This window comes from Pseudonocardia adelaidensis, from assembly GCF_039543345.1.
Lineage (GTDB): Bacteria > Actinomycetota > Actinomycetes > Mycobacteriales > Pseudonocardiaceae > Pseudonocardia > Pseudonocardia adelaidensis.
Window position 1 is genome coordinate 1 of record NZ_BAABJO010000008.1, and the last position, 56,199, is coordinate 56,199.

Genomic DNA, 56,199 nt, shown 5'->3' on the forward strand with positions numbered 1-56,199 from the left:
AACTCACCGCCTGGCAACACGCCACCAACACCGACCAACGCCAGGTCGACTGGCAGTTCACCACCACCGACGCCCGCACCAAACTCCGCCACCTATACCCAAACAATTAGCGGCGACGGTCTACTAGTGGGTCTGGTGGATCTTGATTTACCGGGTGGCGGAGCCAGATCTTGATCGAGGCGACGTCGATGGTTCCTTGGAAGACGTACTCGCGTTTGTCGGTGCGCGTCGCGACCGCACGGAAGGTCTTGAGCTTGTTGATGGCGCGTTCGGCGGTATTGCGCTGCTTGTAGGCCGCGGTGTCGAACGTCGGTGGTCGCCCGCTGGCGGAACCCTTCGCCGCACGAGCCTTCTGCTGGTCGCTCTTCTCCGGGGTCGTCGTCTTGGAGCTCGTTCCAGAATGATCTCGGCGTGTCCGCTGTGGACCGACCGCAGCGTTCGCCACGCTGCCCGTCGTGATCGATGATCTTGTGTTGTACTCGTTGTGGGAGCGGGTGGCACGCCTGCTCCACCTCGGCCTGCTCCAACTCACCTGCGCCCTGATCTGTCATCGACGGCTCGCGGCATCATTCTGAAACGAGCTCTTGGTCCAATTGCTCGCGGCTCACTTGTGCTGCGCGACGCTTGGCTGACGACGGCGCCAGGCCGCAGATGGCAGATGTCATCAGGGGCATTGCGCTCCGTCAGCAGGAACGGTGATCCGTGGAAGCGGCGCCTCTGTCCCCGGCCTGAACCTTGGAGCGTGGTGGTCAGCTCGTGGACGCCGCTATGGCGAACAGCCCGAACAGGCTCACGGCGTAGAGCAGGAGGACGGCCAGCGAGTCGATGCCCATGCCGGCGATGCGGCGGGCGGGGCGGAACAGCAGGCCGGCGATGTAGACGGCGGTGAGCAGCATCCCGACGCCGGTGAGGTAGATGTCGGTGGCTTGCGCCTGGGGGAGCACGGCTCGTCCGGAGAGCAGGGTGGCGAGCAGGAACAGCACCGGCAGGAAGGCGTTGCCGCCGAAGATGTCGCTGACGGCGAGCTGGTCGTCGCCCTGTCGGACCGACTGCAGGCCGGTGGAGACCTCCGGCAGGGAGGTGGCGGCGGCGAGCACGGTGGCGCCGAACAGCACACCGGACAGACCGACGTCGCCGGCGATGGCGTCGCCGGAGCGTTCCAGGACGACGCCGCCGACCAGGGTGACGAGCGCGGCGGCCCCGAAGATCGTGGCCGATTTCGCGGTGGAGGTGCCGCGGTCGGTGGCGTTCTTCTCGGTCTTGTGTCGGCTGTGGCCCCGCGGCTCGGGCTGGTTGTCGGGTGCCTCGCCCGACTCGTGCCACGGCAGGGCGCTGTGGGCGCGCTTGACGAGTAGCAGCCCGATTACCCACAGCACGGCGATCAGCACCGCGGCGGGGCCGAGCCGGAAGGCGATCAGGTTGTCGGGTAGCTGGGAACCGGCGACCACGACGACCAGGACGGCGATCACCAGCAGGCCTTCGACCACGAGCACCAGTGACGCCGCGCGGTAGGTCAGCGGTTTGCCCCGGCGGTTGCCGAAGGCGTCGAGCACGACGAGCACGACGGTCTGGATCGCGATGCCGCCGAGGATGTTGCCGACCGCGACCCCGATGTTGCCGCTGAGCGCGGCACTGGCGGTGATGGCGATCTCGGGGAGGTTGGTAGCGACCGCGAGCAGGATCACCCCGCCGAGGGCGGTGCCTAGGTGCAGGCGGGTGGAGAGGACGTCGGTCTGGTTCGATAGCGAGATCCCCGCGATCCACACCGCGGCGGCCGCCGCCAGGAAGATCAGCCCGGTGGCCCAGAGGGGCAGCGCGTCCATGGAACTCCTCGTGGTGGCCGACGTTGTCGCTGGCCGCGGTACCCGGGCGGATGTGCCGCAACCGTCCACCTCGTTCTTCGAGCTCATCCATCAGACACGCCCTAGTGTCCACGGTGGATCACCGCAGGCGAGCGGGACGAGGCCCGCACCCCTCACCTGATCCCGCTCGTCCCCCGCGGCCACGGGCGTCGCCGCCGGGGTCGCGCCGCTCGACAGGAGGTCGTCATGAACACCGTGCCCGCCCCGCCGTCGGAGCTCGCGGGCCGGACCGCCGTGGTCACCGGTGCCGCGAACGGCATCGGCGCCGCCGTGGCCGCCCGGCTCACCGCGGCGGGCGCCGCCGTGGTGGCCTGCGACGTGGACGCCGCCGCCCTCGCCGATCAGGCGGCCCGGCTGCGCGATGGCGGCGCCCGGGTCGCCGAGGTGGTCGGCGACGTCAGCCGCGCCGCCACCGCCGAGCAGGCCGCGCAGCGGGCCGAGCGGGAGTTCGGCGGCGCGCACGTCCTGGTCAACGCGGCCGGCATCCAGCGCTACGGCACCGTGGAGACCACCGACGAGTCCGTGTGGAACGAGGTCCTCGCGGTCAACGTCACGAGCATCTTCCTGTTCGCCAAGCACCTCGTGCCGCTGATGCGCGCCGCGGGCGGCGGGTCGATCGTCAACGTGTCGTCCGTGCAGGCCTTCGTGTCGCAGACCGACGTCGTCGCCTACTCCGCGAGCAAGGGCGCGATCAACGCGCTCACCCGGGCCATCGCCGTCGACCACGCGCACGAGCAGATCCGCTGCAACGCGGTGTGCCCCGGCTCGGTGGACACGCCGATGCTGCGCACCTCGGCGGCCCGGTTCGCCGGCGGCCGCGAGCCCGCCGAACTGCTGGCCGAGTGGGGCCGCTCGCACCCGCTGGGCCGCGCCGCGCGGCCGGAGGAGGTGGCCGAGGTGTGCGCGTTCCTCGCCGGGCCGCGCTCGTCGTTCATGACGGGCAGCGAGGTGCGGGTGGACGGCGGGCTCACCGCCGCCGCGGGCGTCGCCCTCCCCGACGGCGGCTGACGGGGTCCCGCGCCCACGGAGATTGACAGGTAGCTAAGCGAATGATTCGCTCGAAGAGGATCGCGTCCGTATCGCTGCCGCTACGTCCGCTCATGGAAGGATCTCCATGAAGTCGATCTTCTTCCACCTGATGCCCTATCGGGACCTCCCGGAAGACTTCGAGACGAAATACGAGAGTATCTGGGTCACGCCGCCGAACGCGGAGCTGTGTGATCCGCGGAAAGTGGCGCAGTACTACCAGTGGAACCTCGACGAGCTGGAGCTCGCAGACCGGCTCGGGTTCGACGGGGTGGGGGTCAACGAGCACCACCAGAACGGCTACGGCTTCATGGCCTCGCCCAACCTGATGGCCGCCGCGCTCGCCCGGCGCACGCCGAACAACAGCGCGCTGATGGTGCTGGGCAACACGCTCGCCCTGTACTCGCCCGCCACCCGGGTGGCCGAGGAGTTCGCCATGTTGGACGTCCTGTCCAACGGGCGGCTCGCCGCCGGGTTCCCGGTGGGCACCTCGATGGACGTCAACTTCTGCTACGGCGTGCCGCCGACGCAGACCCGGCCCCGGTTCCGGGAGGCCGAGGAGCTGATCATCCAGGCGTGGACCCGGCCGGGGCCGTTCAGCTTCAACGGGGAGTACAACCAGCTGCGTTACGTCAACCCGTGGCCGCAGCCGCTGCAGAAGCCCCACCCACCGGTGTGGCTCGCGGGCGGCGGCTCGGTGGAGACCTGGGAGCTGGCCGGCAACCGCGACTACACCTACAGCTACCTGTCCTTCTTCGGCGCCAAGTTCGGCAAGAAGCTCATGGACGGTTTCTGGGCGAAGATGGACGAAATGGGGGTGGACCGCAATCCGTTCCGCGCCGGGTTCGCCCAACTGATCTGCGTCTCCGAGACCGACGAGCGCGCCGAGCAGGAGTACCTCGAACACTGCTCCTACTTCTTCAAGAAATGCCTGCACATCCCGGGCTACTTCTTCGAGGCCCCGGGCTATCGCACCCGCAAGAGCACCGAGTTCGCGATCAAGACCAACCAGCCGGGCGCCATCGCGGCGGCCGCGGCGCTGGAGAAGAACTGGAAGACGCTCACCGAGGAGGGCTTCATCGTCGCCGGCAGCCCGGCCACGGTGGCCGACCGGCTCGTCGAGCTCGCCAAGACGCTGCGGGTGGGCAACCTGCACGCGCTGCTGCAGGTCGGTTCCATGCCGCACGAGCTGACGAAGAAGAACATCACGCTGTTCGCCGAGGAGGTCATCCCCCGGATCCGCCACATCTGGGACGCCGAGGGCTGGACCCACAACTGGTGGCCGTCCGGCGCCGCCGACCGCTCCGCGGAGCGGGCCGTCACCGGGTCGCAGGCCTGAGAGGGGGAGCGATGACCACCACCAGCACAGCGCCCGCGGGGGCCGAGGAACGCACCGTCGACGTCGGCCCGATCCGGGCCCGCGTCCTGGTCGCGGGCACCGGCCGGCCGGTGCTCTACCTGCACGGCGCGGGCGGCCTCGTCTGGGACCCCCTGCTCGAGTCCCTCGCCGCCGGGCACACCGTCCACGCCGTCGAGCACCCCGGGGCCGGGTCGGCCGACGACCTCTCCCACCTGCCCGGCATCTGGGAGCTCGTGCTGTTCTACGACGAGCTGCTCGACGTGCTGGGCCTGGACACCGTGCAGGTCGTCGGCCACTCCTTCGGCGGCATGGTGGCCGCCGAGCTGGCCGCCAACAACCCGCGCCGGGTGAGCAGGCTGGTGCTCATCGCGCCGATCGGGTTCTGGCGCGACGACGCCCCCGTGCCGGACATCGCCGCGATACCACCCACGGCACTACCCGGGCTCCTGCTCGCCGACCCGGAGGGGCCGCTCGCGGACGCGGTCGTCCCACCGGCCGACGACCCGCAGGCCCGGTTCGAGACCGCAATGCGGATGGCGAGCATCCTGCACTTCATCTGGCCCATCCCGGAGAAGGGCCTGCACCGGCGCATCCACCGGATCACCGCGCCCACCCTGCTCGTCTGGGGTGCGCAGGACAAGCTCGTCAGCCCGGTCTACGCCGAGGAGTTCACCTCGCGGCTGCGCGACAGCAGGCTCGCGCTCGTCGACGGGGCCGGGCACCTGCCGCCGCTCGAACAGCCTGCCGTGGTGCGCGACCACGTGCTCGGCTTCCTCGACGGCTGAACCATCTGGAAGCGGCCCGGCGCCGGTACGCTCCCGGTCGTGCCCGTTCCCGACGACCGCGGCGGGGGACTCGAGCGGATCGCGGCCCTCCTCGAGCAGCGGGGCGACTAGCGCACCAGCTTGCCCATCAGCGACGCGGCCCCGATGATCCCGAGCACCGCGGCGCCGACGAGCACCGCGAAGTCGGTCCAGAGGTTCGCCGGGGCGCCGACGAGCAGCCCGCGCAGGGCGTTCACCAGGTAGGTCAGCGGGTTGACCTGGCTGATCACCTGCAGCCACGTCGGCATGATCTCGATCGGGTAGAGGGCGTTCGAGGCGAAGAACAGCGGCATCGTCATGAGCTGCCCGATGCCCATCAGCCGGTCGCGGGTCTGCGCGACGCCCCCGATCGCCATGGACAGGCACGAGAAGAAGCCCGCGCTGAGCATGAGGGCGATCGCGGCCGCGATCAGCTTCAGCGGGTTGAGGGTGATGCCGACGCCGAGCAGCAGCGCCACCGGCACGAGGACGACGACCGGGGCGAGCCCGCGCAGGCCCGCGGCGAACGCCTTGGCCATCACGATCGCCGCGCGCGGTGTGGGGGTGACCATCACCTTCGTGAGGATGCCCGCGTCGCGTTCCCAGATGATCTGGATCCCGTAGAAGATCGAGACGAACAGCGCGGACTGCGCGAGGATCCCGGGCGTCAGGTACGCCAGGTAGGACAGGTCGCCGGTCGGGATCGCGCGGATCCGGCTGAAGATCTGCCCGAACACCAGCAGCCACAGCACGGGCTGCACCATGCGCGTGAAGAGCTCGGTGTAGTCGCTGCGCAGCTTCTGCATCTCGACGATGCCGAGCGTGCCGGTGCGCGCGGCGAGCAGGCGGACCGGCTCAGCCCAGCTTGCGCGCGGTCGTGCGACTGCGACGGACATTGCGCACCCCCTCGGTGCCGTGGTCGTCGAACCCGGCGCCCGCATAGCGCCGGAAGACGTCCTCGAGCGTGGCGTCCGGGCCGATCCCGGCGCGGAGCTCGGCGGGGGAGCCGACGGTCTGGAGCCTGCCGTGGTGCATCAGCGCCACGGTGTCGCACAGCTCGTCGGCCTCCTCCATGTAGTGCGTGGTGAGCAGGACGGTCATGCCGTAGTCGGTGCGCATCTGGCGCACCCGCTCCCACACGCCCGCCCGCGCGATGGGGTCGAGCCCGACCGTCGGCTCGTCGAGCACGAGCAGGGCGGGGCGGTTCACCAGTGCCTGGGCCAGCTCGAGGCGGCGGATCATCCCGCCCGAGTAGCTGCCGGCCCGGCGGTCGGCCACGGCGAGCAGGTCCATGGCGTCCAGGACCTCGTCCACCCGGTCCGCCCGCTCGCCGCGCGGGACGTCGAACAGCCGCGCGAACCACGTGACGTTCTGCCGCCCCGTGAGCGCGGCCTCGATCGAGAGCTGCTGCGGCACGTAGCCCAGGTGCCTGCGGACGTCGGTGGCCCGGCGGCCGACGTCGAGGCCGAACACCCGCACGCTGCCCTCCTGCACCGGCAGCAGCGTGTTCAGCACGCGGATCGTGGTGGTCTTGCCGGCGCCGTTGGGCCCGAGCAGGCCGAACACCTCGCCCGCCTGGATCCGCAGGTCGAGGTGGTCGACGGCCACGGTCTCCCCGAACCGGTGCACCAGTCCGGTGCACTCCACGGCCGCCGCGGTCACCGGGCCCGCTCCAGGTGGCGAAGCTCCTCGGCCAGCGCCTCGAGTGCGTCGATGCCGGCGGCGAGGTCGGCGAGCTGGCGCGGGGTGAGCCGGTCGAGCGCCTCGTGCAGCACCCCGCGCCTGCGGGCCCGGGCGGAGTCGAGGGCCTCCTGCGCGCGCGGGGTGAGGGTCAGCCGGCCGACCCTGCGGTCCTGCGGGTCGGTCTCGCGCACCAGCAGTCCGGCCCCGACGAGCTGCGTGACGATCGTCGACACGCTGTTGGGTGCCAGCCCCAGCTCGTCGGCGATGTCGGCGACGGATCTGCCCGCGCGCTTGCTCACCATCATGAGCACCTCGCGCTGCGACGTCGAGATCTCGCGAGATGCGCCGCTCATGACGACGGGCCCGGCGAGCCTGCGCAGCAGCCGGCGCACCGCACCGACGGCGGGCATCAGCGTCTCGGAGACGGCGTCGGATGTCGGCGCCGTGGAGGTGACCATGCGGCCACCATATACCTCTGCGGCAGAGTAGATCTGCCGCAGATACATCTTGATCGTGTGATAGAGAAGGCACCATGACCACCGTCGCCGTCACCGGCAGCAGCGGGAAGCTCGGCCGTCACGTGGTGCGCCACCTCCAGGAGCACGGCTACCGGGTCGTGGCGCTCGACCGCGTGCCGGACCGGGAGACGGCGGCCGCCGTGTCGGTGCGCGTCGACCTCACCGACCACGGCCAGGTCCTCGAGGCCCTCACCGCCGTCGACGACCGCCACGACGGCGTCGACGCGGTCGTGCACCTCGCCGCGATCCCCGCGCCCGGCCTCACCACGAACGCCGCGACGTTCTCGAACAACATCACCGCGACCTACAACGTGTTCGCCGCCGCCCGCGCGGTGGGCATCCGGAACGTCGTGTGGGCGTCCAGCGAGACGGTGCTCGGGCTGCCGTTCGACGTGCCGCCGCCCTACATCCCGGTGAACGAGGAGTACGCCGTGCGGCCGGAGAGCACCTACTCGCTGGTCAAGAGCCTCGAGGAGGAGATGGCGCGGCACTTCTGCCGGTGGGTGCCGGAGATGAAGATGATCGGGCTGCGGTTCTCCAACGTGATGGACCCCGAGGACTACGCGCGCTTCCCCGGATTCGACGCCGACCCGCAGCTGCGCCGGTGGAACCTCTGGTCCTACATCGACGGCCGCGACGGTGCCCAGGCCGTGCGCAGGGCGCTGGAGCACGAGGCCACCGGAGTGGACGTGTTCGTGATCGCGAACGCCGACACCGTGATGTCGCGGCGCAGCGCCGACCTCGCGGCCGAGGTCTACCCGGGAGTGCCGGTCACGAAGGAGCTCGGCGAGCACGAGACGATGCTGTCGATCGACAAGGCGCGCCGGGTGCTGGGCTACGAGCCGGAGTTCAGCTGGCGGCACCAGCGTCCAGCAATGCGGGGCTGAAGCGCCGCCACGCCACGGTCGTGAGCACGACCATGCCGCCGAACGCGAACCAGAACGGCGCCGTGGTCCCCAGGCCGCGGACGACGCCCCCCGCCGAGCGCACCCAGGGCCGCGTCGCCAACGGAGAACGGGAAGTAGCCACTGTTGACGTGCCCGCGCAGCACGTCGGGCACCACCCGCTGGCGCCAGGAGACCGCGAGGATGCCCCAGAGGCGAGGAACAGCGCCGTGGTACACGACGGCGCCCGTCGCGCGACGACCGCGGCCCACCCGCCCACAACCGCCCGAACCCCGCCCCCACCCGGTCATGGTGGCGGCGGGGTCGAGCGGTTTCGGCGATCAGCGGTGGGCGCGGCGGCGGTAGGTCACCTGACGCGAACCGACACCGGCGAAGTACAGGGCGAGGCAGAACAGGCCCGCGGTGACGAGCAGCGTGCTCGTGATCACCTGGACGGAGATTCCGACGAGTTCGAACAGGAGGGCGAGGCCGAAGAGGACAGCTGCGGCGACAGCGAGCATTGTGGCTCCTTCTGCAGGTTACGTGGTGAAAGCGTTCCCGTTCCGGAACGTGTTCAACCGGCCTGCGCCCCGTAGAGCACGACGAGATTCGCGAAGTCGAGCGCGTCCGGCCGCGGATCCGTGTCCTCTCCGGTCTCGGCGTTCATCACCGAGTCCGGGTCGTCACGGTGCACCAGACCGAGCGCGTGCCCCATCTCGTGCACGACGGTGGCCAGCGCGCCGTTGTCGGATTCTCCGTCGAGCACATCGGTGTAGAGGTGGATCGTGTTGGCGAGCCGCACCCCGCGTCGATCCACGCCCTCGGATTCCCCGTCGGTGTCATCGCTGTGCCGGTCCTCCCGGGCTTTCGCGACGACGGCGGAGCAGTTCGACCCGTCCGGGCACTCGTCGACGGCGACGGCCTCGATGCACGGGCTCCGCGACCAGAGAGCGGCTCCGTGCGCCACGAAGCCGGCGTAGCGGGACGGCAGGTCCCCGGTCGCGAAGTAGACCGTGATCTCCTGCCCCGGCACGTGGACCCACGGGGCCTCCGGGCTGTCGTCGGTGTCCACGTCCCGCTGCTCCGCGCCCTGCTCGGCGACGCAGCGGTCCGCGATCGGGATGTCCGACGGGTCGGAGCTGCGCCCTGCCAGGACCAGGCCGACGGCAGCCACCGCCACGGCGAGGGCCGCGGCGGCCACCACCCGTCCCCGGCCGTGCCGCACCGTCATCGGTCCGCTGCCTCCCGCGCCGGGTACCCGCGGTACCTGGCCCGTGCCGGCACGTCCTCACCCTTCATCAGGAAAGCGTCGGCGTCGAGCACCGAGCCTCCCTCCATCGTGACCCCGTGGTGCGCGAACGCGTAGGTGCCGAGCATGCAGCCCGGGCCGATCGTGATGCGGTCGGACGTGAACGTGCCGTCCTCGAGCGAGTGGGCCTGGATCGTGCTCCCGGCATTGAGCGATGCGTGATCGCCGATCGTGACGATGGTCTTCTCCGGAATGGCGCAGCCGTCGTCGAACACCTTGTGCCCGATCCGCACCCCGAGCGCCCGCCACAGCAGGTTCTTCATCGGGGTGCCGTTGAACACCGCGAGGTAGGCCCCGCCGCTCATCTTCCAGAATCGCTCGTGCCACCAGAAGCACGGGTCGTAGATCGAGCAGAACCGCGGCCGCATGGCCCGGAACAACGTGACCGCACGTTCGAGAAGCACGAAGAACGCGATGCTGACCACGAACGAGACGAGCGTGGCCGCCGCGACGGCGAGGATCCCGAACCGTCGGTAGTCGTCCAGTGCGAACAGACCGATCAGGCCGACGACGTACAGGTTCACGACGTTGGCCAGCAGGAATATCCCCGCCGTCACGGCGTTGTGCCGGATCTTCGCCCACATGCGCCTGCGCCGTTCATCGCCGGTCTCGAGGTGGTCGAACGCGCGGTCGCGCGCCACGGTGCGGGGGATCTCGAAGCTCGGCGAGCCGAGCAGGCCGACCCCCTCGCGCACCTCGCCGTCCAGCGGGACCATCACCTTGGTGCCAAGCAGGCAGTTCTCGCCCGTCCGGCCGCCCGCGGGATAGGCGATGTTGTTGCCGAGGAAGCTGCGGTCCCCGAGCGCGGCGCGCCGCACCCGGAACGACGTGCTCGAGAACTCCCCGCAGGCCGAGGTTCAGCAGGCGCGGCACGGTCACGATGAGCGCGAGACCCAGCAGCAGGCCTCCTGCGTACAGCACGGCGGTGTGGGCCAGCGCGTCCAGGTGGAAGCTCACCGACGTCCCGGCGGTGACCTCCTCGCTCCAGGTCCCGGCGATCAGCGGGAGGCCCGTGATCACCGGCAGCAGCAGGGCCAGCAGGATCGGCGCGTAGACCAGCACGCCCACCAGCTGCGCGGACGCGAACAGGAACCGGCGCAGCCGGCCGCACCGGGCCGGGCCTACCAGCAGGTACCGGGCCGACCGGTTGGCCCGGGCGTCCAGCTGCCGGTACGTCAGCGTCTCGTCCCCGGCGTCCACCGCGAGGTGGGCCTCGTCCATCCGGTCGCACTGCTCTTCGAACAGCTGCTCGAGGCGCTCGCCGGGACGCCATCGGACGTCCCGGCCCAGTTCCGCGGACTCGAGGACGACACCCTTCTCGTCCGGACGGACGCCCATCGGGGCCCGTTGCCCCGCGGCTACGGCAGACACCGCCTCCCCCAGCATGCCGGCGACAGGTTCCGCCGAGCGCGTACCCGCGAGTGATCGCCTCACACGTCCGGCAGCGGATCACTCCCGCTGCAGCGCCTCCGTGGCGGGCGTGACGGGAGGGTCGTGCGCGTAGGGCGCGTAGAAGGTGAACCGGTCGACGAGGCCGCCGATTCGCCCGACCTGCGGATGTGGGCGGCAGGTCGGGAGCACGATCCGAGTCAGCCGAGGCGGTTTCCGTCGACACGGCGGAGCAAGCAACGGCATCGGCGACCGCGCGAGTCGCTCCCCGATTTGCGCTCAGCGAGCGGACAGCGCCAGCCGCAAGACGATCTCGCCGTCGTCGATCTCACCGGTGGGCCGGAAGCCGAACCGCCGGTAGAAGGGCCACGGTTCGCCTTCTCCAGGCTCGTAGCTGGTCAGCAGCTCTGCGGCGCCATCGGCTCGAACCAGCTCGGCGATCTGTGTCAACACCTCCCAACCGATCCCGCGCCTCTGGTACCGCTTGTCGATGAGGAGGCGCCAGAGGAAGTGCCGCCCCGTGAAAGGACCAGCCGACGGGTTCCACGCCAGCATCACGAAGCCGACCGGCTCGTCGCCGCGGTACACCGCGCGGTACCAGGGATTGGCCTCCGGCGTCGCTGCCGCGTGCTTGAGCGACTTGGACACCGAGGCGACGAACTGCTTCTGGTCGCGCCGGACACGGAGGGCACGAACCGCATCCCGGTTGTCGTCAGTGATCTCCCGTAGGTGCACGCCTGGAGGCACCACGCCCTACCCCTCCTGTATGAGAACTCACCTTCTGGTCCGGAGGCCATGAGGTCGGTCCGCGGCTGTCAGGCCGTGGCGCATCTTCAGCACTTGACTCCGCCGTGCGGCTCTCAGCGCACCTTGGACTCCACGAAGGCCGTGAGCCGCCCGAGGGTGCCGAAGATGTCGCCCTTCATCTCGTCGATCTCGATCTCGATCCCGAACCGCTCCTGCAGGGCGACGATGAGCTTGACAACGGTGAGCGAGTCGAGCTCGGGAAGATTGCCGTGCAGGCCCGTCTCCGGCCCGAGGTCGTCGGCCTGGTCCTCGATGTCCAGCGTGGTCACCACGACCGCCTTGACGTCCTCGAAAATCGCCTGTGAGATCTCTGGCGAGCGGCTCATCTGGTTCTCCTCATCGGTCGTGCAGAACCCGGCGGCCTGCGATCTACATCGGTAGCTCCATCGGTGTCGGGTGTCCTGGGAACAGAGGCCGGCGGGTGGGATGGCCGTCGGCGGCGGGGATCTCGAGCGAGCTCCTGAGCACGGGAGCCGGCGAGCTCGTGGCGAAGGGCCGCCCGGTCGAACTTGCCGTTCGGCGATCGGGGCAGGGCGGTGCGGACCACCACCTCGGCGGGCACCATGTAGGTGGGCAGTTCCTGCCGCAGGCGCGCGGTCACCGCGGTCGCGTCGAAGGCGGCGGGATCGCAGGGGGTCACGACGAGGACGACCCGGTGGCCGAGCGCCTCGTCCTCGAGGCCGAGCGCGACGGCATCGTGGACCAGTCCGGTCTCGTAGACCACTTCCTCGATCTCTTGCGGGCTGACCCGATACCCCGACGTCTTGATCATGTCGTCACGCCGTCCGACGAAGTACAGGAAGCCCTCCTCGTCGCGGACGACGACATCGCCGGACCAGACCGCCAGCTCGGGCGTGCACAGCTCGACCGGACGGTTCGGCGGCGGCCGGAACCGCTCGGCCGTGCGCTCCGCGTCATTCCAATAACCCAGCGCGACGAGCGGCCCGCGGTGCACCAGCTCACCCGGCTCGCCCGGACCACACAGGCCGCCGTCCTCCCGGACCACGAGGATCTCGGCATCCGGGATGGCCTGGCCGATCGAACCCGGCCGCCGGTCGACCTCCCGTGGATCGAGGTACGTGGAGCGGAACGCCTCCGTGAGGCCGTACATCAGGTACGGCGCCGCGGTCGGGAAGATCGCTCGCAGTCGTTGCAGGGTAACGCGCGGGAGCCGCCCCCCGGTGTTCGCGAAGTAGCGCATCCCGGCCACGGCCTCGGATGGCCACGTCTGGGCCGCGAGCTGTATCCACAGGGGCGGTACACCCACCAGCCCGGTGATGCGGTGCTCCGCGCACAGCCGGACGACATCCCCCGGGAGCAGGTAGTCGGCGAGCACCACGTGGGCGCCGACGCAGAAGCCGGTCGTCAACTGGCTCAGTCCGGCGTCGAAGCTCAGCGGGAGAACGGCGAGGATCCGGTCCTCTGCCATGTTGTTCAGGTAGGTGCTGACGCTCTCCGCGCCGACGACGAGGTTGCGGTGCGACAGCACGACACCCTTCGGAGCTCCGGTGCTCCCCGACGTGTAGAGGATCGCGGCCACATCCGTGTCCACGCCACCCGTCGGAGGACACCCGGCCTGGCTCGAGCGTTCGGCGACCTCCGACCAGGGCAGCACGCGGTACGGGGCTTCCTCGTCCTCACCGAACGAGTCGCCCAGCACGAGGACGTGGCTGAGCGACTTGCAGGCGGCGAGCTCGGCGCGCAGGGCCCGCAGCCGGTCCGTGGAGGTCACCAGTACCCGCACGGCGCAGTCGTCGAGGATGTGCCGTACCTGCCTGGCCCGCAGCACGGGGTTCACCGGGACGAACACGCCACCGGCTCGCGAGCAGGCGAGCAGCGCCACGACGGTCTCGATCCTCTTGTCGAGGAAGATCGCGACGCGCTCGCCACCATCGAGCCCGATGTCGCGGAGGCCGCAGGCCACGAGCTCCGTCCGTTCGTGCAGATCGGCGTAGGAGATCGTGGTCGTCCGCGCGGTCAGGGCGGGCGCGCAGGGGTTGCGTTGGGCGGACCTCGCGACGAGGTCCGGCCACCGAATGATCATTTCGGCGGATTCCTTCCTGTTCCTGTCGCCTGGCAGCCGACGAGTCCCAGCCCCTGCGCCGCGGCCGCTCGTCTCCGCGGGCAGGGCCGGCTCGCCCGGGCCATGGACGCGGGAGTTCGACAACTCATTGCGCGTCAGCCCGGCCCGTGGGCGGTGCTGAGGTCAGCGAAGTCGAGCACCTCTGGGCCATAGAGGTCCTCCACCCAGTTGGATTGGTAGACGGTGTCGAGGTAGCGGTCGCCGAGGTCCGGGGCGATCGCCACCGCAGTGACGCCAGGCGCGCCGTTGCGGGTGAGCCAGCTCGTCGCACCGCTGACCACGGTGCCCGTGGATCCACCGAACATGAACCCGTGCCTGGCCAGCCGGTGGCAGGCGCGGACCGTGTCCGTCTCCTCGACGCGGACCACATCGTCCACGTAGGACGTATCGAGCAACGGTGGACGGATGCTGGTGCCCAGCCCGGGAATCATCCGCCGGCCCGGCGCCTCCCCGAAGGTCACCGAGCCGACGCTGTCCACGGCGACGACCTGCACCCGCCGATGCCACTCCCGGAAGTAGCGCGCACAGCCCATCAGGGTCCCGGCGGTGCCTGCGCCGACGAACAGCACGTCCAGCCGCGGGAACTGACGCGCAATCGCCGGTGCCGTCGTGCGGTAGTGCACCAGCCAGTTGGCTGGGTTGATGTACTGGTTGAGCCACACGTACCGGTCGTCGGAGGCGCACAGCGCCCGCACGTAGTCCAGCCGTGCGCCGAGGAAGCCACCGATGGGATCCGGCTCGGCGATGATGTGGACCTGGCTGCCCAACGCAACCATCAGCCGCCGCGTCGCCAGGTTGCACCGGGAGTCGGTCACGCACACGAACCGGTAGCCCTTGCTCGCCGCGACCGTGCTGAGCGCCACGCCCAGGTTGCCGGACGACGATTCGACCAGCACCGAATCTGGTGTCAGGACGCCCTCCCGCTCGGCAACCTCCACCATCTCGGTCGCTGCCTTCAGCTTGATCGACCCGGCGAAGTTGAAGCCCTCGCATTTCAAGAAGAGTGGGTGCTCGAGGATCGACTGGAGGTCGACGTAGAGCTCCTCCTCGTTGAAGGCCTGTGGAACTGATATAACTGGCACGAATATCCCCCTCCCCATGAAATGGTGTACCGGCCGCCTACCCGTACCGGCGTAGCTCGTGGAAGAAGTCTCCAATGACGTGCAACTGACTGGACTGGGTCACCTCGTCGTAGACGTACTTGCCGACCGCGAGGTCGAGCACACCGAGCCCGAACGGCGAGAACACCACCGGCCGGCCCTCGTCGATCGTCACCTGCCCGGCCATCACGTCGGCCAACGTCCCGAGCAGGAAGTCCCGGTTTCCGGTGAGCTGTTCGGCCAAGTGCGGCGAGGTGTCGGCCTTCAGGCAGTGGTCGATGTCGTCGACGATGTTGGTCGAGGCGAGCACGATCTGTGGCGCGAGGTCGCGGAGCGACACGTGCAGCACCAACGGGTTGTGTGCGAACCACGACACGTCCCTGACGTGCGGCTGTGCGACGACCGTTGCGAAGACCACCAGGTCGGACGACCGGATCAGCTGATCCGGACTCTCGAAAACCGTGATCCGACCGCTGGTGCCGGACCGCTCGAGGTACCCACGGAAACCGCGGGCGTTCTCGGCGGACACATCGTGAATGCCGATCTCGTCGAACGACCAGCCGGTGCCGGACAGGTAGGTGTGGATATAGCGGGCGATCAGCCCCACCCCGAAGAAGCCTACACGCGTCGGGCGCTCGCGGCCGCGGCTGAGCCAGTCCGCCGCCAACACCGCGGACGCTGCCGTCCTGGTCGCGCTGATGATCGAGCTTTCCAGGCAGGCGAACGGATAGCCGGTGTCGGGATCGTTGAGGATCAGCACGGCCGAAGCCCGTGGGATCCCCCGCGCTACATTCTCCGGGAAGCTGGAAATCCACTTCAGGCCAGTCACCTGAAAAGTCCCACCCAGCGATGCCGGCAGGGCGATGATCCGCGAGGCCGGGCGTTCGGGGAATCGCAGGAAATAGGACGGCGGGTTCAGCGTCTCACCGGCGCCGTCCAACCGGTAGGCGGCCTCGACGAGCTCCACGATCTGCTTCTCGCGCCCTCGCAGCACATGCTGGACCTGGGAACCGGAGATGACCGCGAACGGTCGCACGATGGATGTGGTCATCCGGCTCTCACCTCGATGGTCGGCGAGCAGTCGGCCAGGCGCACCGGGTCGGCCATCCCGACCAGGACTTCACGCGGTCCGGTGAAGGGCTCCCTGCTGTGTGCGCGGCGGATGTTGTCGACGAGCATCAGGTCGCCGGCCTGCCATGGCTCCCGCTCGGTCTTGGCCTTGTAGACCTCGTTGAGCAGCTCCACGATGTCCTCTCCGATCGGGTCGCCGCCCCCGAAGCGGGTGGTGAACGGCAGTCCCTCGGCGCCGTAGGTGTCGACCAGGAACTCGCGCACCTCGGGGTCGAGCGTCCACTCGTTGAGGAAGGCGATCTGGTTGAACCAGCAGCGGTCGCCGGTGAGCGGGTGGCGCACCACCGCGCTGCGGCGCTGCCAGGTGCGCAGGCCGCCGTCGGGCCGCCACTCGAACTCGATCGCATTTGCGCGGCAATAGGTCTCGACCGCGCCACGCTCATCGGTGCCGAACGCCTCGCCGACCGACGCGCCGATCACCTCGTTGTAGGTGCGGACGAGCATCCAGCCCTCCCGCTCGAGCCGTTCGACGAGGTCACCGGGCAGCGCGTCGAGCACGGCCGTCGAGTCCGCCACAGCGGTCGCCCCGCCCTCGGTGGGCGCGGACAGGCACCCGAACAGCATCAGGCCGGGGAACTCGAGCCGGTAGCTCAGTTCGTGGTGCATGCACATCGGCTGGTTCGACGGCCACTTCGACGAGGAGTACACGCCCTCGGCGTAGGTCTGCCGCTCCGCGAACGCCTCCCTCTCGGTCATCAGGCCGCCGCTGGCCAGCCCACGGAACACGGCAGCGACCTCGGCCGCGTCGCGAAGCCCGAGACCGCGGACCAGGACCGCTCCGTGCTCGGCGACGACGGCGCGCAAGGCGTTGCGGTGCGCGGCCGCCCAGCCCGGTCCGTCGCCAGTGGCATCGGCTCGCAGCAACGGCACCCTGCCGGGCTGCAGATCCACGTCCAACAGCAACGATGGCGAGGACGACATCTCGATCTCCTTTCAGTTCCCCCCGGAGGAGGTCAGCAGTTCGGGGGCGTGCTCTCGGTGCAGCGACCCGGCCATGTCCGCGAGGATCGGGTGTTCGGCGATGTCCTCGAGGGACACCGCTCGGTTCAGGGCGATCGCCAGCTTCACCGCCGAGAGCGACGTGCCACCCAGATCGAAGAAGTGGTCCCGCCGGCCGATCTGCTCCTCGCGCATGCCGAGCACCTGCGCCCACGCGGCCGCAAGGCGTCGCTCGGTGGGCGTGCTCGGCCCCTCGGAACCCACGTCGACCGCGCCGAGCTCTGCGGCGAGCGCGGTGAGCGCCTTCCGATCGATCTTGCTGTTCGGGGTCAGCGGAAGGCGGTCCCGCCAGTGGAATGCCGACGGAACCATGTACCTCGGCAGCGACGCACCCAGCCGGTCCCGCATGACGTCGACCTCGACCGGCCGCTCGCCCGAGTAGACGGCCACCAGGTGTTTGCCCTGGTCGGCCCGTTCGACCACCACCACCGCACCGTCACGGACACCCGGGACGCGCAGCAGCGCGTTCTCGATCTCGCCGATCTCGATCCGGAAGCCACGGATCTTGACCTGGGTGTCCCGGCGGCCGAGGAACTCCAGCTTGCCCCCGGGCAACCAGCGGCCGTGGTCGCCGCCGCGGTAGAGGCGCTGGCCCGGCCGGTGCGGGTCGGCCATGAAGGCTCGCCGGGTGCGCTCTGGATCGTTGACGTACCCGCGGCCGACGCAGACGCCCGAGAAGACGATCTCGCCAGGGGCACCGAGGGGCACTGGTGACAGGTGCTCGTCGACAACGTAGACGTGCACGTTGTGGATGGGGGGACCGAGCGGGATCCGGTCGGAGTCGGGCACCCGCGTCATGACCTCGTGATTGGTGTCGTCGGAGGTCTCGGTCAACCCGTACGCGTTGACCAGCCTGATCTCGGGGTGCAACCCGAACCAGCGCTGCACGAGCTCCTTCTTCAGCGCCTCGCCGGTGGCCGACACGCACCGCAGGCTTGGAAACTTCCGGGGATGCTGCTCGAGGTAGGTCAGCACGACCTCGAGATAGGACGGGACGACCTGCAGGACGCCGACCCGGCCGCGGACGATCGTGTCGACGTACCGCTCGACGTCGAGGATCACCTCCTGCTCGACGATCAGGGTTCGTCCCCCGACCAGGAGCGCCGACACCAGTTGCCACAGCGAGATGTCGAAGGACTGCGGCGCGGTCTGGGCGACCACGGGCGCACCGTGCGCCGGGCCCACCCCGAGGTCGTCGATCTTGGCGTAGACGTGGTTGAGCAGGCCGGCGTGCTCGCACATCGCGCCCTTGGGCTCGCCCGTGGAGCCGGAAGTGAAGTAGATGTAGGCGAGCTGGTCGGCCGCCACTGCGACGCCCAGGTCGTCGTCGGCATGGCCCTCGCCGCAGGCCTCCTCGAGGATGATCGTCTGCACGCCGGTCAGCGTGTCGAGGGCCTTGTCGAGCATGGTGGTGCTGCCGAGTTCGGTCAGCACCAGCGTGCACTCGGCCCGTGCCAGCGTGGTCGCGATCCGGTCGGCCGGAAAGTGCGGCTCGATCGGCAGATACGCACCACCGGCCTTGAAGATCGCGATGACGGAGGCCATCCAGTCCAGGTTCCGCTCGGTCACCACCGCGATCACGCCCTCGCGGCGCAGCCCACGCGCCAGCAGCGCTCGTGCCAGCCGGTTGGCGTGGGCGTTGAGCTCCCGGTAGGTCCAGCGCCGGTCGCGGTGCACGGCCGCGACGGCGTCCGGATGCATCCGCACGCGCTGCTCGAACAGCTCGTGGAAGCGGCGGTCCGGCAGCTCGCGGCGCGGCCCCGCGAGCCCGTCGAGCTGGAAACGCAGCTCCTCCGCCGACAGCAGGCTCGCCGGCCCGTGCTCGGCGTCCGGGTCGGCGACCATCAGCGCGAGGGCGGTGAGGTGGTAGCCGGCGATCCGCTCGGCGCTGTCCGCATCGAGCGCGTCGGTGCGGTAGCGCAGGTGCAGCGCGAGCCGGCCGCCCGGGGTCGCGAGCGTTACCCGGAGCACGACGTCCCCGGCGAGGCCATTGTCGATCTCGCCAACGGTGTCGAGGCTGCCGACCGGGTCGAACTCGGTCTCGAACGCCGGCCCGGCCACGCCCAGCTCACTCTCGAGCTCGCCCACCGCGAAGTCCCCGTGCTGCAGCAGGTCCGCCTCAACCCGAGCGGTGTCCTGCAGCAGCCACCGCCATGAGCGGGCTCCGGTCGTAAGCGGGCAGGGCAGCGGCCGCCCACCCGGCCCGGCCGCGTAGCCGGTCACCACGTCCTGCTCGCCGGACAGCGCCGCCAGCACCTTCGCGTGCGCGGCCAGCGCCACCGAGTGCAGCGGCAGCCGCAGCCCATCGGCCAGCCGGCGCACCGCTGCCGCCAGGTCGTCATCGAGGATCGCGACGTGCTCGGCGACGCCCGGGGCCGGGTCGAGCGTCCACCGCGGGATCGCGGTCGCGCCGCCCGCGACCAGGACGGCCCGCCAGAACTCCCGGCCGGTTTCACCCCGCTTGTCCATAGAAATCGTCCCTACGTTCCACGTTGTGCCGGGTGTCAGTCGCCGCTGACGAGCACGGCGGCGCGGTTGTCGTCGATGCCGATCTTTCGGGCCTGGGGATCGCCCGAGTGCTCACGCACGTTCCTGGCCGGGTTTCCGCCCCACGTGGCGTTCGGTGGCATTTCCTCGCCCTTCATGAGGAAGGAGTCGGCGGCGAGCACCGCACCGTCGCCCATCGTCACGCCGTAGTGGGCCCATGCGCCGACGCCGAACGTGCAGCCGGCTCCGATCACGATGCGGTCGGACTTGAATCCGCCGTCCTCCTGCGAGTGGCACTGGATGGTGCTGCCCGGGTTGAACGTGCAGTCGTCGCCGATCGTGACGAACGCCCGCTCGGGCATGCCGAGGCCGTCGTCGAAGACGCCGCGGCCGAGCCGCACACCCAGCAGTCGCCACAGCACGTTCTTGATCGGGGTGCCGTTGAAGGCGTTCACAAAAGAGGCGAGGGACATCTTCCAGAAGCGTTCGTGCCCCCAGAAGGCGCGGTCGTAGATCGAGCAGCCCTGCGGCGCCAAGGCCATGCACGGCCGGACCAGTACGTCGATCAGGACGTTGTAGGCGATCGTGAGGACGAATACCCCGGCGGTGGCCAGTGCGAATGTGGACACCCCCTCGGAGTCCCAGACGTCGACGGCACCCAGATAGAGCACGCTGACGATGAAGGAAAAGGCCCACTGCGCCAGCAGCATCATTGTCACGGTAATGGTGTTGTGGATGTTCTTACCCATGAGGCCGCGGCGCAGCTCGTCCGCATCCACGTCGAGCTGCTCGTCGCGCCTGACCTTCCGCGGGATCTCGAAGCTCGGCGCGCCCAGCAGGCCCACGCCTTCCCGCACCTGTCCGTCGAGAGGAACCATGACCTTCGTCCCGAGGAGGCAGTTGTCGCCCGTCTTGGCCTGGGACGGATAGGGGATCCGGTTCCCCAGGAAGTTCTCTGCCCCGATCGACACGCGGGACATGCGGAAGGATGTGCTCGAGAAATCGGCATTCATGATGGACAACCCGTCCGCGGCCATCGTTCCGCTGCCGACCGCGCTGAGGAACGGGGAGTCGTGCCTGACCATCTCGCCGAAGTTCGAACCGGTCTGCCGCACCCCGCGAAGGTCGTACCCGATCCAGCGCAGGTAGTGGACGATGGCGGAGGTGTCACCGAGGAGGCGCATGTAGAACCTGATGTTGGTCGTACGGACGATCACGCGGTGGATCCAGTAATGGAATCCGTACAAGGGGTAGACCTGGTCCGACGAGATGAAGTGGTTCAGCACGCGCGGAACGGTTCCCACGAACACGATGCCGACGAGCGCGGCGCCGAAGAAGAGCACGGCGGACAGCACCAGCGCGTCCTGGTAGAGCTCCCAGCTCGTGAAGGAGACCGTTCCCGGGTCCATCAGCGCAGCGAGCTGCGGGACGTCCGTGAGCGCGAGGACCGCGACGACGAACGCCAGCGGCGTACCCAGCAGAAGCAGGTTCGCCAGCTGCACGGTCGCGAAGACGACCCGTCGCCGGGTGCCGACGTCCAGCGAGGGGACCTGCTGGTAGTCCACGTCCGTCGGCTGCGCGGGGGAGCCGTTCCAGCGCTCACCGTCGGGCACCGTCTGCCCTGCGTGCAGCGCGGAGGAGTGCCCCAGCTGGGCCCCGTCACCCAGCGAGGTCCAGATGTCGAGCACCGTCGCCTCGCCGACCAGTGCGTCCTTGCCGATGCTCACCACGCCCGTCTGGATGATGCGGTTGTGGGCCCGGTAGCCGGTGAAGAACGAGTCCTTCCGGACCACCGCGCCGTCGCCGATGCTGAGCAGGTCGGTGCACACGGGCACATTCGGGGAGAGGATGACGGCGCCGCGCCCGATCTTCGCGCCCAGTGCCCTGAGGTAGACCGCGTAGAGCGGTGAGCCGACGAACAGCACCATCGGGTTCCGCTGGACCAGGGTCCTGACGAGCCAGAAGCGGAGGTACGCCGTGCTCCAGACGCGGATCTCCTGAGGCTCCCAGCGTCCGATGAGCACCCACTTGACCAGGATCGGAAGGGCGCACAGGCCGAGGAACATCGCGGCGCCGAACGCGACCGACCGCAGGTAGACGTCGACCAGGTTCGGGCCGGCCGAGACCCACTCGAAGCCCGTCACCGCAACGACCGAGGTGAGGGCGGGGTAACCGAGGAGGAACAGGAGCTGCAATGCCCCGCAGAAGGCGACCTGACCACTGTCGGCCCGACTCGGTGGCGGGGGGAGAGCCGGCCGCGAGGCAGGCCTGGGTGTGGTGTTGGTCGTGGTGACGAGGGCCGCCGCAAGACTCCGGATCGTCGGGTGCTGGTAGACGTCCGGCATCGATACGGACGGCAGGTCGGGCCGCTTGCGCACGCGCGCGCAGAAACGGGCCATCGACATCGAGTCGGCGCCGAGATCATCGAAGAAATGGCTGTCGATCGGCACGTGCTCGGTGCCCACGACACCGGCCAGCACCTCGGCGAAAAGCCGCTCGCATTCGGCGAGAGTGGTCAGCTCTTCAGCCGGATCAGTGATCAGGACGTCGTCGGCGAGGGCCGCCGCAAGACTCCGGATCGTCGGGTGCTGGTAGACGTCCGGCATCGACACGGACGGCAGGTCGGGCCGCTTGCGCACGCGCGCGCAGAAACGGGCCATCAACATCGAGTCGGCGCCGAGATCATCAAAGAAATGGCTGTCGATCGGCACGTGCTCGGTGCCCACGACACCGGCCAGCACCTCGGCGAAAAGCCGCTCGCATTCGGCAAGAGTGGTCAGCTCTTCAGCCGGATCAGTGATCAGGACGTCGTCGGCGAGGGCCGCCGCAAGACTCCGGATCGTCGGGTGCTGGTAGACGTCCGGCATCGACACGGACGGCAGGTCGGGCCGCTTGCGCACGCGCGCGCAGAAACGGGCCATCAACATCGAGTCGGCGCCGAGATCATCAAAGAAGTGACCGTCGATCGACACGTGCTCGGTGCCCACGACACCGGCCAGCACCTCGGCGAAAAGCCGCTCGCATTCGGCAAGAGTGGTCAGCTCTTCAGCCGGATCAGTGGTCAGGACGTCGCGGGGGATTCCCATCGATTGACCCCTTGAACGAAAAGTCGGGAGTGGTCGGTGCGACAAGCGCGCTGAACGGCGTGAGCGAGATCCGCGCTTGCCAGGGCTGTCACGAAGGCTGGGCCGGAAACCCAGCTATCCGTGAATCGGCGCGGTCCGCAGCAGGAGGACGGGTGCAGCCTCCTACCGTGGACCCCGGGTCAGGAGCAGCGTCACGGGTCCGTGATGGAGCGCTTCCGCCCGCCGCCGAGTCGATGCTGGTCTCGGGCTCGCACATCTGTGTGGCAGGTTCCTGCGCCACGGGATCCCCGGCCACACCTCGCCCTTCATCGAACGGGTGGCCGGCGTCGGCAGGCCGAGCCCGTGCCCGGGCCGGCTGAGCTGCTCGGTCACAACGCGTTCTGGACGGCTGTGACCGAGCGAGCGCACGCCCGCTCCGGGTAGGAAGTCGATGAAGACGTTCCCGTCGAGATCACGGACGAAGCTTCCCCATGCCTCGTCGATCTCGATCGCGATGTGGCGCGGGTAGACCCGGGCGTTGGACTCGCGCCGACTCTGCCTGATCAGGAGTCCGGCAGCGCCCGGCCCGGGAAGCGGGCCGGTGACGCGGGGGCCAACGGGTGGGTCGGCGTGTCCCAACATGATCATCCCCCTCCGCACGACGCCAGACTAGCACCAGTTAACTCAATATTGATGCCTGTTTTTGAGGTCGTTCGAGGTTGGGCTCGATCAACGCCGCCCCTGCCCCTAGGCTCTGCGCGTGACCGACGCGGAACGGGCGAGCGGCGAGGGCTGGGACCGCGTCGCAGAGGCGATCCGGGGCCGCATGGCCGAGACCCGCATGACGCAGATGGACGTCGCGTCCCGTGCCCGGCTGTCGCTGACCACCATCCGGGAGCTGCAGAACAACCTCAACCCGCGCCGCCGTCGACCACAGACCCTCGCCGCGGTGTCGGACGCCCTGGGGTGGCCGTCCGACTACCTCGACCACGTGCTCCATGGCGAATCGCCGGAGCCCCACGAGGACGAGGTCAGGGATCCGGTGTTGCACGCGCTCGACTGCCTGGGGCAGGAGATCCAGGAGCTGCGGGACCGCGTCGAGCAGATCGAGTATCAGCTAGCTGCCGAAGACGAGACGCTTTGACCTCTGCGACGGTGCGCAGCAGGTCGTCCAGCTCAGCAGCGAGCCGGCGCAGAACCGGACGCGGACTGTCGCCGGTGCGGTGCATCGACTCCTGTGGCGGTCGACCTTCCATCCCGTCCCCCTCCAACCGGCGCCCTCCCCTTCGGACGGCATGGGTGTCCCCCTGCACGACGGTTCTGTGGGCGTTCCGACGGGGCAATCGGTACTGCGGAGCCCCATCCTCGATACTCGCGCCGATCCCCGAAGGGCGCTTCCGCGGTCTCACACCGTCACCCGCATGGTCCCGACGAGCGTCACCGCCGGCGGTGACCTACCCGAAGCGGGGGACGAGCCGTGTCCAGGCCCGCCCATCAAGCGTAACGACGCCAGATGATCTGCGACGTTCGACCGATGACGTACGGCCGCGACGAGTAATTGTTTCGGCCGGGTGCCAGCTCCTATCGGCCCGGCCGCGACACCCACTGAAGCAGGTCCGCCCGACCGGAGCACGGCCCGGAGGTGACGATCCCCATATGACGCAGTGGCAGGATGTCCGAATGATGCGATGGCCGACGGCAGAGTGAGCAACCACTGGTAGACGGCGCGGTCGGCGGGCTACAACGCCAGATACGTCCCGCTGCTCAGCTATGCCCTTCTCATCCGGACGAAACGCCCATCGGGGCTGATTGCCCCATGGCTACAATAAACATGCGTGACGGCGACAATCCGCCGTTTTGCGGAGCGTCGTGTCGCCGGTGCACACGGCGTGCCCGTCGCGCACCCACGGGTGATGCCAACACTCCGGCCCGGCCGATCACTCCCGCTGCAGGGCCTCCGTCGCGGGTGTGAAGAGGGCGTCGTCGTGCGCGTAGGGCGCGTAGAAGGTGAACCGGTCGACGAGGCCGCCGAAGCGGCCCAGTACCGCGGTGCCCAGCCGGTCGGGCTCTGCCGCCACGGCGAACGCGGCGAGCACCTCGTCGTCGATCAGCTCGCCCATGCGTTGCCAGCGGTCGGGGTCGCCGGCGCGGGAGAGCCGGTTGAGCTCGACGCCCAGCTCGCCCCACCCGTGCAGGTCGAGCACGGGGCGGTACGCGGGTGTGCTGCCGTAGAAGGCGATCTGCTCGCGCACACCCCGGGCCGCGGTGGCCATCTCCTCCTCGGTGGTGCCCGACACCACGAACCCGGAGAACGCGATCGTGACGTCGGCCCGGGTGCGGCCGCTCCGCGCGAGCCCGTCCTCCAGCACCGGGAGCGTGTGTTCGCGCAGGTAGCGCTCGGTGGTGAAGGCGTGGGGGAGGAGCCCGTCGCACACCTCGCCCGCCACGCGCGTCATCTGGTCGCCGACAGCGGCGAGGTACACCGCGGGCGGCCCGTACGGGCTGGGCGCGGGGGAGAAGAACGGCGTCATGAGCGTGTGGGAGTAGAACTCGCCGCGGAACGCCAGCCGCTCACCGGTGTTCCAGGCGCTCCAGATGGCCCGCAGCGCCTGCACGTACTCGCGCATGCGGCGCGCCGGGTGGCTCCACGGCATCGCGAAGCGGCGCTCGATGTGCGGCTTGACCTGGCTGCCCAGCCCGAGCAGGAACCGGCCCTCCGAGTGGACCTGCAGGTCGTTCGCCACGTAGGCCGTGCTCATCGGGTTGCGGGCGAACGCGACGGCGATCGCGGTGCCCACCGCGACCCGCGAGGTGTGCTCGGCCACCGGCATCAGCGGCAGGAACGGGTCGTGCGGGCCCTCGTAGCTCCACAGCCCGTCGACCCCGGCCTCCTCCCGCGCCCGTGCCTCGGCCGCCAGCTCGGCCAGCCCCGTGCCCCGCAGCATCGCGTCGACCTTCATCGGACCAGTGGATCACGGGCCGCGGCCCCGTGCTGTGTCGGTGTCGTGCCGCGGCGGCGCTTGAACGCCGTGCTGAGGCCGGACACGTCGGCGTAGCCGACCTTCCTGGCCACCGCGCCCTCCGTCTCGTCGGACTCCCGCAGCAGGTCCGCGGCCAGCGCTATCCGCCAGTCCGCCAGGTAGGCCATCGGCGGCGTGCCGACCCGCTCGGTGAACCGGCGGGCGAGGGCCGCCGGCGAGCCCGCACCTGGGACCGCGTGCTGGACGGCGTCCGCGGGATGTACGTCGTTCCGCTCGACGGTGCCGGGCTGACCGGTGCGCTCGTCGAGCGCGGCCCGGTGTCGAGCGGGTGGTGCTGTCCGGGCGGGGCGTCGACATGCCGGGGTACGGGCGTCCGGACGCGCCGCTGGCCCGCCCCACGTTCGCGGCGAACGGCGGTGCGGGAGAGCGGGGCGGAGCGGACGATCCTGCGGCCGACGTGGTTCGCCCAGAACTTCAGCGAGGGATTCTTCCGCGACGCCGTGCGGGCGGGGGAGATCCGGCTCGCCGCGGGGGAGGGTGCGGCCACGTTCGTCGACGCCGAGGACATCGCGGCCGCCGCCGTCACCGCCCTCACCGAGGACGGGCACGGCGGGCAGGTGTACTCGCTGTCCGGGCCCCGAGCCGTGACGATGGCCGATGCCCGCGGCCGCGATCGGGGCGGCGGTGGGCCGGGACGCGCGCTACGTCCCGGTCGAGCCGGACGAGTTCGTGCCCGAGCTCGTCGCGGCCGGCTGGCCCCGGGCCGACGCCGAGGACCACGCCGACGCGGTCGCCGCGCTGCGCAACGGCCTCGACGCCCACGTCTCCGACGGGGTGCAGCGCGCGCCCCGCGACTTCGCCGAGTTCGTGGCGTCCACCGACCGGGCGGCCTGACTAGTGGAGCGCGGTGCACCGCGCAATCGCGGCCTCGACGTCCTGGTGCACCCGCCACTGCTGTTGCAGCCCCAGCAGCGACACCACCCGCCATGCGGCGCCGGGACGGGGACAGACCACGTGTGCCGCGCCGCCGCGTGCTTCGAGCGCACCCACCGCGCGCTCGACGCAGTGCACACCGGCCGCGGCGAAGAACTGCACCCCCGTGAGATCGACGAGTACCGACCGCGAGCCGATCGCGAGCGCCCGTTCCAGCGCTTCGCTGAGCTCGGCGCGGGTGCCCGTGTCGACGTCGCCGGCCACCCGGACGGCGACGTACCCCTCGCCCGGGCAACCGTCGATCTCGGCCGCGAACACCCCGATCGGACCCTTCCACTCGGACTTGCCGCTCCCCTGAGCACCCAGCGTGATCCCACGCGCACGGCAGGTCAAGAGTGAAGCTGCCAGGAAGATCGCCACGACCCGGTGACCTCGGCGGACGGCCGGATACACACGGCAACCACGGAGGCTCGGTCCGGCCGGTGCCGGAGCGCGACGGCGCAGTGATCAAGGGGGTGGGAATCCCACCGCTGCCGTTCCCGGTGCCACGATCGTCATCGGCCGGACGCGGAGGGCGCACGGGGGCGAAGCGGAACGGTGCGTCGATCAGGCGGCCCATCCCGGCACGCAGGTTGCGGGAACTTCGGGAGGGAGCCCGGCTGACGCTCGACGAGGCCGCCCCGGCGCGGGAAACGTCGGCGAGCAGGCTGAGCCGCATCGAGAACGGTCAGCAGAAGACCGACGTGCACCTGGTCAAGAGCATGCTCGACCTGTACGACGCAGGCGACCAGCGAAATGCCGACAGTCACACTGCAGGTGCTGCCGACCGGCCGAGGCGCGCACCCTTCGCTCGCATCCGGGTGCACCATCCTCAGCTTCGGCGATCTCTGCGAGCCCGACATGGCCTACGTGGAACACGCCCTCGGTGCCACCCGCCTGGAGAAAGAACCGGCCGTCGCGCTGGCTAGACTCGAACTCGAGCGGCTCCGCACCCTCGCGCTGGCCCCGCCAGGGTCGCGGGAGATGATCCGGCGGATCGTCGGTGAGCCGTAACCGGAAGGGGGTGCCGTGAACTTCGAGCATCTTGGGTGGCGAACGAGCACGCACAGCGGCGAGAACGGCAACAGCTGCGTCGAGGTCGCCCCGACCCCCACCGGCGTGGCCGTACGCGACACCAAGGACCGCGGCCGCGCCCCCCACCTCCATTCCGCCGACGCATGGCGGACCTTCATCACCGCTGTCCGGAACGGGGAGTTCGACCGCCCATGAGATCACGCGTGCCCGCCGACGTCGTCTGGATGCGCAGCAGCACCAGCACCGCCGAGGACGCCGTCGAGATCGCCCGGCTGCCCGACGGCGGGGCGGCGTTGCGCCGCGCGGGCGACCCGGACTGCGAGCCGCACGTCTACACGGCCGCCGAGTGGGAGGCGTTCGTGAAGGGCGTCGACGCGGGCGAGTTCGACCTGCCCGAATAGGTGCGCCATCTCCTCGCGGGGGCCGCGGCAGTCGTGCTCGTCGCGCAGGCCGTGGTGTTCGCGCTCTGGCCCGGCGCCCACGCGCTGCTGATCGACCTGCAGGTCTACCGCGCGGGTGGGGGGCACGTGCTCGCCGGCGAGCCGCTGTACGCGGGCGGGGTGCTGCTGGACCTGCCGTTCGTCTACCCGCCGTTCGCCGCGGCGCTGTTCGCACCGCTCGCGCTGCTGCCGCCGGACCTGCTCAAGGTGCTGTGGACCGGTGCGGGGATCGCGCTGCTCGCCTACGTGGTGCGCCGCTGCGCGCCGCGCGCGGGGTGGCCCGCTGCCGTGCTGCTCGCCGTGGTGGCGACCGCGCTCGACCCGGTGCGCACCACCCTCTACCTCGGGCAGATCAACATCGTGCTGCTCGCGCTGGTGGTGGGGGATCTCCTCGGGAGGCCGGGGAGCCGGCTGCGCGGGGTTGGGGTCGGCCTCGCCGCGGCCGTGAAGCTGACGCCGCTGCTGTTCGTCGTGTACCTCGTGGCCACGCGGCGGTGGCGGGCGGCGGCCACGGCACTGGCGACCTTCGCGGCCGCCGCCGGGCTGGGGTTCGTGCTCGCGCCCGCCGACTCGGCGGCGTTCTGGCTGGAGGGCACGTTCGCGGCGGCCGACCGGATCTCCGACGTCGCCGGTCCCAGCAACCACTCCCTGAACGGCGTGCTCTCCCGCCTGGGCGTCGAGGGGCTGCCGTGGCTCGTCGGCGCCGCGGTGCTCGGGGCCGTCACGATCGTGCTGGCCGTGCGGGCGCACCGGCGCGGGGACGAGGTGCTCGCGCTGACGCTGTGCGGGCTCGCCTCCGCCGCGCTGGCGCCGTTCGCGTGGTCGCACCACTACGTGTGGGTCGTCCCCCTCGCGATGCTCCTCGGCGTCCGGGCCGTCGCCGGCGACCGTTGGGCCCTGGCCGGGCTGGCCGGGGTGCTCGCCGCGACCGTCGCGGTGGTGACGGCGCTGCCCGGCCCGCAGGTCGGCCCGATCCCGGCCACCGGCCTGATCTCCCTCTGGCCCGACGCCTACCTGCTGCTCTTCCTGGCGGTGCTCGCCGCCGCAGCCCGCCCACGCACCAACATTGGTGCTGGCACACGAACTGCAGTTCCTGTCTGAGCACCAGGATTGGTGTGTGACGTGCGCCGCGCCCGCTGGCACATGAAGGCTGGTGCTGGCACAGCAACTGCAGTTCGTGTGTGAGCGCCCATGTTGGTGTGGGAGTGGGCAATTCGCTCATTCGGGCCCATCGGCGCGGCCGGGCGGGGATGCTGCCTCGCGTGGAGATTCCCCGTCTTGTCGTACGTCGGCAGCTGCTCGCCGCGGGGTGGACCGATCACGAGTTGCGCCGGCGGCGGCGGTCCGGGGAGCTCGTCAGCCTCGGACGGGGCGCCTACCTGCCGGCCCCAGGCATGCCGCCTCGGTTCGAGGCCCGCCACGCCCTGCTCGCCGCGGTGCGCGACGAGCGCGAGGCCGCGGACGGCGTCCTCTCCCACGTCTCGGCCGCGGTGCTGCTGGGCCTGTCGACCTGGGGGCTGCCGCTCGACCGCATCCACCGCACGCGGGACCGGCGTACCGGCGGTCGGGTCGGCGAGGGTGTGCACGTGCACGCCGCTCCGCTCGCACCCGACGAGGTCGTGGAGATCGACGGCCTGCGCGTCACCGCACCTGCCCGCACCGTGGTCGACGTCGCGCGGACGGCCCGCCTCGACGCCGCGGTCGTGGTGGCCGACAGCGCCCTCCACAAGCACCTCACCGACCCCGCCGAGCTCGCCCGGGCCGTCCACCGCTGCGCCGGGTGGCCGGGTGCGCCACAGGCCCGCCGGGTCGTCGCACTGGCGGACGGCGACAGCGACAGCGTCGGCGAGTTCCCGCAGCCGGCTCGCGATCCAGCGGGCGGGCTTGCCGGTGCCGGTGCTGCAGTGGAAGGTGCAGGGCAACGGGCGGGTGTACGAGATCGACTTCGGCTGGCCCGAGCTGCACACGGTCGGCGAGTTCGACGGGCTGATCAAGTACGGGCGGCTGGTGGAACCGGGCCAGGACCCGGCCGACGTCGTGGTGGCCGAGAAGCTGCGCGAGGACGAGATCCGCGACCTCGGGCTGCGGGTGGTTCGGTGGACCTGGTCCGAGATCGACGACTTCGACCCGGTGACCGAACGCCTGAAGCGCGCCTTCGCCGCCTCGCCGGCCGGGGCCGCCCGCGACGATGACAGCTCGCACACGAACGTCGGTGCCGGCGCACCAACTGCAGCTCGTGTGTGAGCGCCACGGTTGGTGTGTGAGCGGCCTGGGCTGGCGTGGCTCGACCCGTCACACACCAACTCCGGTGTCGGCGCACCAACTGCAGCTCGTGTGTGAGCGCCACGGTTGGTGTGTGACGGCCTGATCTCACCGCACAACCGCGGAACACCGGCGCCGGAGAACGGCGAGGGCCCCGCCGGTCGCCCGGCGGGGCCCTCGCTTCGGTCCGAACTGCCTACTGCTGCCCGATCGCCTCGCGCTCCTCGGTGCGGGACGCGACCTCCGCGGGCCGCTGCCCGTTGCGGGCAGCGGCCTCGGCCTCGGCCGCCTCGTGGCGGGCCTGCTCGAGCGCCGCGGTCTCCTCGGCGGGGTCCGGCTTGAGCAGCGACCCGGGGACCGGGCTGCCACCCATGCCGAGCTGGTTCATCCGCTTGGGCACGGGCGCGCCCTGGTACTCCAGGGGGATCGCGTGGCCGTGCTCGTCGACGCCGCCCAGCGGCTGGTGCACCTCGATGAACTCGCCGTGCGGCAGCCGCCTGATGACGCCCGTCTCGATGCCGTGCTCGAGCACCGCGCGGTCGCCGCGCTGCAGCCCGAGGCAGATCCGGTACGTCACCCAGTAGGCGATCGGCGGGACCACGAAGACGCCGATGCGGCCCGCCCACGTGGTGGCGTTCAGCGAGACGTCGAAGACGTAGGCGATGAGGTCGTTGCTGCCCGAGAGGACCAGCACCGTGTAGAAGGAGATGCCCATGACGCCCAGCGACGTGCGCACGGGCACGTCCCGCGGGCGCTGCAGCAGGTTGTGCAGGGCGTTGTCCTTGGTGAACCGCCGCTCGATCCAGGGGTACGCCCCGGCGAGGACGTAGAGGATCGGGAGGAACGCGGGGCTCGCCCAGAACGCCGGCGGGATGTTGTAGTCGCCGATGTGGATGTCCCACGGCGGGAAGATCCGCAGCATCCCCTCCGTGAAGAGGACGTACCAGTCGGGTTGGGATCCCGCCGAGACGTGGGCGGCGTTGTACGGCCCGAAGTTCCAGATCGGGTTGATCTGGAAGATCCCGCCCATGATCCCGAGGACGCCGACCGTGACGGCGAAGAACGCACCGCCCTTCGCGGCGAAGGCCGGGAGGATCCGGACGCCGACGACGTTGCCCTCGGTGCGGCCGGGGCCGGGGAACTGGGTGTGCTTCTGGTACCAGACCAGCCCGACGTGCAGCGCGATGAGCGCGAGCAGGATGCCCGGGATGAGCAGCACGTGCACGATGTAGAGCCGCGGGATGATCTCGGTGCCCGGGAACTCGCCACCGAAGATCGCCCAGTGGCTCCAGGTGCCGACCACCGGGACCGCCAGCATGAACCCGGACGCGATCCGCAGGCCCGTACCGGACAGCAGGTCGTCGGGGATGGAGTAGCCGGTGAACCCGGCGAAGAAGCCGAGGAACAGCAGCAGCACGCCGATCACCCAGTTGGCCTCGCGCGGCTTGCGGAAGGCGCCGGTGAAGTACGTGCGGAACATGTGCACGACCATCGCGGCCATGAACAGCAGCGCCGCCCAGTGGTGCACCTGGCGGACGAACAGCCCGCCCCGGACCTCGAAGGAGATCTGCAGGGTGCTCTCGTAGGCCCGCGACATGTGGATGCCGCGCAGGTTCTCGAACGGGCCGTTGTAGACGACCTCCTCCATGGAGGGGTCGAAGAACAGCGCCAGGTAGGTGCCCGACAGCAACAGCACGATGAAGCTGTAGAGCGCGATCTCACCCAGCATGAACGACCAGTGGGTCGGGAAGACCTTGTTGAACTGCTTCCGCATCCCCGCTGCCGGGTGGTAGCGCTGGTCGAGCTCGTCGAGCGCGCCGATCACCTTGGCGTTGGCGCCCGACCCGGTGGGCGTCGTGAGGGAACTCACGGGTTGTACCTCCGCTCCCAGAAGGCCGGGCCGACGGGCTCGGCGAAATCGCCCTTCGCGACGAGGTATCCCTCGTCGTTCACTGTAATCGGAAGCTGGGCGAGCGGCCTCGTGGCCGGACCGAAGACCGGCCTCGCGTACTCCGTGGCCAGGAACTGCGACTGGTGGCACGGGCAGAGGATCCGGTTGGTCTGCGCCTCGTACAGCGAGGTGGGGCAGCCCAGGTGGCTGCAGATCTTGGAAAACGCGTAGTAGTCGCCGTAGTTGAAGTTCTCCTGGCCACTCCGGTGCACGACCTGCTGGTCGGGGCGAAGCCGGATCAGCATGACCGGGGCGTCCGAGGCCCGGAGGCTGCGGACCAGGGCTTCCTCGTCGTCCCGGTCGGACTCCCGGAACGGGAACACCGTCTCCATGGAGCCGGGGTCCTGGTCCTCGGGGCGCACGAGCGAGATGTCGTGCGGGTCGCCGGTGTCCCGGCGCAGGTAGACGGTCTCGCCGTTGACGGGCTTCCAGGGGGTGACCCACAGCGCCGCGTCGTCGCCGCCCTTCCACGGGTTGCGCACCAGCGGCGCGACGGCCGCGATGCCCAGCCCGAGGCCGAGCACGCCGGCCGCGCCTCCCGCGGCGCGGACGATCAGCTTGCGGCGGGCGATGTCGGTGTCCTTGCCGGCCTTGACCAGCTGGGCCGTGACGGTGAGCCGGGCGACCTCGTCTGAGGCGCCGTCGTGGCGCTGCTGGACCGACACCTCGTCGGGGAAGAACTTCTTGATGTAGGCGATCACGCCGACGCCGACCGCGAGCACCGCGAGCCCGAACGTGAAGCCGACGATCGGCGTGTAGAGCGCGTACAGCGAGTAGCCGGGCTCGCCGGGCGCCACGTACTGGAAGGGCCAGAACAGGAACGCGGCGAGGAAGGCCAGCCCGGACACCGCCGAGATGACGAACCACAGCGCCACGGACCGTTCGGCGCGCTTCTCCGCGCGCGTGCCCGACAGCGGCCACTTGGGCTGGTTGTGGACGACGTCGACGTCGTCGAGCTCACCCGCGAGCCGAGCGCGCTGCTCGAGGGTCATGTCCTCGACCTCGGCCGCGGTGGGCGCGGGTGGTTGCTGGTGTGACGTGGTCATGACTTGGCTCCCAGCCACATTGCGACGCCGACCATTGCGGCGATGCCGACGATGAAGGCGACCAGGCCCTCGGACACCGGCCCGATCCCGCCCAGAGGGTTGCCGCCCGGGTTGTTGTTCCCGTCGGTCACCGACTTGACGTAGGCGATGATGTCCTCCTTCTCGTCCGGCGCGAGCTGCCGGTCGGAGAACTTCGGCATGTTCTGCGGGCCCGTGAGCATCGCGGTGTAGATGTCCAGTTCGGTGGCCGGGTCGAGCGTCGGCGCGAACTTCCCGGAGGACAGCGCCCCGCCGCGTCCGGTGAAGTTGTGGCAGGACGCGCAGTTGAGGCGGAAGAGCTCGCCGCCGCGCGCCGGGTCGCTGCCCCGCAGGGCCTCGCCCTCGGCGGCAGGCCGCGTGGGCCCGCCCCCGTTGGACTGGATGAACGCGCCCAGCGCGTCGATGTTGGCCATGCCCTCTTCGGTGTGCGGGTCGAACTGGGGGCTCGGCGGCTTGCGCTGCGCCTGCGCCTCCTGGCGGGCCAGCGGCATCCGGCCGGTCGACACCTGGAAGTAGACGGCGGCGTCGCCGACGCCGATGAGGCTCGGCCCGCGGTCCTGGACGCCCTGCAGGTTGGCGCCGTGGCAGCTGACGCAGGTGTTGTTGTAGATCTGCTCGCCCTGCGCGATCAGCGCGGTGTCGCCTTCCTGCGCCGTGGCCACCTGCGGCTGCGGGGCGAAGGCGGTGTAGAGGCCGCCCGCGGCGAGCAGCCCGATCCCCAGCGCCAGCGCGCCTGCCACGCGGCGGCGGAACCGGCTGCGCGGCCCGCGGGGCTTCCTCGAAGGGGGTGTGGTGGTCATCGTCGGCGTCGTCCAACCTTTTTACGGTCGCAGTAGTTGGGGAGGCTCTGTATCAGCGGATGAAGTAGATGACGGTGAACAGGCCGATCCACACGACGTCCACGAAGTGCCAGTAGTAGGACACGACGATCGCGGCGGTGGCCTGCTGCGGCGTGAACTTGGTGAGCTTGGTGCGGATCATCAGGTAGATGAACGCGATCAGCCCGCCGGTGACGTGGAGGCCGTGGAAGCCGGTGGCCAGGTAGAAGACGGTGCCGTACGCGTCCGAGGAGAGGGTGGTGCCTTCCTCGACCAGCGTGCGGTACTCGTTGGCCTGCCCGAGCACGAAGATCGTGCCCATGATCAGGGTCAGCAGGTACCAGCGGCGCAGCCCGTACACGTCGCCGCGTTCCGCCGCGAACACCCCGAACTGGCAAGTGAACGACGACGCGACGAGAACGATCGTCACCACGAGGGCGTAGGGGACGTCGAGGTGGGTGTGGGGAGGCCACGGCAGGTCCGGCGGGTTCTGCGCGCGCGCTGTGAAGTAGATCGCGAACAGCCCGGCGAAGAACATCAGCTCGCTGGACAGCCAGACGATCGTGCCGACGCTGACCAGGTTGGGGCGGTTCAGCGAGTGGATGCGCGCGCTGATGGTGGGAGCCGCAGTCGTCACCGGGGCAGTATGAACCATCTTCTACAGGCTGTCGTCTTTACCCCCGGGGGCGGCCGGGACCGGGCGGACGAGCACGTCGCACTACAGTTCGTCGCTGTGAGCAGCCCTGTCGCGCACGAGTCCCTGACCGTGCTGGTGTTCAGCCACCGTCCCGAGGTCCGGGAGGCCATCATCACGGCCATCGGCCGGCGTCCGGCGCCCGACCTCCCCCGCGTGCGCTTCCACGAGGCGAGCGGGATCGCGGAGGTCCTGCAGGGCGCCGACTCCGGCGACTTCGACCTGGCCATCCTCGACGGCGAGGCCCAGCCCACCGGCGGTATGGGCATCTCCCGGCAGCTGAAGAACGAGATCGACGACTGCCCGCCGATCATCGTCACGGTCCGCAGGCGGGACGACCGTTGGCTCGCCACCTGGTCCCAGGCCGACGCGGTGCTCGTGCACCCGCTCGACCCGCTCACCGCCGCCGAGACGGTGGCCGACGTGCTGCGGCGCTCGGCGTCCGTCGCGATCCGTGGCTGAGAGCGGCCTCAGCTGGCCGGGTCTGCTCGGCCGGCTGATCCGGGGTGAGCACCTGGGCGCCGCCGACACGGCGTGGGTGATGGACCGGGTGCTCTCGGCCGAGGCCACCCCCGCCCAGCTCGCCGGTTTCCTCGTGGCACTGCGGGCGAAGGGGGAGACGGCCGCCGAGATCGCCGGTCTCGCCGAGGCGATGCTGCGCCACGCCCGGCGCATCACCGTGCCCGGCCGCGCCGTGGACGTCGTCGGCACCGGCGGCGACCAGGCGCACACCGTGAACATCTCCACCATGACCGCGGTCGTCGTGGCGGCCGCGGGCGCGCCGGTCGTCAAGCACGGCAACCGCGCCGCGTCCTCGTCGAGCGGTGCGGCCGACGTCCTGGAGGCGCTCGGCGTCGCGATCGACCTGCCGCCGGACGGCGTGGCGGCGTGCGTGGCGGACGTGGGCATCGGGTTCTGCTTCGCACCCGTCTTCCACCCGAGCTTCCGGCACACCGCGGCGCCCCGCCGCGAGCTGGGCGTGCCGACCGCGATGAACGTGCTCGGGCCGCTCACCAACCCGGCCCAGCCGCCCGCGGCGCTCGTGGGCTGCGCCGACCCGCGGCTCGCCCCCGTGATCGCCGAGGTGCTCGCGGGGCGCGGGGCGTCCGCGCTGGTGGTCCGCGGTGACGACGGCCTCGACGAGCTCACCACCACGACCACCAGCACGGCGTGGGTCGTCGCCGGTGGGCAGGTGCGGCGGGAGAGCGTCGACCCGGTCGCGCTCGGCCTCGCCCCCGCGATCCGGGAGGCGCTGCGCGGCGGCAGCCCGGCGGAGAACGCCGAGGTCTTCCGCGCGCTCGTCGAGGGCCGCACCGGCCCCGTGCGCGACGCGGTGCTGCTCAACGCCGCGGGCGCGCTGGTCGCGTTCGACGGGCCGCCCACCGACCTGGCCGGCGCCCTCGCGGGGGCGCTGGAACGGGCCGCCGCCGCCGTCGACTCGGGAGCGGCGGAACGCCTCCTGACGCGCTGGGTCGAGGTCTCCACCGCCCAGAAGCCCTAGCTGCAGCGGCCCGACCCCGACACCCGCGAGTCTCGCATCGACGGGCCGAGTCCCGCATTCTGTCGGGGCGAGTCTCGCGTTTGCGCAGGTGAGTTCCGCGTTACGACGACCCGTTGCGCGTTCGGGGCCCAGCAATTGCGGGACTCGCCCTGATGAATTGCGGGACTCGCGGGTGGGGAAGTCGGGCCGGACTCAGTCCAGGCCGACGGAGAACGTGGCCTCGGTGTCGGCGCGGGAGTAGGAGCGGAAGGCGATGTGGGTGTCGGTGCGCCGCACGCCCTCGACCTTGCTGAGCCGCCCCGCGATGACGTCGGCGAGCTGCTCGTGCTCGGGCACCTTGACGACGGCGATCAGGTCGACGTCGCCCGCGCACGAGTAGACCTCGGCCACCCCGTCGAGGTCGGCGATGGCCTGCGCCGTCTCGGGGATGCGGTCGGCAGCGGTGTGCACCAGGACGATCGCCGTGATCACGCCGCTCACCCTAGTCCACCTCGACCTCGATCGGCCGGGCCCTCTCCGCCCACGTGCCCCACGCGCCGGCGCCGCGGGCGGGCTCGGTCCACGCCGGTTCGCTCGCGACGAGGCGCGTGCCGCCGGTGGTGAGCCACCGGTGCAGCAGCCGGACCTCCTCCACCGGCGCCCCGCGCAGCGGGCCCGGGCCGGGCAGGACGGTCTGGGCGCCCAGCCGCAGCGCGTCGATCACCGGCATCGGCGGGACGCCGCGCCGGGCGACGCAGTCGGCGGCCAGCCGCCCGTACCGCACCACGGCGATCTCCCAGCCGCGGCTGCCGTCCGGCCGCGCGCCGACGACCTCCGGCAACGCGGCGAGCGCCGTGAGCCGCTGCGACCGGCCCAGCCCGAGCACCAACGCCGCCAGCTGGTCGCGCCGCCGCGCCGCGGTCTCGAACCGCTGCTTCGCCGCGAGCGCGTCGATCTCGGCGGCGGCGGTGTGCAGCGGCGCGTCGTCGCGGCCCTCGACCAGGTCGGCCAGTGCACGGACGCCGGGCGCGTACTCCTCGGGCGTCTGCAGGCCGGCGCAGGGCGCCCCGCAACGGCCCATCTCGTGCAGCGCGCACGGGGTGGCCGAGGCGCCCTTCGCCGCGATCCGCTGCGTGCACGGGCGCAACGGCACGACGTCGAGCACGGTGTCGACGGCCGCGGCCGCGGCCCGCCGGGACGGGAACGGCCCCAGCGCACCGTCGCGGGGCGAGGTGACGACGGACAGCCGGGGGAACGCCTCGGTGGTGGGCACGACCCACCACGTGTGGTTCGGGCGCTTGGAACGGCGGTTGTAGCGCGGGTGGTGCGCCGCGATGAGCCGCAGCTCCCGCACCGCTGCCTCGAGCGCGTGGGCGCAGACGACGGTGTCGACGCGCTCGGCGATCGCCACCATGTCGCGCACCCGGCGGCGCCGCTCGCCGGAGGTGAAGTAGCTGCGCACCCGTCGCTGCAGGTCACCGCTGGTGCCGACGTACAGCACCTCGTCCCGCGGGCCGCGGAACAGGTACACCCCGGGCGCCGACGGCACGCCCTGGGCGAGCGTCCGCTTGCGCCGCTGCTGCTGCGTGGGCCGGTGCGGGGCGGACGCCCGCGCGAGGGCCAGCAGCTCCTCGAGGCTCTGCACGCCGAGGTTGCCGACGCGTTCGAGCAGCCGGTGCAGGACCTCGACCGTGGCGCGGGCGTCGGCGAGCGCGCGGTGCGTGGGGCGCGTGGCCGTGGCGAAGAGCTCGGCGAGGGCGCCCAGCCGCACGCTGGGCGCCTCGTCGTGCGGCAGGACGGCCCGGGCCAGCCGCGCCGTGCACAGCACCGGCGGGCGCGGCCAGACCTGGCCGTGCCGTTCGCACGCCGCGCGCAGGAACCCGGAGTCGAACGGGGCGTTGTGGGCCACCAGCACCGTGCCCCGCAGGAACTCCAGCACGGACGGGAGCACCTGCCGCAGCGGGGGCGCGCCCGCGATCATCGCGGACGTGATGCCGGTGAGCGCCACGATGCCGGGCGGCACGCCGGTGCCCGGGTCGACGAGCGTGGCGAGCTCGCCGAGCCGCTCGCCGCCGCGCACCTTCACCGCCCCGATCTCGGTGATCGAGTCGGTGCCCGCCGAGCCGCCCGTGGTCTCCAGGTCGAGCACGACGAACGTGACCTCGCGCAGCGGGGTGCCGAGCTCGTCGAACGTCAGCTGGGACGACCGGGCAGGCACGGGCGCGGACGCTAGCGACGGTCCCCGACAGAACCGCGCGACCGGGTCCGCGCGGCCGCCCGCACGGATTGTGACCGCCGCGTCACCGGTGAACCGGAGCGAACGCAGATAACCTGGTGCGATGTCCAGGTCCGGCGGTGACACCGGCTCACCCCAGCGGGGTGCGGCCGCGCCGCCGCCCGGGCTGGTGGACTGGGCCAAGCTCCCCGATGCGTTGCGCTCCCGCCTGGCCGAGCTCGCGGCCACCGCCGTCGGCGCGATGCCGTCCGCGGACGTCCCGGTGCCGTTGCGCAGGCTCGCGCGCTTCACCCCCGCCAAGCGGGCCAAGCTCGGTGCCGGTGCGCTCACGGCGGAGCTCGAGGCGTCGGCGGCGTTCCGCACCGCCGTGGTGGCCTGGTGGGAGGACCAGCGGCCCGGCGAGCTCACCACCGCGTCCGACGACCCGCTCATGGCGGCCGCCGCGTCCGTCCTGAACGACGACGCGGACGCGGGCGAGGCCGTCGCCGCGGCCGCCCGCCGGGGCGAGGCGGGGGAGCTGCGCGCGGAGCGGGACGCGGCCCTGTCCCGCGTGGACAAGCTCACCACCGAGCTCGAACGGCTCCGCGGGGAGCTCACCGAGGCCCGTGCCCAGGCGCGCACGGCCGGGCAGCAGCGTGACCACGAGTACCAGCAGCTGCGCCGCCGGGTCTCCGAGCAGGGGGCCAAGCTGCGGGCGGCGCGCGACGCGCAGGCCGCGGCCGAGCAAGCCGCCGAGGAGCTGCGCATCGCGGCCGAGCGCGACCTCGCCGCCGCCGTGGCCGAGCGGGACCGCGAGCGGGAGCGCGCCGAGGCCGAACGCAGGCGGGCCGACCGCGCCGCAGCCGAGGTGGCCGCCGCCCGGCAGGCGGCCCGCGAGGCGCGCAAGGCCGACGAGGTGCGCCTCGCACTCCTCATGGACACCCTCGGCGGCGCGCTCACCGGCCTGCGCCGCGAGCTCGCGATCGGTGGTGGTGGGCCCCGCCCCGGCGACCTCGTCGCGGGCGCGCGCAGCGCACGGGGTGGCACCGCCGTCGGCACGGTCGCCGAGCTGGACGCCATGCTGGCCGTGCCGTCGCTGCACCTCGTGGTCGACGGCTACAACGTCAGCAAGACCGGTTACCCGGAGCTCCCGCTCGCAGACCAGCGGTCCCGGCTCGTCGGTCAGCTCGGCGCTCTCGCCGCGCGCACCGGGGTGGAGGTCACCGTCGTGTTCGACGGCGCCGGTGTGATCACCGCGCCGCCGCGCGGCTCCCGGGGCGTGCGGGTGCTGTTCAGCGACCCCGGCGTGCTGGCCGACGACGTCATCCGCGACCTCGTGGCGGCCGAGCCGCAGGGCAGGCCGGTCGTGGTCGCCACGTCGGACCGGGCGGTGGTCGAGTCGGTCCGGCGCGGCGGTGCACACGCCGTGGCGTCGGCGGTGCTGCTCACCCGGCTGGTGCGCGGGTAGGCCGGGAGCCTCGCCCGATGGCGGACGGCCGCGCGTTCACGATCACCCGGCGCGTGAGCAGGCTCGGCGGCGCGGTGCTCGCGGGTGTCGCCCTCACCGTGCTCGTGCTCGAGCTGGCGCTGCGCCGGCTCGACGGCCCGCAGTACGTGGCTGTCCGCCACGCCGAGTTCGGCTGGTTCACCGGGTTCATCGGCGCGGTCCTCGTGCCCACGCTCGTCGCGGTGGCGACGCTCGCCGTCCTCGCCCGCGGGCGCGCCGGTGCGCGGCGTGCGGCCGCCGCGCTCGCGCTGCTCCTGCTCGCCGTCGTGATCACGATCCTCGCCAACGGCCCGATCAACGTCGAGCAGCTCGCATGGGACGTCCAGGCACCCCCGGCGGACTGGGCGCGCGTGCGCGACCTGTGGCAGGTCACCCATGCCGTGCGGACGGTCGCGATCCTGGCGGCCCTCGGATGTCTCGAGTCCGTCGAGGCGGGAACGGGGCCGGGAACTGTCGGAGGGCGTCCCTAGCGTGACGCGCATCGGATGGCGACGGCCCGTCCGAACCGTCCAGGGAGCAGAGACAGGGAGCAGCGATGATCATCGACTGTGAGGGGTGCGCGGTCCGCGGCGCGGCCTGCGGCGAATGCGTGATCGGCGTGCTGCTGGGTGCGCCGGCGCCGGTGGGCCCTGCGGACGGCGGCGCGGAAGCGGCGGCGGACGTGCCGTCCGGCGCGCCGATCGTGCAGCTCGACGCACCGGAGCGGCGTGCGCTCGCCGTGCTGGCGGATCAAGGCCTGGTGCCGAGATTGCGGTTGGTGGCCACCACACCGCGCCGAACGCTTCCGGATGCGGGGAGCGGGGGAGCCGTCCGTGACGCAGGGTGAGAAAAAGTCCACTTAGCACGAATTTCCGCTGCGCTCCGTGCATGTGGGTGACGTCGCGCGGCGCGCCACGCCGAGGCACCCCCGGTTTGGTCGCGCGCCGGGCTGCTCCGTAATCTCCGCGAGACCTTGTGGCGTGTCAGCCATTCGACAGCGAGTGGCAACGCGAGGTCACCGCGCGATACCCCGATCGGCGCTCCCCAGTACCCCGATCGTGTGTTCGCGCGGGGTGGCGAGAGGAGATCCGTCCGCGTGGAGTCGCGTCGACGCACCTCGTCGGGTTCTCGGAAGTCCGTCCGTCCGCGCGTGCGTCGCATGCGCCGCCACGGCCGGTCGGTGTCCTCCGTCGGCTCGCTCGTTCTGCTGGTGGTCCTGTCGTTGCTGGTCGCCGCGTCCCCCGCCGCGGCGCAGGAGGACCCGCCCGACGCGCAGGACGCCGCGCGGCAGCTGGAGCAGGTGAACCGGGAGGCGGAGTCCCTCACCGAGGAGTGGCACGCCGCGAAGGACACGCTCGCGGCCCGGCAGTCGGAGCTCACCACGCTGCAGCAGGCGGTCCAGCCCGCTCAGGCGGCCCTCGAATCCGCGGTCGCTGACGAGGAGCAGTTCCGCGTCCAGATCGACAGCGTGGCGCTGTCCGCGTTCGAGAGCGGCAACCTCGACCAGCTGAACGCCCTGCTCGCGAGCAAGTCGCCGCAGGAGTTCCTCGACCAGATGTCGGCCATCGAGACACTCGCCTCCGGCTACCGGGACTCGCTCGAGCAGCTGCTGACGAAGGTCGACGACACCGCGCAGAAGCGGGTCGAGGCCGACGCCGCCGTCCAGCGGGCCCAGGCGGCCGCCGACGAGGCGGCGCGGGCCGAGGAGGACGTCGAGAACCGCAAGCGTGACGCCGAGAAGCGGATCGACGAGGCCCAGCGCCTCCTCGACCGGTTGAGCCCGCAGCAGCGGCGCGAGCGCAACGGTCCCACCCTCAGCGGTCCGACCTCGCTGTCCGGCAGCGGAGTCGGCGTCCAGGCGGCGCAGGCGGCCATGAAGATGCTCGGCAAGCCCTACCGGTACGGCGCGGAAGGGCCCAGCTCGTTCGACTGCTCGGGGCTCACGTCGTGGGCGTTCCAGCAGGTCGGCGTCACGCTGCCGCGGTCGAGCAGCCAGCAGGCCCGGGTGGGCACCCCCGTCCCGCGCGACCAGTTGCGGCCCGGCGACCTCGTGTTCTTCTACAAGCCGGTGAGCCACGTCGGCATCTACGTCGGCGACAACAAGATGATCAATGCGCCGCAGACCGGCGACGTCGTCAAGTACTCCGACATCTCCAGCCGCCCGATCACCGGCGCGCGCCGGCTGTAGACCCGGACCGTCCGCTCCCCGGATACGGGCGGCGGCCGGCCAGGGTGACCGGCCGCCGCCCGATCGCAGGGAAGCGGGGGATAGCGTCGCGCGGTGGCGCGCACGCTCCTCGTGACCAATGACTTCCCGCCCCGCACCGGCGGCATCCAGACCTACCTGCACGCCTTCGCCGAGCGGCTGCCGGGAGAGCTCGCCGTCTACGCGCCCGCGTGGCCGGGCGCCGCCGAGTGGGATGCGGCCTCGCCGGTGCCCGTGCACCGGCACGCGACGTCGCTCATGCTCCCCGTGCCGGCCGTGGCCGCGCGCGCCGCCGCCCTCGCCCGCGAGTACGCCGCCACCACCGTCTGGTTCGGCGCGGCGGCGCCGCTGGCGCTGCTCGGCCCGTACCTGCGCAGGCACGCGGGCGTCGAGCGGGTCGTCGGGAGCACGCACGGCCACGAGGTGGGCTGGTCGATGGTGCCCGGTGGGCGCCGGGCGCTGCGCCGGATCGGCTCGGACGCCGACGTGCTCACCACCATCTCCCGCTACACCCGCTCCCGGCTCGCGGCGGCGTTCGGGCCGGGCGCGGCCCTCGAGGTGTTGCCCGCGGGGATCGACACCGAGCGGTTCCGGCCGGACCCGGCCGCGCGCGCGGAGCTGCGCAGGCGCTACCGCGTCGGCGACGCGCCGCTCGCGGTGTGCGTGTCCCGGCTGGTGGCGCGCAAAGGGCAGGACGCGCTGATCCGGGCGCTGCCGCTCGTGCGCGAGCGGGTGCCGGGGGCACGGCTGCTCCTCGTCGGTGACGGCCCGGGGGCCACGCGGCTGCGGCGGCTGGCCCGGGCAGCCGGCGTGGACGAGCACGTCGTGTTCGCCGGAGCGGTGCCGGCGGTCGACCTGCCGGCCCACCACGCGGTCGGCGACGTGTTCGCACTCCCGTGCCGCACGCGCGGAGGCGGCCTCGACGTGGAGGGCCTCGGCATCGTGCTCCTGGAGGCGGCGGCCGCCGGGCTGCCGGTCGTCGCGGGGGAGTCGGGCGGGGCCCCCGAGACGGTCCGGGAGGGCCGCACCGGCCGCGTCGTCGACGGGCGGGACGTGGAGTCCGTCGCGTCCGCGGTGGCCGGCCTGCTCGCCGATCCGGACCGGGCGCGAGCGATGGGTGCCGCCGGCCGTTCATGGATGCGGCAGGACTGGACGTGGGCCGCGCGGGTGGCCCGGCTGCGGGCCCTGCTCGCCGGGGACCAGGCGTTACTCGACCGTTAGCCGATCGCATGTTTCCCCGCGCCCGATCGGGACAAGTCACGGGACGTGGGTGCGCGGACCTTCATCGATCTCTGGCCGGTCGTCCGTCAGCTCGCCGGGCGTGATCCGCTGGGCCGTGGCGAGGCTGCCAAGTCCGCCCGGAGCCGGAGCCTGACCGCCCGCACCGAGACGGCCGACCGGGTGGTGAAGTCCGTCTGCCCGTACTGCGCCGTGGGCTGCGGCCAGCAGGTCTACGTCGAGGGCGAGCGGGTCACGCAGATCGAGGGCGACCCGGATTCACCGATCTCCCGCGGCCGCCTGTGTCCGAAGGGCGCGGCCAGCCACCAGCTCGTCACCGCGCCGAGCCGGCAGACGACGGTCCGCTACCGCCGCCCGGGTGGCACGGAGTGGGAGGACCTCGACCTCGACACGGCCATGGACATGATCGCCGACCGGGTCATCGAGACGCGGCGGCGGACCTGGCAGGACACCGACGAGGAAGGCCGCGTCCTGCACCGGACGCTCGGCTTCGCCAGCCTCGGCGGCGCCACGCTGGACAACGAAGAGAACTACCTGATGAAGAAGCTCTACACCGCCCTCGGCGCTGTGGAGATCGAGAACCAGGCCCGCATTTGACACTCCTCCACCGTCCCCGGTCTGGGGACCAGCTTCGGCCGCGGCGGCGCCACCACGTTCCAGCAGGACCTGCAGAACGCCGACTGCATCCTGATCCAGGGCTCGAACATGGCCGAGTGCCACCCGGTGGGGTTCCAGTGGGTGATGGAGGCGAAGGCGCGCGGGGCGACCATCCTGCACGTCGACCCCCGGTTCAGCCGCACCAGCGCGCTCGCCGACATCCACGTCCCGCTGCGCGCCGGCAGCGACATCGCGTTCCTGGGCGGCCTGATCCACCACGTGCTGGAGCACGACAAGTGGTTCCGGGACTACGTCGTCCACTACACGAACGCGCCGATGATCCTGCGCGAGGACTTCCGCGACACCGAGGACCTCGACGGCCTGTTCTCGGGGTTCGACGCCGATGGGCGCCACTACGACCCGTCGACCTGGCAGTACGAGGGCGCCGACGTCGCCGCGGCGGCGGGGCAGCGCGACCAGTGGGCGGTGATGCAGCGCGACACCGGGGGCGTCGACGGCGCCGAGCACGGGAAGCGGATGAGGGCCTCCTCGTCGACCGAGACGGCGGGCTCCGGCGGCGGGACGTTCCACGGCACCCCGGAGCGCGACGACACCCTGCAGCACCCGCGGTGCGTGTTCCAGGTGCTCAAGCGCCACTTCGCGCGCTACACGCCCGCGACCGTCGCCGACATCTGCGGCATCTCGGAGCACGAGTTCCTCCGGATCGCCGAGATCGTCACCCGCAACTCGGGGCGCGACCGGACCACCGCGATCGCGTACGCCGTGGGCTGGACCCACCACACGGTCGGGGTGCAGTACATCCGGACGGCGGCGATCCTGCAGCTGCTGCTGGGCAACATCGGCCGGCCCGGCGGCGGGATCCTCGCGCTCCGCGGCCACGCGTCGATCCAGGGGTCGACGGACATCCCGACGCTGTTCAACATCCTGCCCGGCTACCTGCCGATGCCCCACGCCCACGAGCACCTCGACCTGCGGGAGTACATCTCCTCCGGCGCCGGGAGCAAGGGCTTCTGGGGGAACATGGACGCATACACGGTGAGCCTGTTGAAGGCCTGGTGGGGCGATGCGGCCACCGCGGACAACGACTTCTGCTTCGGGTACCTGCCGCGGCTGACGAGCGGCCACTCCAACTACGACACCGTGATCAAGCAGGTGGAGGGCGGGGCCGAGGGCTACTTCCTGGTGGGGGAGAACCCGGCGGTGGGCACGGCCAACTCGCGGATGAACCGGGTCGGCCTGGCCAACCTGAAGTGGCTCGTGGTGCGCGACCTCTACATGATCGAGAGCGCGACGTTCTGGAAGGACGGCCCGGAGATCGAGTCGGGCGAGCTCACCACGCGGGACATCGGCACCGAGGTGTTCTTCCTGCCCGCCGCGGCGCACGTGGAGAAGGACGGCACGTTCACCAACACCCAGCGGCTGCTGCAGTGGCACCACAAGGCCGTCGAGCCGCAGGGCGACCAGCGCAGCGAGCTGTGGTTCTACTACCACCTCGGGCGGCGGATCCGGGAGAAGCTCGCCGCGTCGACGGACGAGCGCGACCGGCCGATCCTCGACCTGACCTGGGACTACCCGACGACCGGCCCCCTGGCCGAGCCGGACGCCGAGGCGGTCCTCGCCGAGATCAGCGGCTGGGGCGGCGACGGCGAGCCGCTGTCGTCCTACACGGGGCTGAAGGCCGACGGGTCCACCCGCTGCGGCTGCTGGATCTACTGCGGGTCGTTCGCCGACGGGGTCAACCAGACCGCGCGGCGCAAGCCCGGCCGGGAGCAGAGCTGGGTGGCGCCGGAGTGGGGCTGGGCGTGGCCGGCCAACCGTCGCCTGCTCTACAACCGGGCGTCCGCGGACCCGGACGGGCGGCCGTGGAGCGAGCGCAAGGCCTACGTCTGGTGGGACGCCGACCAGGAGAAATGGGTGGGCCACGACGTGCCGGACTTCGAGGCGACCAAACGCCCCGACTACCGGCCGCCCGAGGACGCCGAGCGGGAGGACGCGCTCGCCGGCACCGACCCGTTCATCATGCAGGCCGACGGCCGCGGCTGGCTGTACGTGCCGGCCGGGCTCGCCGACGGCCCGCTGCCCGCCCACTACGAGCCGGCGGAGTCGCCGGTCGGGAACGCGCTCTACGGGCAGCAGGCGAACCCGGCCCGCCGGGTGTTCCCGCACCGGCTCAACCGGTACGCCCCGAGCGCCGGATCGGCCGGATCGGACGTCTTCCCGTACGTGTTCACGACCTACCGGCTCACCGAGCACCACACCGCGGGCGGGATGAGCCGGTGGCTGCCGCACCTGTCCGAGCTGCAGCCGGAGATGTTCTGCGAGGTCTCCCCGGCGCTCGCCGCCGAGCGGGGCCTCGAGCACATGGGATGGGCGACGATCGTGAGCGCGCGCGCGGTGATCGAGGCGCGGGTGCTGGTCACCGAGCGGATGCGCCCCCTCTGCGCGGGCGGACGCACGATCCACCAGATCGGGCTGCCCTACCACTGGGGACCGAACGGCATCTCGACCGGCGACGCGGCGAACGAGCTGCTGCCGATCGTGCTCGACCCGAACGTGCACATCCAGCCGACGAAGGCGGACACCTGCGACATCCGCCCAGGACGCCGCCCGCGCGGAGCCGCCCGACTCGCGCTGGTCGAGTCCTACCAGCGGCGGGCCGGCATCACCGAGCGCACCGGGACGGCGGCGACCACGACGGAGGGAGAGCGGGGATGAGCGAGCTTGCGAGCGAATCATGTTGCAGCGCCCGCGCCCCGCGCGCGAGCTTGCGAGCGCGCCATGGGGACAGTGCCCGGCGAAGCCGGCCGAGCGTCGGCGAGGCCGAGCGATGAGTGAGTTCACCCTCGAGCAACGGCTGGCCGGCCCGCTGGCGGATCCCGCGGCCGAGGCCGGCCACGTCGAGCACCCGCCGCGCGTGGGGTTCTTCACCGACACATCGGTCTGCATCGGGTGCAAGGCCTGCGAGGTGGCCTGCAAGGAGTGGAACCTGATCCCGGAGGACGGCATGGACCTCACCGGGATGTCGTACGACAACTCGGTCGGGCTGGGTGCCTCGACGTGGCGGCACGTCGCGTTCGTCGAGCAGACGCGGACGCGGACGGATGCGGTCGACCTCGGGATGCCGTCGGTGCCGCAGGGCGGGCGGGAGTCCGACCGCGAGATGCAGTGGCTGATGGCCTCGGACGTGTGCAAGCACTGCACCCACGCCGCGTGCCTGGACGTCTGCCCGACCGGCTCGCTGTTCCGCACCGAGTTCGGCACGGTCGTGGTGCAGGAGGACATCTGCAACGGCTGCGGCTACTGCGTCCCGGCCTGCCCGTACGGGGTGATCGACATCCGGCCCGGTGACGGCAGGGCGTGGAAGTGCACGCTCTGCTACGACCGGCTCGGTGCCGGCATGGAGCCGGCCTGCGCGAAGGCCTGCCCCACCGACTCGATCCAGTTCGGGGACCTCGACGAGCTGCGCGAGCGCGCCGCGGAGCGCGTCGACGTGCTCCACGAGGCAGGCGTCGCGGACGCGCGGCTGTACGGCCACGACCCGGCCGACGGGGTGGGCGGCGCCGGCGCGTTCTTCCTGCTGCTCGACGAGCCGGAGGTCTACGGGCTGCCGCCGGACCCGGTCGTGACCACCCGGGATCTCCCGGCGATGTGGAAGCGGGCCGCCCTCGCCGCCGCCGGGGTGGTGGCCACGGTCGCCGCGGCGTTCGTCGGGGCACGGCGATGAGCGGCCGCGACGGGGACCGGGACGCGACCTTCCGCTCGTACTACGGGAAACCCGTCCTCAACCGGCCCACCTGGAAGACCCCGGACGTACCCACCTACCTCTTCAGCGGGGGGACGGCCGGTGCGTCCGCCGTGCTCGCCGAACTCGCCGCGTCGACGGGGCGCCCGACCCTGGCCCGGGTCGCGCGGCTCGGCGCGGCGGGCGGAGCGATGCTCGGCGCCGGGCTGCTGGTCCACGACCTCGGCCGGCCCGCCCGGTTCCTCAACATGCTCCGGATGCTCAAGGTCACCTCGCCGCTGTCGGTCGGCTCGTGGATCCTCGCGCCCTTCTCCGGGCTGGCCGCGCTCGCCGCCGCGTCGGAGATCACCGGGTACGCCCGCGGGCTGGGCCGGGCGGCCGGCGTGGGTGCCGCCGTGCTGGGCGGACCGATGACCACCTACACCGCCGTGCTGATCAGCGACACCGCGGTGCCGGCCTGGCACGAGGCGCGCGGCGAGCTGCCGGTGGTGTTCGCCGGCAGCGCCGTCGCGGCGAGCGGCGGGCTGGGGCTGGTCGGCGCCGACGTGCGCGAGAACGGGCCGGCGGCGCGGCTGGCCGTGGCCGGGGCGGCCACCGAGCTCGTGGCGAGCCGGGTGCTGGAGCGCAGGCTGGGCGGGCTCGGCACGAGGTACACCACCGGCCGCGCCGGCCGGTGGAGGCGGGCGGCCACCGTGCTCACGGCCGCCGGGGCCGCCGGCGCCCTGCTCGGGCGCCGCCGCCGAGGCGTGGCCGCGGCGTCCGGGCTCGCCGTGCTCGCGGGCTCGCTGGCCACGCGGTTCGCCGTGTTCCACGCGGGCCTCGCATCGGCGGACGACCCGGCCGACACCATCGTCCCGCAGCGCCGCCGGCTCGACGACCGGGAGCGGGCCGAAGCCGCGAAGATCGGGTAACGTCGGGCGCACTCCTCAGGGAGGCGTCTGGGTGCCTGGTGGCCCCCGCGGTCTTCAAAACCGACGTGGCCGAGCAGCTCGGTCAGGCGGGTTCGATTCCCGTCCGCCTCCGCAGTGATCTCGGGCCCGACGGGCGCGATGACGCCACCGCACACACCGCGTCGAGACGGCACACACCGCGGGCCGTGTGCGTCGTCCACAGACGGTGTGTGCGGTCTGGCGGTGGCCTCAGCGCCGGACGCGGATCCGCCCGGCCCCGGGTTCGGCCCGCCCGATCACCGCGGCCTGCCCGCCCTGCCGGCGCAGCTCCGCGACGGCCGCGGCGGCCCGCTCGGGCTCGGCGCCGAAGAGCAGCCCGCCCGAGGTCTGGGCGTCGGCGAGCAGCACGACGTCGGTCTCGTCGACGCCGGGACCGATGTCGAGCACCTCCTCCACCCACTCCCGGTTGCGCCGGGTGCCGCCGGGCACGGTGCCGGCGTCCGCCAGCTCCCGGACTCCGGGCAGCAGCGGTACGGTGCCCACCTCGACGACCGCGTCGACCCCGGACGCGGTGGCCATCTTGCGGAGGTGGCCGAGCAGGCCGAACCCGGTGACGTCGGTGCAGCCCTCCGAGCCCGCGGCGAGCGCCGCCGCCGCTGCCGCGGCGTTCGGGGTGCACATCGTGGCCACCGCGGCGGCGAGCAGCTCTCCGCTCGCCGTGCCCGCCTTCACCGCCGTGGTGGCGATCCCGACGCCCAGCGGCTTGGTGAGCACGAGGGCGTCGCCGGGGCGCAGGCCGGCGTTGGTGAGGATCCGGTCCGGGTGGACCTCGCCGACGACCGCGAGCCCGTACTTCGGCTCCGGGTCGTCGATCGAGTGGCCGCCGATTACGGCGAAACCGCACGCGCGGCCGACGTCCGCCCCGCCGGCGAGGACCTCGCTGAGCATCTCCGTGGGCAGCACCTCGCTCGGCCAGGCCACGATGTTCAGCGCGAACAGCGGGCGCGCACCCATGGCGTAGACGTCGGAGACGGCGTTGGTCGCCGCTATCCGGCCCCACGTGCGCGGGTCGTCCACGACCGGGGTGAAGAAGTCCGTGGTGGCGACGAGGGCGCGGTCGGCGTCGAGCCGCCAGACCGCCGCGTCGTCGCCGGTCTCGGTGCCGACGAGAAGGTCGGGGTGCGTGGCGGGGGTGACCGTCGCGAGGATCTCCGCGAGCCGGCCGGGCCCGATCTTGCAGCCGCAGCCCGCGCCGTGGCTGAAGCGGGTGAGCCGCTGGGTCTGCGTGGGCGCGATCGTCGCATCGGTCACAGCCGGATCGTAGGCACGGTGACAGACTCTGGCCGTGTCAGTCGCCGGCCCCGATCACCGCCGCCGCGTTCCCCGCACGGACGCCGTACTCGCCGACCCGCGGATCGCCGCGGCCGCCGTCCGGCTCGGCAGGCCGCTCGTCAAGCGGGCCGTCACCGCGGCGCAGCAGCGGGCCCGGGAGGGCGCCCTTCCGCCCGAGGAGGTCGTCGACGCCGCGCTCGAGGCGTTGCCGCCCGCCGTCACCACGCTGCGCCCGGTGCTCAACGCCACCGGCGTCGTGCTGCACACCAACCTCGGTCGCGCCCCGCTCGGCGCCGCCGCCCGCGAGGCCCTCGCCGTCGCCGCCGGCACCTGCGACGTCGAGCTCGACCTCGCCACCGGCGCCCGGGGCCGCCGCGGCGCCGGGGTGGTCGACGCCCTGCTCGCGACGGTGCCCGGCGCGGGCGGGGCGCACGTGGTCAACAACGGGGCCGCGGCCCTCGCGCTCGTCGCCGCGACGCTCGCGTCCGGCCGGGAGATCATCGTGTCGCGGGGCGAGCTCGTCGAGATCGGCGACGGGTTCCGGATCCCCGACCTGGTCGAGTCGACCGGCGCGCGGCTGCGCGAGGTCGGCACCACGAACCGCACCCACCTCGCCGACTACGAGCGCGCGGTCGGGCCGGACACCGCGTTCGTGCTCAAGGTGCACCCGTCGAACTTCACCGTCAGCGGGTTCACCAGCGCGGTCGGGCCCGCGGAGCTCGCCCGGCTCGGCGTGCCCGTGGTCGTCGACATCGGGTCGGGTCTGCTCGCCCCGCACCCGCTCCTGCCCGACGAACCCGACGCCGCCGGCGTGCTCGCCGCGGGTGCGGCACTGGTGACGGCGTCGGGGGACAAGCTGCTCGGCGGCCCGCAGGCGGGGTTGGTACTCGGCGACCGGGAGCTGGTCGAGCGGGTCCGCCGGTTCCCGCTCGCTCGCGCGATGCGGGTGGACAAGCTGACGCTCGCCGCGCTGGAGGCGACGCTGCGCGGGCCCGTCCCGCCGGTCCGGGCGGCCCTCGACGCGCCCGTCGCCGAGCTGCGGGCGCGGGCGGAGGCCGTCGCGTCCCGGCTGCCGGGGCGGGACGTGCGGGTCGTCGACTCGGAGGCGACCGTCGGCGGGGGAGGGGCGCCCGGTGTCGTCCTGCCGAGCGTCGCGCTGTCCCTGCCCGAGCCCTACGCGGCCGCCCTGCGCGCGGGCGTGCCCGCCGTGCTCGGACGCCTCGAGGGCGGTCGCTGCCTGCTCGACGTGCGCGCGCTCGCCCCCGCCGACGACGAGGCGCTCGCGGAGTGCGTCCGCGCGGCGCGGGTCGGTTCGTGACCTCTCGGGTGGTGGCGACGGCCGGGCACGTCGACCACGGCAAGTCCACGCTGGTCCGGGCCCTGACCGGGATGGAGCCCGACCGGCTGGCCGAGGAGCGGCGGCGCGGGCTGACCATCGACCTCGGGTTCGCCTGGACCCGCCTGCCGTCCGGAACCGATCTCGCCTTCGTCGACGTCCCGGGGCACGAGCGGTTCGTGACGACGATGCTCGCAGGCGCCGGACCCGTTCCCGCCGCGCTGGTCGTGGTGGCCGCCGACGAGGGCTGGATGCCGCAGTCGGGGGAGCACCTCGACGCGCTGGACGCCCTCGGGGTCGAGCACGGCCTGCTCGTCGTCACCCGGTGCGACCTGCTCGATCCGGAGCCGGCGCGGGAGGACGCGCTCGCCGAGCTCGCCCGGTCGTCGCTCGCCCCCGCCGGCGTGGTGGAGGTGTGCGCCCCGCGCGGCGAGGGCCTCGACGACCTGCGCGCCGCCCTCGACGGTCTGGTCGGCGCCATCCCCGACCCCGACCCCGGCGCCGACGTGCGGCTGTGGGTGGATCGCGCCTTCAGCATCCGGGGAGCCGGCACGGTCGTCACCGGCACGCTCGGCGCCGGCACGGTCCGGGTCGGCGACGAGCTGGAGCTCGGCGGACGGCGGGTGCACGTCCGGGGGCTGCAGAGCCTCGGCGCGCCGGCGGAGGCGGTGCGCGGCGTCGCACGCGTCGCGGTGAACCTGCGCGGCGTCCCCCGCGAGGCGGTGGTCCGCGGCGACGCGCTGCTCACCCCGGACGCCTGGCTCGCGCCCGCCGAGGTCGACGTGGCGCTGCGCGGCGTGCGCGGCGCGGAGCTCGAGCCGCTTCCCCGCGAGGTGATGCTGCACGTCGGCTCGGCGGCGGTCACGGTGCGCGTCCGCCCGCTGGGCGGGGGGTTCGCCCGGCTGCGCCCCGAACGCCCGCTCCCGCTGCGGATCGGGGATCGGGCGGTGCTGCGCGACCCGGGCCGCCGCGCCGTCGTCGCGGGTGTGGAGGTGCTCGACGTCCTCCCGCCCGCGCTGCGCCGGCGCGGGGCCGCCGCCCGCCGGGCCGTCGAGCTCGCCGAGCCCGGCGGGGGCACCGCGAGCGGCGAGCTGGGCCGCCGCGGCGCGGTCCGGGCCGTGGACCTGGAGGCCATGGGCGTGCCGCGCGCGGAGATCGACGCGGTGGAGCCCGCGGTGCGTGCGGACGGCTGGCTCGTCGCGCCGGCCCGCGCGAAGGAGGCGGTGTCCGCGCTCGCGGCGGCCGTCCGCGCCCACGATGCCGCCGAGCCCCTCGACCCGGGTCTCACGATCGAAGCCGCGCGTCGCGCCGCGGACCTGCCGACGGCGGGACTGGTGGCGGCGGTGCTCGCCGCGTTCCCGCCCGGACCGGACGCGGTGCGGCCGCAGCTGCGCGACGGCCGCGTCCACCTGGGCCGCAGCCGTGGCCTCCCCGAGCGGGTGCGCGCGGCGATGGACGCGCTGCGCGCCGACCTCACCGCGAACCCGTTCCACGCCCCCGAGGCGGGCCGGCTCGCCGAGCTCGGCCTCGGCGCGCGCGAGCTGGCCGCGCTGGTCCGAGCGGGCGAGCTGGTCGCCATCGCCGACGGGGTCGTGCTGTTGCCCGACGCGCCGGACCGGGCCGTGGACCGGCTGCGCGGCGTCGGACCCGAGTTCACCCTCAGCGAGGCGCGCCAGGCGCTCGGCACCACCCGCCGGGTCGCGGTGCCGCTGCTGGAGCACCTCGCGCGCGCCGGGTGCACGGAACGCACCGACGACGTCACGCACCGCCTCCGCTGAAAAGTCCTCTCGCCCGATTTGCATTCGCAAGAACCGGGTACCTCATGGGCAGATCCGGTCGCCGGGGTGTGCGCTCCCGTCACACCATCGGTCGGGCGATCGGGATGAGGAGGAGGAATCGTGATCGTCCTTGGCGCAATTCTCTTGGTCCTGGGCTGGCTGCTCGGGATCTCCCTGCTGACCTACCTGGGCGGGATCCTGCTCGTCGTCGGAGTTGTGCTGTTCCTGCTGGGCAGCACGGGCCGGGCCATCGGTCCCCGCAGGCACTATTTCTAGCCGGTAAGCACAACGGAAAGGGACCCGCCGTCGACCGACGGCAGGTCCCTTTCCGTGCGTCGAATCCTCAGGCCGGGGCTTTCGCCCCGCTGTAGATGCTCGCGATGTCGGAGGCGAACGTCTTCGCCACGACCGCGCGCTTGACCTTCATCGTGGGTGTCATCTCGCCCCCCGCCTCCGTGAAGTCCACCGGGAGGATGCGGAACTCGCGGATCTGCTCCGCGCGCGACACCGCCTGGTTCGCGTCCTCGACCGCTCCGGCGATCTCCGCGCGCAGGTCCGGGTCGTCGACGAGGTCCGCGATGGGCGTGCCCGCCGGCTTCCCGGCGCGCTCGAGCCACCCGGGGAGGGCCTCGGCGTCGACCGTGACGAGCGCGCCGATGAACGGCTGCCCGTCGCCGACGACCATGCACTGGCTGACCAGCGGGTGGGCCCGGAGCCGGTCCTCCAGCACGGCGGGCGCGACGTTCTTGCCCCCCGCCGTCACGATGAGCTCCTTCTTGCGGCCGGTGATCCGCAGGAACCCGGCGTCGTCGAGCTCGCCGATGTCGCCGGTGTGGAACCAGCCGTCCTCGAGCGCCTCGGCGGTGGCGGCGTCGTTCTTCCAGTACCGGCGGAAGACGATCGGGCCCTTGACCAGCACCTCGCCGTCGTCGCCGATGCGGACGGAGTGACCGGGCACCGGCCGCCCGACGGTGCCGATGCGCTGGGCGCCGAGCGCGTTGAGCGTGACGCCCGCCGTGGTCTCGGTGAGCCCGTAGCCCTCGAGCACCGGGAGGCCGATGCCGCGGAAGAAGTGGCCGAGCCGCTCGCCGAGCGGCGCCGCGCCGGACACGGCGGCCACGACGTTCCCGCCGACGACCTCGCGCAGCTTGCCGTAGACCAGCCGGTCGAACAGCGCGTGCCGCAGCCGCAGCGCGAGGCTCGGGCCGCCGGTGTCCCGCGCCCGGCTCCACGCGATGGCGGTGTCGGCGGCCAGGTCGAAGATCCGGCCCTTGCCGCCGTCGTGGGCGCGCTGGCGGGCGCCGAAGAAGACCTTCTCGAACACGCGGGGGGCGGAGAGGATGAACGTCGGCCGGAACGAGGCGAGGTCGGGGAGCAGCTGCTTCACGTCGGACGTGTGGCCCACCACCGTGCGGGTGTACAGGGCGCCGCACTGGATGACCTTGCCGAACACGTGGGCCAGCGGCAGGAACAGCAGCACCGACCCACGGTCGGACAGCAGCTCGGGGAGCATGCTGACGGTGCCCTTGACCTCGCTGACGAGGTTGCGGTGGGTCAGCTCGCAGCCCTTGGGCCTGCCCGTGGTGCCCGAGGTGTAGATCAGCGTGGCGAGGTCGTCGGCGCGCACGGCCGCGCTGCGGGCGCGCACCTCGTCGGCGGGGGTGTCGGCGCCCAGCGCGACGAGCTCCTCCACGGCGCCCCGTCCGCCCGCGGGCGGTTCGATCTGCCAGACGTGCCGCAGACCGGGGTTGTCGGCCCGCACGCTGTCGACGAGCGCGGCGTGCTTGTCGGACTCGACCACCGCGGCCACCGCCCCCGAGTCGGACAGCACCCAGCCGATCTGCTCGGCCGACGACGTCTCGTAGATCGGCACGGTGGCCGCGCCCGTCGCGAGGATCGCGTAGTCGAGCAGGGTCCACTCGTAGCGGGTGCGCGAGAGCAGCACCACGCGGTCGCCGGGACGCACGCCTGCGGCGACGAGACCGCGCGCCACGGCCACGACCTCCTCGGCGAACTGCGCGCAGGTGACGTCCGTCCACTCGCCCGGGGCGAGCTGGCGCCGGTAGACGACCACCGGCCCGTGCTCCTCGGCGTTGGCGTACACCACGTCGAGGAGGTTCTCCTCGTCACCGACGCGGGCGGTGGCTGGAACGCTGTACTCGCGCACGGTCGTGACCTCCTGGCCGGCACTGGCTCCCGTTTCCCGAAACCTACCTCGCAGTAGGCATCGCCGGCACGACGTGTCACTAGGCTGACGCCGTGCCGTCGGTCGACGTGGTGGACGAGACGTTCCTCGCCGTGCCGCCCGCCGTGGTGGCGGCCGAGTTCGCGGTGCCGTCCCGCTGGCTGCAGCTGTGGCCGGACCTGCACCTGCAGGTCATGGCCGACCGCGGCGTCGAGGGCATCCGGTGGACGGTGCGGGGCGCGCTCGTCGGGAGCATGGAGGTGTGGCTCGAGCCGGTGCTGGACGGCACGCTGCTGCACTACTACCTGCGCGCCGATCCCGCGGACCGGGACGGGCTGCCGCGACCCGCCGCACCCCGCCGCGCGGCGGCGGAGGCGATGCGCAGGCAACGCGCGGCCAAGGCCATCGCGTTCGCGTGCAAGGAGCGGCTCGAAGCGGGCCGGGAGCCGGGGGAGCCGCCCGGGGTAGCGTGATCGCATGCGCGTGCACGTGGTCTCCGATGTGCACGGTGCCTCCGATGCGCTCGCGCGGGCGGGCGACGGGGCCGACGCCCTCGTCGTGCTCGGCGACCTCGTCGACTACGTCGACTACCGCGACCCCACCGGCGGGATCCTCGGGCGCGTGCTCGGCCCCGAGGTCACCGCCGAGTTCGCCCGGCTGCGCTCGTCGGGCGGCCGCGACGCGTTGATCCGGTTCATCCGGGAGGCCTGGGCGCGGGTCCCCGACGCGCCCGCCGTGGTGGAGGAGGCCGTGCGGGAGCAGTACGACCGCCTCTTCGGGGCCCTCACCGCCCCCACCTTCGCGATTCCCGGCAACGTCGACATGCCCCGGCTCTGGCCGCGCTACGCCCGCCCCGGGCTCACGCTGGCCGACGGGCGCGTCCTGGAGATCGGCGACCTGAGGTTCGGGTTCGTCGGCGGCGCGCCGCTGCCGCCGGGGGTGGAGCCG

General features: G+C 72.1%; 54 protein-coding genes, 1 tRNA gene and 1 pseudogene (1 of these 56 only partly in view). 28 read left to right on the forward strand and 28 right to left on the reverse strand.

Annotated elements, in window-relative coordinates:
* Positions 1-106 precede the first annotated feature (106 nt).
* Entirely contained in the window at positions 107-445 is a 339-nt protein-coding gene (locus tag ABEA81_RS42640) for a hypothetical protein (RefSeq protein WP_425570527.1), read from the reverse strand.
* A gap of 304 nt (positions 446-749) precedes the next feature.
* Positions 750-1,823: a sodium:calcium antiporter gene (locus tag ABEA81_RS12055; protein ID WP_345605067.1), complete on the reverse strand. Its 1,074-nt coding sequence runs from the start codon at positions 1,821-1,823 to the stop codon at positions 750-752.
* A 225-nt stretch (positions 1,824-2,048) separates the two neighbouring features.
* Here ABEA81_RS12055 and ABEA81_RS12060 point away from each other — a divergent pair, with 225 nt between their 5' ends.
* From ABEA81_RS12060 to ABEA81_RS12070, 3 genes are all read left to right on the forward strand, one after another.
* Positions 2,049-2,870: an SDR family NAD(P)-dependent oxidoreductase gene (locus ABEA81_RS12060; RefSeq protein WP_345605068.1), complete on the forward strand. Its 822-nt coding sequence runs from the start codon at positions 2,049-2,051 to the stop codon at positions 2,868-2,870.
* A 106-nt stretch (positions 2,871-2,976) separates the two neighbouring features.
* The gene (locus ABEA81_RS12065; protein WP_345605070.1) at positions 2,977-4,227 is read left to right on the forward strand and encodes an LLM class flavin-dependent oxidoreductase; all 1,251 of its coding nucleotides are present in this window, start codon (positions 2,977-2,979) and stop codon (positions 4,225-4,227) included.
* A gap of 11 nt (positions 4,228-4,238) precedes the next feature.
* On the forward strand, positions 4,239-5,033 hold the full coding sequence (locus ABEA81_RS12070) for an alpha/beta fold hydrolase (protein ID WP_345605071.1): 795 nt from the start codon (positions 4,239-4,241) through the stop codon (positions 5,031-5,033).
* 107 nt (positions 5,034-5,140) lie between these two features.
* Here the strand turns inward: ABEA81_RS12070 and ABEA81_RS12075 are convergent, their stop codons facing one another.
* Genes ABEA81_RS12075 through ABEA81_RS12085 form a run of 3 tightly spaced genes read right to left on the reverse strand, consistent with a single transcriptional unit; the run spans position 5,141 to position 7,192 of the window.
* Entirely contained in the window at positions 5,141-5,947 is an 807-nt protein-coding gene (locus ABEA81_RS12075; RefSeq protein WP_345605072.1) for an ABC transporter permease, read from the reverse strand.
* Positions 5,907-6,713 (reverse strand): ABC transporter ATP-binding protein, encoded by an 807-nt coding sequence (locus ABEA81_RS12080; protein ID WP_345605073.1) that lies wholly within the window; start codon positions 6,711-6,713, stop codon positions 5,907-5,909. Before ABEA81_RS12080 ends, ABEA81_RS12075 begins: the two co-directional genes overlap by 41 nt.
* A complete protein-coding gene (locus ABEA81_RS12085; protein WP_345605074.1) occupies positions 6,710-7,192 on the reverse strand; it encodes a MarR family winged helix-turn-helix transcriptional regulator in 483 nt (160 codons plus the stop codon). Before ABEA81_RS12085 ends, ABEA81_RS12080 begins: the two co-directional genes overlap by 4 nt.
* Before the next feature lie 74 nt (positions 7,193-7,266).
* On the opposite strand from ABEA81_RS12085, the gene ABEA81_RS12090 reads away from it, so the two are divergent.
* Positions 7,267-8,139, forward strand: coding sequence for an NAD-dependent epimerase/dehydratase family protein (locus ABEA81_RS12090; protein ID WP_345605075.1), 873 nt, complete (start codon positions 7,267-7,269; stop codon positions 8,137-8,139).
* Positions 8,140-8,477: 338 nt separating this feature from the next.
* Here the strand turns inward: ABEA81_RS12090 and ABEA81_RS12095 are convergent, their stop codons facing one another.
* The 12 genes from ABEA81_RS12095 to ABEA81_RS12150 all read right to left on the reverse strand — a co-directional run bounded on the left by ABEA81_RS12095 (position 8,478) and on the right by ABEA81_RS12150 (position 22,527).
* Entirely contained in the window at positions 8,478-8,657 is a 180-nt protein-coding gene (locus ABEA81_RS12095) for a hypothetical protein (RefSeq protein WP_345605076.1), read from the reverse strand.
* Positions 8,658-8,710: 53 nt separating this feature from the next.
* Positions 8,711-9,367 (reverse strand): matrixin family metalloprotease, encoded by a 657-nt coding sequence (locus ABEA81_RS12100; RefSeq protein WP_345605077.1) that lies wholly within the window; start codon positions 9,365-9,367, stop codon positions 8,711-8,713.
* Entirely contained in the window at positions 9,364-10,263 is a 900-nt protein-coding gene (locus ABEA81_RS12105; protein WP_345605078.1) for a hypothetical protein, read from the reverse strand. Before ABEA81_RS12105 ends, ABEA81_RS12100 begins: the two co-directional genes overlap by 4 nt.
* A 631-nt stretch (positions 10,264-10,894) precedes the next feature.
* Entirely contained in the window at positions 10,895-11,026 is a 132-nt protein-coding gene (locus tag ABEA81_RS12110) for a hypothetical protein (protein ID WP_345605079.1), read from the reverse strand.
* An 87-nt stretch (positions 11,027-11,113) separates the two neighbouring features.
* Complete coding sequence (locus ABEA81_RS12115; protein WP_345605080.1) at positions 11,114-11,569, reverse strand: GNAT family N-acetyltransferase; 456 nt, start codon at positions 11,567-11,569, stop codon at positions 11,114-11,116.
* Between the two features lie 125 nt (positions 11,570-11,694).
* Complete coding sequence (locus ABEA81_RS12120) at positions 11,695-11,967, reverse strand: acyl carrier protein (protein ID WP_345605081.1); 273 nt, start codon at positions 11,965-11,967, stop codon at positions 11,695-11,697.
* Entirely contained in the window at positions 11,964-13,685 is a 1,722-nt protein-coding gene (locus ABEA81_RS12125; RefSeq protein ID WP_345605083.1) for an acyl-CoA ligase (AMP-forming), exosortase A system-associated, read from the reverse strand. The genes ABEA81_RS12120 and ABEA81_RS12125 overlap by 4 nt, the downstream gene beginning before the upstream one ends.
* Positions 13,686-13,819: 134 nt before the next feature.
* A complete protein-coding gene (sbnA, locus tag ABEA81_RS12130) occupies positions 13,820-14,806 on the reverse strand; it encodes a 2,3-diaminopropionate biosynthesis protein SbnA (protein ID WP_345605352.1) in 987 nt (328 codons plus the stop codon).
* Between the two features lie 37 nt (positions 14,807-14,843).
* Positions 14,844-15,875 (reverse strand): 2,3-diaminopropionate biosynthesis protein SbnB, encoded by a 1,032-nt coding sequence (sbnB, locus tag ABEA81_RS12135; RefSeq protein WP_345605084.1) that lies wholly within the window; start codon positions 15,873-15,875, stop codon positions 14,844-14,846.
* Positions 15,872-16,876: a TauD/TfdA family dioxygenase gene (locus tag ABEA81_RS12140; protein ID WP_345605085.1), complete on the reverse strand. Its 1,005-nt coding sequence runs from the start codon at positions 16,874-16,876 to the stop codon at positions 15,872-15,874. The genes sbnB and ABEA81_RS12140 overlap by 4 nt, the downstream gene beginning before the upstream one ends.
* A 12-nt stretch (positions 16,877-16,888) precedes the next feature.
* A complete protein-coding gene (locus ABEA81_RS12145; protein ID WP_345605086.1) occupies positions 16,889-19,423 on the reverse strand; it encodes a non-ribosomal peptide synthetase in 2,535 nt (844 codons plus the stop codon).
* A 35-nt stretch (positions 19,424-19,458) separates the two neighbouring features.
* A complete protein-coding gene (locus ABEA81_RS12150; RefSeq protein ID WP_345605087.1) occupies positions 19,459-22,527 on the reverse strand; it encodes a Pls/PosA family non-ribosomal peptide synthetase in 3,069 nt (1,022 codons plus the stop codon).
* 739 nt (positions 22,528-23,266) lie between these two features.
* Here ABEA81_RS12150 and ABEA81_RS12155 point away from each other — a divergent pair.
* The gene (locus ABEA81_RS12155) at positions 23,267-23,650 is read left to right on the forward strand and encodes an XRE family transcriptional regulator (protein WP_345605088.1); all 384 of its coding nucleotides are present in this window, start codon (positions 23,267-23,269) and stop codon (positions 23,648-23,650) included.
* A gap of 793 nt (positions 23,651-24,443) precedes the next feature.
* Here the strand turns inward: ABEA81_RS12155 and ABEA81_RS12160 are convergent.
* Both ABEA81_RS12160 and ABEA81_RS42645 read right to left on the reverse strand, forming a co-directional pair.
* A complete protein-coding gene (locus ABEA81_RS12160; RefSeq protein WP_345605089.1) occupies positions 24,444-25,466 on the reverse strand; it encodes an LLM class F420-dependent oxidoreductase in 1,023 nt (340 codons plus the stop codon).
* Positions 25,463-26,095 carry a helix-turn-helix transcriptional regulator gene (locus ABEA81_RS42645; RefSeq protein WP_425570528.1) on the reverse strand — a complete coding sequence of 211 codons (633 nt, stop codon included), beginning with the start codon at positions 26,093-26,095 and terminating at the stop codon, positions 25,463-25,465. The genes ABEA81_RS12160 and ABEA81_RS42645 overlap by 4 nt, the downstream gene beginning before the upstream one ends.
* Positions 26,096-26,144: 49 nt before the next feature.
* Here ABEA81_RS42645 and ABEA81_RS12170 point away from each other — a divergent pair, with 49 nt between their 5' ends.
* On the forward strand, positions 26,145-26,381 hold the full coding sequence (locus ABEA81_RS12170; RefSeq protein WP_345605091.1) for a Rossmann-fold NAD(P)-binding domain-containing protein: 237 nt from the start codon (positions 26,145-26,147) through the stop codon (positions 26,379-26,381).
* On the opposite strand, the gene ABEA81_RS12175 is transcribed toward ABEA81_RS12170, so the two are convergent.
* The gene (locus tag ABEA81_RS12175; RefSeq protein ID WP_345605092.1) at positions 26,382-26,840 is read right to left on the reverse strand and encodes an STAS domain-containing protein; all 459 of its coding nucleotides are present in this window, start codon (positions 26,838-26,840) and stop codon (positions 26,382-26,384) included. It abuts the gene before it with no gap.
* Positions 26,841-26,962: 122 nt separating this feature from the next.
* Here ABEA81_RS12175 and ABEA81_RS42650 point away from each other — a divergent pair.
* From ABEA81_RS42650 to ABEA81_RS12200, 6 genes and pseudogenes are all read left to right on the forward strand, one after another.
* Positions 26,963-27,199: pseudogene (locus tag ABEA81_RS42650) on the forward strand (helix-turn-helix domain-containing protein); the annotation flags it as partial.
* Between the two features lie 16 nt (positions 27,200-27,215).
* On the forward strand, positions 27,216-27,473 hold the full coding sequence (locus ABEA81_RS12180; RefSeq protein ID WP_345605093.1) for a Scr1 family TA system antitoxin-like transcriptional regulator: 258 nt from the start codon (positions 27,216-27,218) through the stop codon (positions 27,471-27,473).
* Positions 27,474-27,488: 15 nt separating this feature from the next.
* Positions 27,489-27,689, forward strand: a complete 201-nt coding sequence (locus tag ABEA81_RS12185; RefSeq protein WP_345605094.1) for a DUF397 domain-containing protein — start codon at positions 27,489-27,491, stop codon at positions 27,687-27,689.
* On the forward strand, positions 27,686-27,895 hold the full coding sequence (locus ABEA81_RS12190) for a DUF397 domain-containing protein (RefSeq protein WP_345605095.1): 210 nt from the start codon (positions 27,686-27,688) through the stop codon (positions 27,893-27,895). Before ABEA81_RS12185 ends, ABEA81_RS12190 begins: the two co-directional genes overlap by 4 nt.
* Positions 27,896-29,035 carry a glycosyltransferase 87 family protein gene (locus ABEA81_RS12195; protein WP_345605096.1) on the forward strand — a complete coding sequence of 380 codons (1,140 nt, stop codon included), beginning with the start codon at positions 27,896-27,898 and terminating at the stop codon, positions 29,033-29,035.
* A 783-nt stretch (positions 29,036-29,818) separates the two neighbouring features.
* Entirely contained in the window at positions 29,819-30,178 is a 360-nt protein-coding gene (locus tag ABEA81_RS12200; protein WP_345605097.1) for a hypothetical protein, read from the forward strand.
* A gap of 214 nt (positions 30,179-30,392) precedes the next feature.
* On the opposite strand, the gene qcrB is transcribed toward ABEA81_RS12200, so the two are convergent.
* Genes qcrB through ctaE form a run of 4 tightly spaced genes read right to left on the reverse strand, consistent with a single transcriptional unit; the run spans position 30,393 to position 34,705 of the window.
* Positions 30,393-32,066, reverse strand: a complete 1,674-nt coding sequence (qcrB, locus tag ABEA81_RS12205) for a cytochrome bc1 complex cytochrome b subunit (protein ID WP_345605098.1) — start codon at positions 32,064-32,066, stop codon at positions 30,393-30,395.
* Complete coding sequence (gene qcrA / locus ABEA81_RS12210) at positions 32,063-33,193, reverse strand: cytochrome bc1 complex Rieske iron-sulfur subunit (protein ID WP_345605099.1); 1,131 nt, start codon at positions 33,191-33,193, stop codon at positions 32,063-32,065. Before qcrA ends, qcrB begins: the two co-directional genes overlap by 4 nt.
* The gene (qcrC, locus tag ABEA81_RS12215; protein ID WP_345605100.1) at positions 33,190-34,032 is read right to left on the reverse strand and encodes a cytochrome bc1 complex diheme cytochrome c subunit; all 843 of its coding nucleotides are present in this window, start codon (positions 34,030-34,032) and stop codon (positions 33,190-33,192) included. The genes qcrA and qcrC overlap by 4 nt, the downstream gene beginning before the upstream one ends.
* Before the next feature lie 52 nt (positions 34,033-34,084).
* Positions 34,085-34,705 carry an aa3-type cytochrome oxidase subunit III gene (gene ctaE / locus ABEA81_RS12220; protein ID WP_425570529.1) on the reverse strand — a complete coding sequence of 207 codons (621 nt, stop codon included), beginning with the start codon at positions 34,703-34,705 and terminating at the stop codon, positions 34,085-34,087.
* 78 nt (positions 34,706-34,783) lie between these two features.
* On the opposite strand from ctaE, the gene ABEA81_RS12225 reads away from it, so the two are divergent.
* Positions 34,784-35,206 (forward strand): response regulator transcription factor, encoded by a 423-nt coding sequence (locus tag ABEA81_RS12225; protein WP_345605102.1) that lies wholly within the window; start codon positions 34,784-34,786, stop codon positions 35,204-35,206.
* Complete coding sequence (gene trpD, locus ABEA81_RS12230) at positions 35,199-36,245, forward strand: anthranilate phosphoribosyltransferase (protein ID WP_345605103.1); 1,047 nt, start codon at positions 35,199-35,201, stop codon at positions 36,243-36,245. Before ABEA81_RS12225 ends, trpD begins: the two co-directional genes overlap by 8 nt.
* Before the next feature lie 192 nt (positions 36,246-36,437).
* Here the strand turns inward: trpD and ABEA81_RS12235 are convergent, their stop codons facing one another.
* Complete coding sequence (locus ABEA81_RS12235; RefSeq protein WP_345605353.1) at positions 36,438-36,716, reverse strand: Lrp/AsnC family transcriptional regulator; 279 nt, start codon at positions 36,714-36,716, stop codon at positions 36,438-36,440.
* Between the two features lie 10 nt (positions 36,717-36,726).
* On the reverse strand, positions 36,727-38,442 hold the full coding sequence (locus ABEA81_RS12240) for a DEDD exonuclease domain-containing protein (protein WP_345605104.1): 1,716 nt from the start codon (positions 38,440-38,442) through the stop codon (positions 36,727-36,729).
* Between the two features lie 121 nt (positions 38,443-38,563).
* On the opposite strand from ABEA81_RS12240, the gene ABEA81_RS12245 reads away from it, so the two are divergent.
* The 9 genes from ABEA81_RS12245 (at position 38,564) to ABEA81_RS12285 (ending at position 48,755) form a co-directional block, all read left to right on the forward strand.
* A complete protein-coding gene (locus tag ABEA81_RS12245) occupies positions 38,564-39,907 on the forward strand; it encodes an NYN domain-containing protein (RefSeq protein WP_345605105.1) in 1,344 nt (447 codons plus the stop codon).
* A 17-nt stretch (positions 39,908-39,924) separates the two neighbouring features.
* The gene (locus tag ABEA81_RS12250) at positions 39,925-40,416 is read left to right on the forward strand and encodes a DUF1772 domain-containing protein (RefSeq protein WP_345605106.1); all 492 of its coding nucleotides are present in this window, start codon (positions 39,925-39,927) and stop codon (positions 40,414-40,416) included.
* A 65-nt stretch (positions 40,417-40,481) separates the two neighbouring features.
* Positions 40,482-40,772 carry a hypothetical protein gene (locus tag ABEA81_RS12255; RefSeq protein WP_345605107.1) on the forward strand — a complete coding sequence of 97 codons (291 nt, stop codon included), beginning with the start codon at positions 40,482-40,484 and terminating at the stop codon, positions 40,770-40,772.
* A gap of 312 nt (positions 40,773-41,084) precedes the next feature.
* Positions 41,085-42,113 (forward strand): NlpC/P60 family protein, encoded by a 1,029-nt coding sequence (locus ABEA81_RS12260; RefSeq protein WP_345605354.1) that lies wholly within the window; start codon positions 41,085-41,087, stop codon positions 42,111-42,113.
* A gap of 93 nt (positions 42,114-42,206) precedes the next feature.
* On the forward strand, positions 42,207-43,352 hold the full coding sequence (locus ABEA81_RS12265; protein ID WP_345605108.1) for a glycosyltransferase family 4 protein: 1,146 nt from the start codon (positions 42,207-42,209) through the stop codon (positions 43,350-43,352).
* A gap of 45 nt (positions 43,353-43,397) precedes the next feature.
* Entirely contained in the window at positions 43,398-46,703 is a 3,306-nt protein-coding gene (gene fdh / locus ABEA81_RS12270; protein ID WP_345605109.1) for a formate dehydrogenase, read from the forward strand.
* Between the two features lie 112 nt (positions 46,704-46,815).
* Entirely contained in the window at positions 46,816-47,712 is an 897-nt protein-coding gene (locus ABEA81_RS12275) for a 4Fe-4S dicluster domain-containing protein (RefSeq protein WP_345605110.1), read from the forward strand.
* On the forward strand, positions 47,709-48,641 hold the full coding sequence (gene nrfD / locus ABEA81_RS12280) for an NrfD/PsrC family molybdoenzyme membrane anchor subunit (RefSeq protein WP_345605111.1): 933 nt from the start codon (positions 47,709-47,711) through the stop codon (positions 48,639-48,641). The genes ABEA81_RS12275 and nrfD overlap by 4 nt, the downstream gene beginning before the upstream one ends.
* A 19-nt stretch (positions 48,642-48,660) precedes the next feature.
* A tRNA-Sec gene (locus tag ABEA81_RS12285) sits at positions 48,661-48,755 on the forward strand.
* Between the two features lie 114 nt (positions 48,756-48,869).
* Here ABEA81_RS12285 and selD read toward each other — a convergent pair.
* Positions 48,870-49,916 (reverse strand): selenide, water dikinase SelD, encoded by a 1,047-nt coding sequence (gene selD / locus ABEA81_RS12290; RefSeq protein WP_345605355.1) that lies wholly within the window; start codon positions 49,914-49,916, stop codon positions 48,870-48,872.
* A gap of 49 nt (positions 49,917-49,965) precedes the next feature.
* On the opposite strand from selD, the gene selA reads away from it, so the two are divergent.
* The 3 genes from selA (at position 49,966) to ABEA81_RS12305 (ending at position 53,342) form a co-directional block, all read left to right on the forward strand.
* Positions 49,966-51,270, forward strand: coding sequence for an L-seryl-tRNA(Sec) selenium transferase (selA, locus tag ABEA81_RS12295; protein ID WP_345605112.1), 1,305 nt, complete (start codon positions 49,966-49,968; stop codon positions 51,268-51,270).
* The gene (selB, locus tag ABEA81_RS12300) at positions 51,267-53,066 is read left to right on the forward strand and encodes a selenocysteine-specific translation elongation factor (RefSeq protein ID WP_345605113.1); all 1,800 of its coding nucleotides are present in this window, start codon (positions 51,267-51,269) and stop codon (positions 53,064-53,066) included. Before selA ends, selB begins: the two co-directional genes overlap by 4 nt.
* A 120-nt stretch (positions 53,067-53,186) precedes the next feature.
* A complete protein-coding gene (locus tag ABEA81_RS12305) occupies positions 53,187-53,342 on the forward strand; it encodes a DUF6131 family protein (RefSeq protein ID WP_345605114.1) in 156 nt (51 codons plus the stop codon).
* Between the two features lie 67 nt (positions 53,343-53,409).
* Here the strand turns inward: ABEA81_RS12305 and ABEA81_RS12310 are convergent, their stop codons facing one another.
* Entirely contained in the window at positions 53,410-55,233 is a 1,824-nt protein-coding gene (locus ABEA81_RS12310) for an AMP-dependent synthetase/ligase (protein WP_345605115.1), read from the reverse strand.
* A 92-nt stretch (positions 55,234-55,325) separates the two neighbouring features.
* Between ABEA81_RS12310 and ABEA81_RS12315 the strand changes: the two genes are divergently transcribed.
* Positions 55,326-55,724 carry a polyketide cyclase / dehydrase and lipid transport gene (locus ABEA81_RS12315; protein ID WP_345605116.1) on the forward strand — a complete coding sequence of 133 codons (399 nt, stop codon included), beginning with the start codon at positions 55,326-55,328 and terminating at the stop codon, positions 55,722-55,724.
* A gap of 4 nt (positions 55,725-55,728) precedes the next feature.
* A protein-coding gene (locus tag ABEA81_RS12320; protein WP_345605117.1) for a metallophosphoesterase family protein crosses the window boundary here: on the forward strand, positions 55,729-56,199 show its 5' portion. It continues 318 nt past the right edge of the window; 471 of the gene's 789 nt are visible here — the first part of the coding sequence; the start codon lies at positions 55,729-55,731; the stop codon falls past the right edge of the window.

Bases quoted from the DNA above. Each gene is read 5' to 3' on its own strand.
- ABEA81_RS12120 (WP_345605081.1), bottom strand. From the start codon at position 11,967: ATGAGCCGCTCGCCAGAGATCTCACAGGCGATTTTCGAGGACGTCAAG.
- sbnB (WP_345605084.1), bottom strand. From the start codon at position 15,875: ATGACCACATCCATCGTGCGACCGTTCGCGGTCATCTCCGGTTCCCAG.
- ABEA81_RS12095 (WP_345605076.1), bottom strand. From the start codon at position 8,657: ATGCTCGCTGTCGCCGCAGCTGTCCTCTTCGGCCTCGCCCTCCTGTTC.
- ABEA81_RS12275 (WP_345605110.1), top strand. From the start codon at position 46,816: ATGAGTGAGTTCACCCTCGAGCAACGGCTGGCCGGCCCGCTGGCGGAT.
- nrfD (WP_345605111.1), top strand. From the start codon at position 47,709: ATGAGCGGCCGCGACGGGGACCGGGACGCGACCTTCCGCTCGTACTAC.
- ABEA81_RS12190 (WP_345605095.1), top strand. From the start codon at position 27,686: ATGAGATCACGCGTGCCCGCCGACGTCGTCTGGATGCGCAGCAGCACC.
- ABEA81_RS12255 (WP_345605107.1), top strand. From the start codon at position 40,482: ATGATCATCGACTGTGAGGGGTGCGCGGTCCGCGGCGCGGCCTGCGGC.
- ctaE (WP_425570529.1), bottom strand. From the start codon at position 34,705: ATGGTTCATACTGCCCCGGTGACGACTGCGGCTCCCACCATCAGCGCG.
- ABEA81_RS12090 (WP_345605075.1), top strand. From the start codon at position 7,267: ATGACCACCGTCGCCGTCACCGGCAGCAGCGGGAAGCTCGGCCGTCAC.
- ABEA81_RS12085 (WP_345605074.1), bottom strand. From the start codon at position 7,192: ATGGTCACCTCCACGGCGCCGACATCCGACGCCGTCTCCGAGACGCTG.
- ABEA81_RS12125 (WP_345605083.1), bottom strand. From the start codon at position 13,685: ATGATCATTCGGTGGCCGGACCTCGTCGCGAGGTCCGCCCAACGCAAC.
- ABEA81_RS12170 (WP_345605091.1), top strand. From the start codon at position 26,145: ATGCCCGCGGCCGCGATCGGGGCGGCGGTGGGCCGGGACGCGCGCTAC.
- ABEA81_RS12060 (WP_345605068.1), top strand. From the start codon at position 2,049: ATGAACACCGTGCCCGCCCCGCCGTCGGAGCTCGCGGGCCGGACCGCC.
- ABEA81_RS12145 (WP_345605086.1), bottom strand. From the start codon at position 19,423: ATGGACAAGCGGGGTGAAACCGGCCGGGAGTTCTGGCGGGCCGTCCTG.
- ABEA81_RS12140 (WP_345605085.1), bottom strand. From the start codon at position 16,876: ATGTCGTCCTCGCCATCGTTGCTGTTGGACGTGGATCTGCAGCCCGGC.
- qcrA (WP_345605099.1), bottom strand. From the start codon at position 33,193: ATGACCACGTCACACCAGCAACCACCCGCGCCCACCGCGGCCGAGGTC.
- ABEA81_RS12070 (WP_345605071.1), top strand. From the start codon at position 4,239: ATGACCACCACCAGCACAGCGCCCGCGGGGGCCGAGGAACGCACCGTC.
- ABEA81_RS12180 (WP_345605093.1), top strand. From the start codon at position 27,216: ATGCCGACAGTCACACTGCAGGTGCTGCCGACCGGCCGAGGCGCGCAC.
- ABEA81_RS12260 (WP_345605354.1), top strand. From the start codon at position 41,085: ATGCGCCGCCACGGCCGGTCGGTGTCCTCCGTCGGCTCGCTCGTTCTG.
- ABEA81_RS12065 (WP_345605070.1), top strand. From the start codon at position 2,977: ATGAAGTCGATCTTCTTCCACCTGATGCCCTATCGGGACCTCCCGGAA.
- ABEA81_RS12100 (WP_345605077.1), bottom strand. From the start codon at position 9,367: ATGACGGTGCGGCACGGCCGGGGACGGGTGGTGGCCGCCGCGGCCCTC.
- ABEA81_RS12245 (WP_345605105.1), top strand. From the start codon at position 38,564: ATGTCCAGGTCCGGCGGTGACACCGGCTCACCCCAGCGGGGTGCGGCC.
- qcrC (WP_345605100.1), bottom strand. From the start codon at position 34,032: ATGACCACCACACCCCCTTCGAGGAAGCCCCGCGGGCCGCGCAGCCGG.
- ABEA81_RS12075 (WP_345605072.1), bottom strand. From the start codon at position 5,947: ATGTCCGTCGCAGTCGCACGACCGCGCGCAAGCTGGGCTGAGCCGGTC.
- ABEA81_RS12055 (WP_345605067.1), bottom strand. From the start codon at position 1,823: ATGGACGCGCTGCCCCTCTGGGCCACCGGGCTGATCTTCCTGGCGGCG.
- ABEA81_RS12160 (WP_345605089.1), bottom strand. From the start codon at position 25,466: ATGAAGGTCGACGCGATGCTGCGGGGCACGGGGCTGGCCGAGCTGGCG.
- ABEA81_RS12150 (WP_345605087.1), bottom strand. From the start codon at position 22,527: ATGGGAATCCCCCGCGACGTCCTGACCACTGATCCGGCTGAAGAGCTG.
- ABEA81_RS12250 (WP_345605106.1), top strand. From the start codon at position 39,925: ATGGCGGACGGCCGCGCGTTCACGATCACCCGGCGCGTGAGCAGGCTC.